Origin of the sequence: Pseudotamlana agarivorans (assembly GCF_018860245.1) — a bacterium.
GTDB lineage: Bacteria > Bacteroidota > Bacteroidia > Flavobacteriales > Flavobacteriaceae > Pseudotamlana > Pseudotamlana agarivorans_A.
The window spans coordinates 230,685-288,355 of record NZ_JAHKPD010000013.1 but is presented as its reverse complement, the minus strand read 5'-3'; the positions used below and the strand labels follow the sequence as shown (position 1 = coordinate 288,355).

The window sequence follows — 57,671 nt, the reverse complement described above, 5'->3', positions numbered from 1 at the left end:
CAAAATAAATAGTTTCATAACCAGCAGGCTTAAGCATTTCTGCTAATGTTGTTTCTTTTGGCTTGATTGATACACGATCAAATTGCTCTCTTTCTGGATGAAAACCTATATTTCCTCGTATAGAACTTTTACCAGAACTAATACCGGTCATAAGTACGGCTCTTGAAGGCGAACAAAGAGAATTTCCTGCATAGAAGTTAGTAAATCTCATACCTTCTTTAGATAATTGATCTAAAAAAGGTGTCTTTATCTTTTCTTGACCATACGAACCTAGTTCCCCATAACCGAGATCATCAGCAAGCATAAAAACAATATTTGGAATCTCTTCTCCTTTATTATTTTGCGAAAATGAAACAAAATGTAAAACAAAAATAAAACCCAATAATAGTTGATGTTTTTTCATGAAATATTAAATTTTTATCTCCTTTTTATTCCTCTTTTTTGCTTCTACATCATAATAAGTGATTGGTGTATCGCCTTCTCCTATTTCAATGTTATAAGTTCCATTTTTTAAAACCTTTGGTTGATAGTTTTTTCCGTTTGTTCTTATAGAAGACACAACTTCTCGTGTTTTACTATCTCTTACAGTAACCACTTGATTTTCTTTTGAAAGCTGAATGGTTGGCAAAAAATAAGCGTTTCTAGGGTTGAAATTATCCAATTGTGAAATGGTTATTGGCCAACCTGGATATTGTTTACTCTCCGGATTGGTGATATCAACATTTCTTGGCCAACATTCAAAAGTTATATTTCTTTTAGGTTTGTTGTATTTTATGATACCAAACCCGGCCACTCTTGTGGATAATTTACCGCCTTCACTTTTTTGCTCCTCAGAAGGGTTTCCTACCGCTTCAACAGTTATCTTATTTTGATAGCCATCTAAAAAATCACCAGTATAATAGGGCGCGTTCTTTTGTCGGTTTTTACCAGGAGTTTTAGGATCCCACCAACGCATCCAATAATTTGCAATGGCTGGAGTAACAAAAGAATACCCTGCATCTCCCCAATCGTCAATACCATGTTTTACAAAAGTTGCCAAATGCTGGTCGCCCGCTATCATAGGTGAAAAACTCTTTCTTATTGCGGCCAGAGCTTTATTTCTTCCTGTTTGTGGCCATCCATTAGTATCAAAATCTGCTATAATTTCACGGTCGTGTTTTCCAGTATAGTTATTTACCATGGCAAACACCGTTTGAGTTAAAACCGTTTTCATTTCGGCATTTTCCCAATCCGTTGTCCAATCTTCTAAAAACTCTAATTGACGATCTCCTAATAATTTCGCGCCTGGAATATCTAGTTTTCTAGTATCAATATTAGGATCAAAAAGTGCGTCTTTCGTGCCGTCAGGAAAAATGTCTGGTGCGTACTTAGGTAAATCCAGTAAACCAGACTTAAATTTTCTATCTTCTAAGATGGCAAAACTCAATCCGCCCCATTTCAAATCGGTATAATACACCCCAATACCCTGCTCAATTGGTGTCGGGTCGTAAGGATCTGGTAAATGACTCGTTTGTGCCCTTTCCACTTCTTGAACGTATTCTACTGGCATGTAATAGCCGCCAGACACACCACTTCTCGTTTCTGTTTTTTTACCGTTTGCCCCCCAGATATTTCCTTGACCAACATCATGATCGTCCGTAATACAGATGGTTGGTGTGTTTCTTAATAACTCACCAAAGTCGATCCCAAATTTCAACCAATATATATAATGCTGGCTATGGTCATAAACTTGGTCGCCTGAAAAGAAAATTAAATCGGGTTGAATCTTTTTTAAATTTGTTACGATATCCTCTCTAGAAATATCACCACCGTGTCTTGGGTAAACAGAGTTACAAGTTAAGGCTGCTAGTACAAAAGTATCTTGATGAATAGGATTTATACGAATAAGCCCTTCATAAAAGGCCTTATTGTTATGAACCACTCTATACTTTGCCTCTTTAGTATCATCCCAGTTCTCAATTCTAAACAAGGAGGTATATCCTGGGTATCTTATGGGCGCTGTCGCTCGTTTTACCCATTCACCATTTTCTTCAATTTCTAATATCGCTTCAAAAGGTTCAAAATTTATTATTGGATAAAATTGAGCGTTTAGCTTCAAGGTGTTTTCGTGCACCGTATAAAGCGCAAAAGCGATTCTGTCTTGTGGCTTAATATTTTTAGGTATGGAAATAAATTCCTGTGCCTGAATACCCAATCCACAGATTAGAAATAACCAAACAAACAGAAATCGACCTTTTTTTGCTAATGGCTCAATCATAATTAAATAGCTGTAGAAACACGTTTTTTCACTAAATAATCCTCTAGTGCTAAATGTGAACAATCGTGACCTATACCACTATTTTTATAACCGCCATGAGGTAAATAAATGGCATATTTCACACCATTAATTTGAATTTCACCAAATTCTAATTCTTCAGTAAATCGTTCAATTCTCTTATGGTCGTTAGTAAAGATATAAGATGCCAATCCAAATTCCGTATCATTAGCCAATTCCAGAACTTCATCGTCTGTTTCAAATGGCATAATACCAGCTACCGGTCCAAAAGTTTCTTGAGTAAATAGTTTCATGTCTGTAGTGACACCTGAGACTACTGTTGGCTCAATCCAGTTTCCTCCTTCAGGGAAACCTTTTGGTATTTTTCCGCCATATTCTAAAGTGGCTCCTTTACTCACGGCGTCTTCAACCAAATCAAACATTCTATCTCTGTCCTTTTTGCTCACAACTGGTCCCATAAAAACCTCTGGATTTTCTTTTACTCCAAATCCGAGTTTAATTTCAGACGCTCTTTTAGCATAGGCTTTAACGTATTTATCATAGATACTTTTATGAACAAAAATTCGATTTGCAGCAACACAAACCTGTCCAGAATTTCCATATCTAAGGGCTATACCTAGGTCTAAAGCTTTGTCAAAATCGGCATCTTCAAAAACAATAAAAGGCGCATTTCCACCTAATTCCAATCCGAATTTTTTAATAGAAGTCGTACTATCAGCAATAACACGCAAACCTGTTTGTGTAGAGCCAATCATGGTTATCACTGCTGGAATATGGCTTTTAGTCATCGTTGTTGCTACTTCGCTGCTTGGGCCTGATATAATATTCACCACACCTGCTGGAAAATTAATACTATGCATAATTTCGCCAACCATATATGCAGATAATGGCGACATGTCAGAAGGCTTAATTATCAATGAGCAACCTGCTGCGAGCGCCGGTCCAATTTTATAACCAACATTAAGTAATGGAAAATTCCAGGCTAAATAAGCCACGGCAACACCCGCTGGTTTGGCTATCATTTTATGCGTGTGCGAATTATCATAATCAGGAATTTGTTCTTCTCTCATGTTTTGCATCGCAGCTGGATACCACTCCAATGCCTCGGTTAACCTATCGATATCTTCTTGAGCACCTGCATAGGTTTTTCCCATTTCATGTACCATGGCCGTTTTGAGTTCATGCTCTTTTTCCAAAATAGCTAAACGCAATTTGTTCATCCATTGGGTACGCTCTGTCAAAGATAATTTAGACCAATATTTGAATCCTTTTTGCGAAGATTTCAAGGCTTTTTCTGCATCTTCCTTTCCTGCCCTTGCAACTTGTGCAATAACTTCACCTGTTGCTGGACAAATAACATCACCTCTTTCACCGCTAACGGCGTCTACCAGCTCACCATCTATATATAATTTTTTATATCCGAAATTTTCAGTATTCATTCGTTTATTTTTTAATAATAATTTTAATTATTTTTCTGAGAATTCTTTCAGTACATCCTCATTCACATCAATTCCAAGACCCGGTCTGTCTGGAACCGCAATAAAACCATCTTTCATTTCAATTGAAGGAAAGGTAAGTTTTTCTCTCAAACCATTTTCTGTTTGGTCATACTCCATTAAGAAGTCTGGTTGATACATACGCCCTGGAACAGATTCTATATTTGATATGAAATGAAGGGCTACATGAATACCAATAGAGGTCCCCCATGTATGTGGAACAATATCTACACCATTAGCACTGGCAATAGCAGAAATACGCTTTGCCTCGGTTAATCCACCACTCGCACAAATATCTGGTTGAATAATATCTACCGATTTATTTTGAATCAATTGTTGAAACCCAAATCTTAAGTATTCACATTCTCCTCCAGAGATTGGAATTGAGGTTTTCTGCCTTAACTCACTATATTGCTCATAAAACTCTGGAGATAATGGTTCTTCAAACCAACCAATATCGTATTGCTCTATTTTTCTAGCCAATTCTGTTGCTTCTCTTAAAGTGTAAGCATGATTAGAATCTACCATTAATTTTATGTCTGGACCGATAACATTTCGCATTTTAGCAACATTCTCAACATCAGCTTTAATCCCTAATCCAACTTTCATTTTCATAGCTTTAAACCCTTGAGAAATATATAATTTTGCTTCTTCCTCAAAATCTTTTGAAGGGTTACTATGATCTGTAAAATACAGACCAGTCGCATAAGGTTGCACCCTATTTCTGTGTGCACCTCCCAATAAAGTTGAAACAGGTAATCCTAAAATCTTTCCTTTTAAATCCCAAATAGCGATATCAATAGCACTCATTGAAGCTACCAAAATACCTCTTCTAGCAAAATCTAATGTTTTACGATACATTTTGTTCCATACCACCTCATTTTGCAAGGCATTTTCGCCTATTACAAAAGGTGCTAAAAGTTTAATTCCTGCTTCTAGAACCGTTGCAGGACCATACCCTTCTCCCCAGCCATAGGTACCATCTGAAGCTGTCACTTTAACAACACAAATACAACGTTCTGAATATTCCCACTGGGAAAAGAAAAAGCTTTTTGATAGTTTATCTTTAAGTATAAAGGTTTCTATTTTCTCAATTACCATTTTATATGATTTAATTTTTGATTTTTAAATTGACACCAATTATATAACATAATTGAACCCTGATTTTCTCGTCTAAGATACCTCTTGACCGGTACTTAAAGCCTTCTTTATTTACCTACAAAATAACCAATATTACCTTATTATCGTAAATAAGAAAAACAAATAAATCGTCTAAAAACCTAACTTTTTAGACGATTTATTTTTTAATACCAAAAACGATATTAAAATTTTCTGACACTAAACCTTTTTCAGTTCGTCTCGCATTCGTAACAAAAATGGTTGAACGTTATCCTCTCCTGAAATTGTTTTTAAGGTTTCAACAAAATTATTGTTGCACTCATTAAGTTGAGTTTTTTTCTCTTCTCCTGTGATTTCTCCTGCTTTCGCTTTTTTACTCACTTCTTTATAGTCAAGAATATAATTTGTGCGTTCCTTAAGAAGTTCTTTTTGTTGTTTCTTATCCAAATGGAATTCTTTCACGGCTTCATCTACAAAATAGTCAATCTTTTTTTGGTCCCATTTACTCTGACCGAAGGTTACAGTTATGGTAAGTAAAAATAAAATTCCTAAAATAACACGTTTCATAATTTAAAATTTTTAATGTTAATAAAATATTTCGTTTTTTTATCAGCACATTTTTATTTGACTTTTTGCCAAACTCTTACATACTCGATTTCAAAATCTACAACTCCATCTTCCTTTTGCCCAACTGGACTATTAGCTTCCAGTTCAGCTTTTGTTTTTGGGATATCGTTCCAAGGAAAAGTTTCTTGATCCAACCAAAGACTTATGGGTTTGGTAGCCACATAACCATTATAATCATCCGGCAAAGACACTTTTTTTCTGTTTTCTTTGGCCCAAGCGGTTACTTCATCATTAGAAACTTGCGAAAACAGTTTACCATCAATAAAATATTTCACACCTTTTTCGTCCCATTCAATACCCCAAATATGAAAATCGTCTGCCACTCTAAATCCAACATCTTTTCGTTCAGTATACGTAGGCTTTCCATTTACGGGTTTGTTCCAATCTCTTGTTGACCACCATAACTGACTGTCTAAATGTTTTTTGTTTGGGTTTATCGTACCGCCATATAATTCAAAAAAATCAAATTCTAGCATGTCTCCCATGGCCCAAAAGGCACTAGAAACAGGGGCGTCTGCAGCTTTACTTTTAATTTCAATATAACCGTATTTGAATTCCTTACGACCAATAAAGCATGCTGTGGTAATATTTTCATAAGGCAAAGCTTCTCCAAACACAGGTTTTCTAACCTCTTTTATAAAAGGAAAATCAGGTTCCCATCGTGTCTCAAGAATCAATTTACCTTGCTCTAATCTGTAATTACGACCAGAAAACTGCGATGGCGCACGACCCGTCCAAACCTTTTTATTTGGTTTATCTGGATGCTTATAAAACGGTGCTCCATTTTCAAACTTACCAACTATGTACCATTTATTTTCGTCAATCGTAGCCGCATCAAATTCATCACTTACTTCCGTATTAAGTTTCCAATTTCCGGCGTTAGAAGGATCGGAAAAAGGAAGGACAGAATGAATTTCGTTATTCTTTGATTTAGATACATCTTTACTTTTGCAGTTAAAATATAGTCCAAAAACAAAAAACAGTGTCAATAAAATTGTTGTTTTCTTTATTAAAGCCATGCTTATAAATTTATTCATTTAATGTTTTAGCTTTTTTGCCAAACTCTTATATACTCAATTTCATAATCAACAGGCAAATCAGCTTCTTCAGGAATGCCCAACCAAGGAAATGTTTCAGAATCAAACCATATTCTATATGGTACATCTGTAACCCATTTTTCTTCACCTAATGTTGATTTTAAAATTGTGCCGTCTGAGTGCAGTTCTCCGTCTACATAAATTTTAATATATTCAGAAGTCCATTCAAAGCCATACACATGAAAATCGTCTGCCGTATTATGATCAACTTGAATATTATCCGAATAGGCGGGCCCATTTCCATCGGGTAAATAATAGTAATTATCAGGATCCCAACTTATCATATTAAATTTCAATCGCTTTCTCCAAGAGCCACTTGTTTTGTGTCCTCCAAACATTTCAAACATATCTAGTTCAGATTTATTACCTGTAGTCCAAAAAGAGCTAGTAACCTGTGCTTTAGCCGATTTACATTTTATTTCCATATAACCATACTGAAATAACTTCTTCGTAATAACTGCTGCCGTTGTAATATTTTCAAAAGCTTCACCAGTATTTGGGTGCTCTTTTGGATTAAAATTGTAATCAGGCTCCCATCTGGTTTGAATTTTCAATTTACCGTCTTCCAAACGCACATTTTCGGTTGAAAATTGAGATGGTGGACGCCCTACAAAATTAGATTGATAGACGCCATCTCTACCTTGAATAAGCCATTTTTCTTCATCTAAAGAATCCGCTTGAAACTCATCACTAACTTCAATATTCAAAATCCAATTTCCTGAATTTGATTGGTCAGACAATGGGTAACTATCGTCTGGAGTATTATCTGGAGGTGTTGTTTCCTCCTCAACTTCAACTTCATCCTTTACCTCAACATCATCCTGTATTTCAAGCTCATCAGAATCACTGCTAGAGCAACCTGTAAATGCCATAAAAAAAACGGCTGTACTAATGTAAATCCACTTGTAATTTAATTTTATATCTATCATTTTCTATCGTATTACGCGTCCAGAACCAGAACCACCCATAAGCGCTTCAACCTCAGTACGTGTAGAAAAGTTAAAATCACCTTTAATAGAATGTTTTAAACATGATGCTGCTACAGCATACTTAACAGCTGTTTGAGGTTCAGATAATTCAGAAGTAGTTAAAGCAAATATTAAACCTCCAGCAAACGAATCGCCGCCACCCACTCTATCAACAATATTTCTAATTTTATAAGATTCATAATTACCCTGAGCATCTAAGGGTGCAAAGAACGGCTTATCCGATTTAGCATCATAAAGCATTGCTCCCCAATTATTATGAGATGCTGAATAGCTTTCACGTAATGTTATGGCTACCTTGCTCACATTAGGAAATTGTTTAACAACCTGACGTGCGACATCTGGGTAACGCGACGTATCTAGTTTTCCTGCATGCACATCAGTGTCTCCAGCTTTGATACCCAAAACATCATGACAATCTTCTTCATTTCCAATAACCACATCAACGAAAGGTAAAATTTTGCGCATGGTTTCTTGTGCCAATTCACGAGCCGATTTTGAGTCATCCCAATCCCAAAGTTTTCCTCTAAAATTTAAGTCAATGGAAACAGAAGCGCCTGCTTTTTTTGCATTTTGGGCAGCAACCAATGTAGCGTTTGCAGCATTTTTAGAAAGTGCTGGGGTAATACCACTCAAGTGTAACCAGCTAGCGCCTTTAAAAATAGCGTCCCAGTTATAAGACTCAGCTGGTGTAATAGCTATCGCGGAATCAGCGCGATCATATATGACATTACTTGGCCTTTGATTAGCACCAGTTTCTAAAAAATAGAGTCCTAAACGCCCCTTATCTGTACGTAAAACATATTGGGTATCTACACCAACTGCTCTAACTGCATCCATAGTAGCTTCTGCCAAAGCGTGCTTTGGTAACGCTGTAACATAACGAGCCGTACCTCCAAAATTACAAATTGAAGCGGCCACACTCCCTTCAGCTCCTGCATAAGTAACATCAAATTGACGGGTTTGTCTTAATCTTAAATTGTCTGGAGCTGCAATTCTTGCCATTATTTCTCCAAAGGTTACTACTATATTCATTTTTATATTATTTAGATCGTATACTTGTTATTAAATCTCTTATTTCTTGAGCGTTCTTAGTTATTTCATCCCAATTTTCAGCATGAATAAGATCACTTTTTGCAATCCATGAACCACCTATTGCTGTTATTAATGATGACTCTAAATAGGTACTTGCATTATTTATATTTAATCCGCCTAACGGAATAAACTTGAGCCCTAAATACTGATAAGGTGCTACCATACTTTTTAGATTTTCCATACCACCAGAAGTTTCGGCAGGGAAATATTTTAATATACGGCATCCTTCTTCTAATGCCATTTCAATATCTGTAGGTGTCATGATTCCTGGCGCGAAAGGCAAGCCTTGTTTTCTCGCTTCAGCAATTACTTTTGGATTGCACCCTGGCGCTACGGCAAAGTCTGCACCCAAATCTACAACAGCCTTCACCTGATCCGTGGTGAGCACGGTTCCAAAGCCTAACGTTATTTCAGGTACTTGCTTTTTTATCGCTTTAGCAGCATCAATAGCTACAGGAGTTCTAAGTGTTAATTCAATAGAGTCAACCCCTCCTTTAAGCAAAGCATTTGCTAACGGAACGGCATGCTTAAGTTCATCTATTACTAATACAGCAATTACGCCTGAATCGTCAATTTTTTTAATCATCTCTACAGGCATGGCCTGTTGTGCAATTGGTTGCATGTCCTATATTTTTATATTATTTTTTTGAATTTTTCTTAAAAAAATGAATCACCTCTTTTTATGGCAAACATTTTCAATTATACAAAGGAAGTTCAAATACTTGATGAAGAATAGATAGAACTTACCCTGTATATAAATTATTTTACCTTAACACATTGCGCATTACTAAACACAAGGTCAAATAGAATGGCTTTTAGCACTGAAATGAGTTCTCTATATTATATTTAGTTTGGCTTCTCAAAAAAAACTGAAGCTATCAAATACACGCTCACTATAACCCAAATGCACATTGGGTTAGCTTAAAACAATTTAAAAAAAGAAGATATATTTTGAGTGACTGATTTTGAGTGTACAGTGCTATCAATTATTTTTAAGGTTCCAGTATTTGTCCATCCTATCAATGTCGTACTTTTCATACTCTCTTTTTAATAACCATAGTGGTCTTTCTAAAGTGAGTTCCCACTCAAAAAGCTCTTTGTACATAGCTTTTAAGCGCTCTGGGTATTCATTGGCAAGATTATGTAATTCAGCTGTATCTTTAGAAATATCAAAAAGCATAGCTGGCCTGTCTGGAAAACGAATCAACTTCCAATCGCCATCCCTATAGGCTGCGCGATTTTCCTTTTTCCAAAAAAGTTTTTGATGGGGTCTGTTCTTTTTTTCTCCTTTTATAAAAGGTAATATATTAACTCCATCAATATCTTTTAATTCGCTTACATCTCCACCTGCAGCGGCATAAAAAGTTGGTAACAAATCAAAAGTACTGATTGGATAGTTGTAGGTTGAATTTTTCTTTAATTGCTTTGGCCAACTCATTGTAAAAGGCACACGAATACCTCCTTCTAAGAAATTTGATTTCGTACCACTCAAGGGCAAGTTGATAGAAGCATTTTTATCTGACGGCCCTCCATTATCGTTTGTAAAAACAATAATAGTATTATCATATAACCCTAAGTCTTTTAATTTTTTAATGATATTACCACAAGCTCTATCCAAGGCTAAAGTCATGGCGGCAAGTTCTTTTCGCTTCCCATTTAAATTAGGGAATTTAGCTAAGTCTTCTGGTTTTGATTCTAAAGGTGTGTGTACCGCATTAAACGAAAGCATCACAAAGAAAGGGTTGTCTTGGTTATTTTGTATAAAATCAATGGCTTTATCAGCAAAAATATCGGTTGCATATCCATTTGGTTCCTGAAAATCACCAAATCCACTTTCCATCATTTTATCCTTATGATTCTCGGCCAACACATCCTTATAAGCCCAATAACTACGGTCACCGCCCCTAAATCCATAAAACGCATCAAAACCTCTTTTCATGGGATGAAAACGGTCTGCATCGCCCTGGTGCCATTTGCCATATAAAGCGGTTTTATAACCTTGCTTTTTTAAATAATCTGCCATGGTCAATTGATCTAAGGGTAAGCCCATATCTTCTCCTTTAAGACCAGAGTTTTCACTCATAAAACCTACCACATTAATTTCCTCATACCCAAAACGTTGTTGATATTTACCTGTTAAAAGACCGGCTCGCGAAGGGCCACAAACAGCATCTGTAACATAGCCCTGTTGAAAAATGACGCCATCTTTTGCAAGATTATCAAGATTGGGGGTTTTTAAATCTTTGCTTCCTTGGAATCCAAAATCTGCATATCCAGCATCATCTGCAAATAACAAAATAATGTTTGGCCGTTCTTGAGCACTAACACTTAATTGCATGACCAAAAAAATCAAAATAACATATTTAAATCTACCCATAATCCGTATTTTTTTTACATCCAGTTAAAATTATTATTAACTGAGCACACAAAATAACACGAGAAGAAAACGATTTCCGCACCACATCTTACCCAATAATTCTACTGGATTATCCAAATGATAAACATCAAAACAACCAGATTTAACTTTACAGCTTGTATCTATAGGCTTTAGGGGTATCGCCCATAATATTTTTAAATTGCTTATTGAAATTTGGAATCGATTTATAGCCCACGCTAAAGCAAATTTCGGAAATAGGTATGTCTTCCTGGATAAGCATTCTAGAAGCGTTTCGTATACGCACTTCATTCAAGAATTCAGTAAATGATTTGTTTGTCATTTTTTTGAAAAACCTACAAAACGAATTGGTTGTCATACAGGCCACATCTGCGACATCACTAAGAGATATTTCTGTTTTATAATTATCTGAAATATATCGAATAACACTATCCAAACGATCTGGTCTATCTTTCGTAAATTGACGCATATCAGTTGAAGATAATATGGTCTTTTGATCATCTTCATATTGTGATAATTTATACAAAATATCCATTAATTTTATAGACTGCTCGCCTTTAGAAAGGTTGCTTAATTCCATGATATCATCATGCAGCGCTTTACCTATAGCATTATTAAAACTAACACCAAAATTAGATTGCTCCAATAAATTTTTAATAGATGCAAATTCTGGAACATCAAATGTGCCTTCTCCCATAAAGTTTTTTGTAAACTTCATTACAATGGTTTTCACCATTAAATCCTCTTTCATTTCATAATACACTTCGTCATTACGCCATAAATGTGGTAAATAAGAACCTACTAAAACTAAATCGCCTGGTGAAAATGGAGACACATCATCACCCACAAAACGAATGCCTGTACTTTTTGAAATATACAAGAGCTCATATTCAGAGTGGTAATGCCATGCCGTATCCAAACAAGGCATCTCCTTTTTAATAATATTTATTCTTTGGCTTGTAAAGCCTTCTAGGTTTTTTAAAACTAATTTCATGGGGCTAACTATTTTTTTGTTCATCTCTAAAAGAGTCTATACTGAGACACAGTGTAAGTACTCTACTCCTAGCATGTTACTCTTTAGAGAATAATTCACTTAAAAATAGCATCATAGAAATGGACGATTCATAATTACAAAACTTACATCCTAAATGTAACATCGATGTGTTTTTACAAACTCACTTAACCGAAAAAACCAGCGAATAAGGTTATTTAAGACGTATTACCTACGAAATTAATGATTTCATAACATTATATCAACGACATTAACATTAATATATCTTCTCTGTATAACTTTTACTACTTTTCACGTGTTTCTCAAGAAATTCAGAGTTCACAAAACAATAATTGGCATTACAAAATAAATTAAGATGCCGAGTTTAGCTATTTAACTTAATTGTAGAAATAAAATCAACTAGCATACTAATTGATTATAAATAAACCCTTATTACGCTCTAAGTTTTATAAACTTCAAAATTAGCAGTAAAACAATTACTCAAGATAAACTACGATAGGTATGGGGTAAAATCGATTAACCCAATCAAGATAATCAACTGTAAATTAGCAACATATTAAACTAATACTTAACATAAAACTTTTTATTATGAGAAAAATTTACACACTTTATTTGTTTACTATTGCTTTCACAGCTATAGGAACCGCTCAAGAAACCATTTTTGATTCCGATTTTTCTGACGGAACGTATACAGGCGTTCCTGCTGTTGAAGCAGATTTGGATGCTCATGCAGATTGGAATGCAGGTCATTTTGGTAATACTAGTACATGGACGGCTTTTCAAACCGGTAATGGCGAAGATGTTGTTAACACTGGAGCGTTTTACGCTTATGCTATTGTTGATAGTAAGCCTATTACAGCAATAGCCGGTGACGTTATTACAATTAGAACGGTTACTGATTATGGGTTTTCTGGGCAATCTTATGGAACAGAAGCAGATGAACCGATGATCTTTACAGGACTTTTAGATCAAAATGCACCAGCTTCAGGAGCAGATGGGAATGGCGTGCATAGAGAAGGTGTGATGGTTGTTAACAAAGGGTCTACTAATCAGATTGCTTTAAGTAATAATGGAGAAGGAACGGCTTTTGATGATGCCTCGGCAATTTTAACAACTGAAGATGCTGCACATATATACGAAGTTGTCATTGAGTATACCATTGGAACTAATGAAGGAACCTCTTCAAAAATTGCTAGAATTCACAGTATTAATGGCACAAATGGTTCTTCTACATCTACGGTATCTTCAGGGATCTCGACAGAAGTATATAATGCACTGACTGGAAGTGGAGCATACTTTTTTAACTGGGCGTTAAGATTTGGTTTTGGGTCAAGTGAAATAAGTCGCTTAGACTTAAGACATCTGTCTATTACAAAGAATGATGCATTATTATCAACTAGCAGTAAAAATTCTTTTGAGTTTTCAATGTATCCTAACCCAGTAAAAGATAGATTATTTATCAACACAAAAGAAACTATATCTAAAGTCTCTGTTCTTGATGCGTTAGGAAGAATCGTTTTAGAGGCTAGCGATGTTAATGATTTCTTAGATGTATCTTCATTGAAAAACGCTATATATATTGTAAAGTTATCTTTAAATAATGGTAACGTATCCACAAAAAAATTCATAAAAGAATAGTTTAGTTTATACTAAGTTTATTTAGTTCGAAGAGGCTGTCTGAAAAGGCAGTCTTTTTTTTTGCCATTTTTCAAGTAAATTCTTAAATTTAAGAATGAGTAGAAAAGTAGTTTTTAAGACTTATAACCAAGATGAGTTAAGTCTTTTACCTCCCAGTTATGATGATTTAGTTCCTGTCAATCATCCAGTTCGTATCGTAATACGATTATTAACCATATCGACATTAGTGCCTTAGAAAAAAGTTATAAAGGTGGTGGAATTTCAAGCTATCATCCACGAATGTTACTTAAAGTTATTATTTATGCTTACTTACGTAATTTGTGTTCTTCACGTAAAATAGAACAAGCTCTAAATGAGAACATCCATTTTGTGTGGCTCAGTGAGCGGAATAAACCAGATCACAACACGATCAATGACTTTAAAGAAAACCGCTTATAAAATCATTTAAAGAAAATTTTTCATCAAGTCGTTTACTTTTAGTTGAAAAGGCTGTTATTACTTTAATAAGATAGTTATGTAGACGGCACTAAGATTAAAGCAAATACTAATCGCTATACCTTTGTATGGGGCAAGTCAATAAAAAACCAGTAAAGAACGTATTAAAAGGCAGCTGAAAGAGCTTTGGTCTTATGTAGAAAAAGTCTATAAAAACGAGCAGCATATCCCAAATACACCGGATTTTGAAGCGATTGATGCAGATAAAATTGAAGCCACTATCAATCAAATTAATGATGCACTACAAGGAAAAGAAATCGATAAAAAAGTAAAGCAAAAACTTAATTATGCTAAGAAAAATTGGCCAACAAATATGGCTAAATACCAAAATCAGGAAGCTATATTAAAGGAAAGAAATAGTTACAGTAAAACAGATCCTGATGCAACTTTTATGAGAATGAAAGACGACCATATGCAAAACGGCCAGCTTAAACCTGGGTATAATGTACAAGCTTCTACTAATAACCAATATCTCACCAATTACACCTTAGCTCAGACCACAGCAGATACCACCACGCTAAAAGTTCACCTAACAGAGCATATTGAAAATTATGATGAAACACCACAAACATTGACCATAGCTATGAGAAAGCAACGATGTTGGGATGATGAGGCTGTTTTTGGAAACATAAAACACAACATGAACTTTAATCGGTTTATGTTAAGAGGAATTGATAAAGTTAGTGTTGAAATAGGACTAATTGCTATGGCATATAACCTTAAAAGTACCGTTTAGCAGTCTAAACAAACTTGACTAATTTTAATGACCTTTTTTAATCCAAAATTTAGACCAAATCAGAAAGCAAGATATTTTACAAAAAAAAATCGCCTAAAAATTACTTTTTAGACGACCTTTTTTAATTTCTAATTATATGTAGTTAATTATAGACTTCATCTTCAAGTACAGTCACATCATGTAATGTAGTAACCGTAGAATTATCGGCATAATTAATTACGACATCCATAGTACCAATACCATCTATTTTACTTGCATTCACTAAGCGCTCAACAGAAAAATTTTCAACAACTTCGTTGCCATCACTATCTTCTGTGATTATTTCTTTTTCTACCGTCCAACTAATTACATAATCTGTATCAGTAGATGCATCATTATAACCAGTTGATTCAAAACTTAGTAAATTAACATCTGTCAAAAACTCAATGGTAAGTGGCTGCTCTTTATAAACATTAATTTGTTTAATAGTCGATTCATTACTAATATTAGTAATACTATAAACTGGTGTTAGTGCAATATTAGATTCTGGGAATTTGCTTTCTTCTTCGCAAGACACTATCGAAACGACTAGTAGTAACAGCCCTATTATTTTATTTATATTTTTCATGTGTTTATATTTATTTTTTCGGTGTACATACTTCGCCTTTCACAGCAAGGCAATTAGCTTCCATATAATCATTTCCTTTAAGGATCTAATTTAGAGTTATGGAAGCTTCACACCTCTTTATATTCATATTATGGCCTAACTTCTACAGGAACTAATGATAATTCATCAAAATACATTAATTGAGGTCCCGTTACACCAGGATTTTCACTCGCTAGAACACGTAGGGTTGTTCTACGATTTGCATCTCCAACTCCCAAATCTGTTGGAATAACCAGTGGGATATTAGCATCCACTTTTACCCATTTCCCTTTGTCAATTGAAGAAATATCAAATAATACATCATATTCATAAATAGGGTTTCCAAATTCCATTTTAAACCCTTGTAGGGTTGTGCCTGGTTCAACATATACCCACATAGAAACATTATACGTTCCTGCCGACAAACCGCTCGGATCTGCTAAACCAAAACCGAATAGGTTAACTACAGGAATAGCACTTACATCTGGTAATTTGTATTGCATACTTGCACCACCAGTATATGATCTTGTTGTAACACGTTCATAAATTAAGTCACCATACTGGTCATTACCTTGTCCTGGTGGGATATAATATTTCGAGGATGCGTAGGCGTTATTTACACCACCGCCATCAAGCTCAAAACTACCCCAAGCATTTGATGGCAACACATTGTTTCCAAAATTCATAGCTACTAACTCTGGGCCAAAAGGTTCTAAAGTTCTTTGATCTAATGACTCTATTCCTGTTCCAGTATAAGACACCGTAATTTCATCACTATTATAAATAGGTTGCGATAATTCTAATTCAATAAAAATAGGATTATCATCACTTACCTTGGCATTTGCCACTGGAATATTTTGATTGAAACCATTGCCGTTCTTTACGCTTACCGTAAAACTGTTTTCTTGACCTGAAAAAGGCACCACTTCTCCATTTACTCTAAATGAAATTGTTTCATTTTGAGCTTCTTCTAAAGCACCATCAAAGGTAAAGGGCTGAGAAGATTGGATAACTTTCACTTTCAGAGGAATCAGTTTTTCTGAATTTGAAGTTGGTAACGGAGACACTCTCATCGAACGAAATCTACCTGCATTAAACGTTCCCTGTTTAAAAAATTTGATAGTAGCTTGATCAAAAGCACCTGACTGTGCTGGTACGCCGTTAGGTGAAAACCAAGTGGCTCCATTTGGTCTACCCTCAGTTGAGTTATTAACAATTGTAAGACCATTTCCTGCCTCTACTTCAACTACTGGCCAATTGTCTTGATCTGCTAAACTTGGCATATCGTCTTCCGTAATAGTTAGTATCTCATTACCATCTTGAAACACCGAAAATGCAGGATTTAAATAAGCATATACATCGAAAACAAATTTTGTTTCATAAACAAATAACCCGTCTTCCTCGTACTCTTTTTCAAGTACAGAATCCTCATACGCGTCGCTCATATTGGAAGAAACTGGTTGTTTGAATTTATTTATTAAGGTAATTGTATCACTTAAACTATTTCTTAACATAATATGTGCTTTTCCTTTTGAGGAAGTTAAGCCAGCACTTTCATCTATAAAAAGAGGAATAGAGTCTTGGTTATTCCACCCTTCTTTTAAGAACTTATCTTCTCCAGTGATAATCCATTCCGAACTTACAGCACCCTGTGCCAAGTTAAAGAAAGATATCCCTGTATCTTGATTTACAGCAAATTGAGCATCTACACCTACGCTAGGATTTAATCCTACTAGCCAAGAGACATCTGCAAAATCATCTTGAGGTGGTGTATAATCTGCATATTCATCTTCACAACTTACTATAAACAGTAAGCCAATAAAAAATGGTATTAATTTTATATTGTTCATAATAATTGTTTTATTAGTTAATAGATGGATTAGAGCTTGTTTCATCAAATGGTATTGGGTACGTGCCATGACGTTCTTCATCATAATTTAAAAAAGAGGCATTAAACTCATAATCTACCACAATATGGGGTTCAGAAGGTGCACCACTACCAACGTAGATTTTTGAATTATTAAATTTAGTTTTCATCTCGTTTGTATCATAGCTATAAAATGTAAAGTTTAAACCGTAATAAGTTTGACTTGCTAGTTCCCCTAAGCGCTTTTTAAAGCTGTAATTATCAGACTTTTTCCATCTTTGAAAATCGAGAAATCTAATATTGTGTCCTTCTATAGAAGTTTCCAAAGGTTTTTCAACACGCATTAAATGCTCCATTAAAGAATCTGCTGTATAAGCAACTCCATCATAAGTATGAGAAGTATCACCTCCTGATTGACCTAGTGAGACAAGTCCCCATCTTTGACGAATTTCATTAATCAAATCAAGCGCCTCTTGAGTGGCTCCCGTTTTAATTTTACATTCTGCTTGCATTAAATAAACATCAGACAATCTATTTAGTACAATATTTTTATAAGAATAAGCTTGACCTCCAGGTAAATCGCCTTCACCAAGAACGATATCATGGTTTGAATAAATTTTCCACCATCCATATCCCCAGTCTCTTCCTCCAAAACGCCCACTTTCTGACGTTTTCTCTAGGTACCAATCGGTTTCAGTGTCATCAACTACAGCCACCATTGCAGAACATCTTAATGGCATTGGACGTAAAGTCGTATTACCCTGATAATCCACATAATAATTTCTATTATCTAAAGGGTCCATAGGTTCAGTTTTATACGCATGTACAGCCCAAGCTGGAGCTACCGCACCTTTAGTTTGCGAGGTTCTAACGTTTACCCAATTGGTTCCTGATTCACCTTCCCAAGGCGCTAAGTCATATCGTACTTGATCTTTAGAAAAATTAATTTCGAAAATAGATTCACTATTAAAATCACCATTTTCTGTTGTAAACATTTTACTAAGATCTGTTTCTATCTGATAACCATGATTTTTAATAACATCATCAAAGTATACCATGGCATTATTATAATCTAATTCATAAAGGTAGGTTGTACCTAAAATAGTGGCCGCAGCACCAGATGTTGCTCGCGCTTTGTCATCATTTGGATATTCACCATTTCTATAAAGATTTTTATAAGCAAACTCTAAATCGGTTCTTACAAAATCAATAACGTCTTGTTTTGAAGAAAGCGCTTTATTGAAATCGGCTTCTATCTTAGGTACTTCATCTCTAATAACGATACTACCATCATTATAGGAAGTATATACATAAAAATGAAATAAGCCTCTCAAGAAACGGGCTTGTGCCATTTGTGATTTCCATTCTTCTAAATCACGATCACCAGTTACCTCTAAATTCTCTAAGGCCTCAATAACTTGATTTGCACGAAATATACCTAAGTAGGCATTTTGCCATTTTCCTAATACGGGATCTGAACTACCTGTATACGTATGTAAGTAAAATTCTTCAGTATTGCTTGGGTTTGGGCGACCATAACCAGGCCAGGCCATATCAGAACGCAGGATTTCCTCAAATTTATTTAGTAAATCGTTTCTCTGTAATGTTGCATAGGCAGCGTTTAGAGTATTACCAGTCTCTGTAAGATTTGTCCAAAAAGTTTCTGTTGAAATGAAGTTTGGATTTTCTTCAGTAAGAAATTCGTTATTCTCGCACGAGACCATAAAGCTAATGGTAAGTGCGATAAAAATGTATTTAAAAATTAGTTGTTTCATTACAATTAATATGAGTTAAATTAAAAATCAAAGTTTATTCCTAACATCCACTGTGAGGAAATTGGACCTGTGTTTTTATCAAGGCCTCGTGCTGAAATACCACCACCAACTTCTGGGTTATAACCAGAATATTTAGTGAATGTTAATGGGTTCTGAGCCCTAACATAAAAACGAAGTCTATTGAAACCCCAATTCTCAACGGTCTTTCTAGGAATACTATACCCTAAAGAAACTTGTCTTAACCTAAGGTAAGACCCATCTTCTAACCACAAATCACTATATCCTAAATAATTTGGATGACGTGACATATCGTTTACATAAGCAGGAATAGTAGACGTCGGATTTGCTTCTTGCCATTGATAAAGCAAATCTTTATGTCTGCCATAACCATAAGCCCAAGCATTAAAACCATTCATAATTTCTTGACCAATAGCTGCATACCAGTTCATTGAAAAATCGAAGCTTTTCCAGTTAGCATTGAATGTGTAACCTATTTCAAATTCAGGCAAACCACTACCACTATACACGCGGTCATCAACATCCAGTTGACCATCATTATTTTGATCGATAAAACGGGTATCACCCATACGTGCGTTACTATTTATTTTTTGATACTCCGCAAGTTTCTCTTGGGTATCAATAATCCCATCTGTTCTCCATAAATAGAAAGATGCGGCCTCATGACCAACCGCAAGGGCAGTAACTCTTGATTGCTGTGGCGCTCTACCTACTAAACCATTGTCGTCTGTTAAGATAAACTCGGTATTATTATTAATTTTAGTAATCTCATTTTCATTGGTAGAGAATGTTCCATTCATTCTAAAATTAACTTTCCCTACTTTACCTCTATATCCGGCTGTAAACTCAAAACCGCTATTGGTCATATCTCCAACATTAAGTACAACTTGAGCGTTATTACCGCCTCCAGATGAAGGTGGTACATATACAGGGAATAACATGTTTGTTTTATCTGAATGATAATACTCACCAGTAAGCGTAATTTTATTTTTCAAGAAACCAAGATCGAAACCAATATTGTTTTGCGTTGTTGACTCCCAACCAACATTTGAATTTACAAAATCTGTTTGAGCTGCTCCTAATCCTGAACCACCACTAGATGTAGGGTAATTTAAATCTTGCTCTATAGCAGCTGAAAACGCATAAGATTGAAACCTATCAACACCTACTGTACCGCTACTTAATCTTAATCTCGCATTATTAATTGCCTCTGAAGTCCAGAATGCTTCTTCCGAAATATTCCAAGCTGCAGCAATAGAAGGAAACGTTCCCCAGTGATTCTGTTCTGGGAATTTTGAAGAACCATCTCGTCTCACACTTGAGCTTAAGATATAACGGTCCTTATAACCATATTGAACCCTTCCAATTATTCCAATTCGAGTATCTGTATAATCAAATCCAGAGTTTACAATTTGTGTACCCGTAGCCCCATTAAGCACATCAACATTTGGATTAGTCCAGCCATTTCTTCTTGCTGAAAAAGCCTCACTCGCATTTTGTTCTGCAGTACCAAATAAAGTAAATGTTAAATTATGGGCATCATTAATAGTCTTTGTATAGGTTGCTCCTAATTCGGTCAAAACATTTGTTGTAAACCGCGTTCTCATGTCAATATAAGCGTCTTCTGGCTGACTTTGTAAACGCGGTGGGTCTTGGGTGTTATATATTTCTGTATAAGGCCTCTCTATTTTCCCTATATTATTTATGCTAGTAAGTCCAAAATTACCAGTAACATTTAACCCCTCTATTATTTCGTAGTCCAGGTTTAACGTGGCACTAGACCGTGTTGTTTTTAATACATTAGTTGTATTTAAACTTTCTAATACCCAACCTAAGCGATTTACATCATCTCCACCTTGTTGAAAATCATCTTGATTATCTATATTAATACCGTTTTGTGTTGGCCTGTAAACAATAGATTGAGATAGCAAAAACCCTTGTGGAATCTCTCTTTTATCTGTATTTAACGCTACACTAGTTTGAATTCTTAATTTATTCTTTTCGTATACCGTGTTAGCTCTAACATTAAAACGTTTGTACCCTGAATTGATTTGCAATCCACGTTGATCAAAATAACCAAGATTTACGTTATAAGTGATATCTTCTGAACCTCCAGAAACATTCATATTGTAGTTTTGGGTTGGTACATTTTGGTTGAAGATTAAATCGTTTATATTTGTCTCATTTTGAAAGCCAGTGGTTTGCTGTTTTATTTGCAAACCAGTTTCATCATCAAAACCACCGTTTACATTTCTATTTTGTATGATATCGGCATAAGTTTGTTCTAGCGAATTCATTAAAGGAATCGCTGCATTTCGGTGTTGTACTGCATAACTACCATTAAGTCTCACTTGAAGCGAACCTGGTTTACCTTGTTTTGTAGTAATTAATATAACACCAGTAGCACCACGAACACCATAAATAGCGGTTGAAGCAGCATCTTTTAAAATGTTAATCGATTCGATTTCCGTTGGTGGAATATTTGGGTCACCATTTTGAACAATACCATCTACTACATAAAGTGGTGTATTATCACCAGACAAAGATGTAATACCTCTAATAAGAATTTGAGCTTCACCTCCTGGCTCAGAGGATGCTACAACATTAACACCTGAAGCTTGCCCTTGTAAGGCAGAGGCTAAGTCGGAAGTTACTACAGATGTAATATCTTCTGCTTTTACTTGAGTTACAGCTCCTGTTATTTCTTTTTTCTTAACAGAACCATAACCAATCACAACCACTTCATCAAGCTCATCGTGGTCTTCTTTTAAAGTGATATTTACCGTTTTCCCTTTAACAGTTACTTTTTCCGTTAGCATGCCAATATAGCTAACAACTAAGACATCACCAATGTTAGCGTCAATGATAAATTCACCATCAAAATCTGTTACAGCACCTCTATTGGTGCCTTGAACCATAACTGTGGCTCCCGGAATTGGCAGATAGTCCCCGCCTTCTCCACCTCCTGTAACCGTACCGGTTACGGTGATAGACTGCGAACTTGCATTTAAATTACATAACAATGCCACGAAAATAAGTACGACATGACTTGCTAAGCTTTTTTTGAATAATAATTTTCTAATTTTCATTTAGTTAGTTTTAATTACCAAATTTGATAAATAATTTTTATATAATGTATTTCAGACTTTAATACACTATAATTTAAATAGGTTTTGAGATTTGGTAAAATTAAATCTAATTGAATCTTTTTTATTTCGTTCAATTACCTTTTGCTTAATCAATTTTACCTTAGTTATACTTAAATTATAATCTAGTTAATTTCGGAATGACCAATTGATTAACCCCCTATAATCAAGGAAGTATTCCCTCTTCAATATTTAAAATTCCTTTGATTTAGTTCTATACCCTGTTCCTATTGAATAGTGGCAAAGTTTTAATATTACTAAATTAGACTGAGCACAAAATTTAGAAAATTTACTTGCTGGTTATTAATTTAGCAATAATCAGAAGTAAATCAAAACATTACACATTTAAGTTTAATCAAAAGTTATACCTCCCAACAAATAGCGTCATTCTCAAATAAAATTCTCAACGAACGGAATCTTAAAGAAAAAATTTTAGCTTTAATTTTTGCCATAGCAACAATCACTTTTAGTAACGCTCAAAAAATTGAAATGACAAAAGTATTTGGAGGTTACATATACCTCCAAAATGGGAATCACATGACATTGAAAGATTTGGAAAAAAAATTGGCATCTAACCAACAAACTTTTGATTTAATAAAAACAGCCCGTTTAAATAATACGATCGCATCAATCTTCGAAATTGCTGGTGGTGGACTAATTGGCGCTCCAATAGGAACAACTATTGCTGGCGGAGATGCAAACTGGGCTTTAGCAGGAATTGGGGTTGGACTTATAGCTATTGCAATTCCAATTAAATTGAGTTCAAATAAAAAAGCAAATCAAGCTATAGAATTGTATAACTCATCATTGAATTTAACACCTTTTAATAAACTTAAACCTGAATTAAAACTCATGGCAAATAGGAATGGTTTAGGACTTTCAATAAATTATTAAGAACTACTTATAATAAACCACTATGGATTTAAAATCCATAGTTTCAAAAAAAAGAATGAAATTCTTTATTTACGTTACTCTAATATCCAATTACCTTTCTCTGAATTGGGCTTTCCCTTATGGTGTTCAAGGTATTCCTGAACCATCTCATCTGTTATCTTTCCTATGCTCCACGCTCCATAACCAACAGCCCAAAGATGGCGACCCCAGTATTGTTTGTTCAATTTCGGAAACTCCTGTTGCAACATTCTTGATGAACGACCTTTCAGCTTCTTCACCAATACACTTATACTTAACGATGGAGGAAACTCAACATGCATATGGACGTGATCCTTGCTTACAACACCCTTTAAGATTTGTACATTTTCAGAATTACAGATCTGAATCAGTAAGTCACGACACCGATGCTGAATATCTCCCTGTAAAACAGGATAACGATATTTCGTGGCCCAAACAATATGACAGCTTAAATTTGTTATTGAATGTGAATTCTTGCGATAATTTCACATATAACAAAACTAAAACATTTATAGAAACTAAAGTAGCTGCAATGAAATTGCAGGGTTTTAACCCTTAACTAGATAATAAATTAAATTCTTCAAATTCGGTGGCATCATTGATATAAAACCGAAGCTTTTCAAAATTTGATGTTATCACGTAGATACAGCCTTTTTGATTGGCTTTATAATCAAAGGCTTGTTTACGTATGCTTTCTAAATCTTTAGTGTTTGTGCCTTTAAGCTCTATAACTCCTATTGCAGTATCCTTTAAAAGGATGGCACCATCGGCTTTACGTGCGTTCTTTTCGTTTTTAAACTCGGTAGTTAAATTCGGATTTGGGTTTGGAAACAATGTATAGCCAAGAATATTAACAAACAGCTCATTAAAAAAGGTGGCTTGATATTGCTCTTCTTTAGCTATTTTAATGTTTTCTTGTATGCTGGTGTTCCAAAAGTATTTTTGATACTTTTTATATGCTTTATCGATGACTGTTTCATCAAGTAAAGCGAGATGAGATTTAAGTACGGATGCTTGAAATAATGCCATTTACTATTATAGAGTATTATTAAGCCTCTAAAATAAGAAAACAAAACAGGTATTATCGGGTCTACTTTTTTTATTATAACAGTAGTTTTCAACAAAAATCAAGCCTGCTCTAAAACAGCCATTATCTGAAAAGAGATTTTATTTTTTCCATTATCATTTTGTACCGCACTTCCTGTGTTTCATAGTACAAATTCCCTAAAATGGCTTCTTGCATCCTGCTTGATTCTAAAATATTTTGAAATTGTTCTAGCAAATAAATGTTAACCTCTTTATCTGCATTATCAACTATCTCGTGCCAATCTGTTCTATTATCTAGGATGTAGATAACATCTTCAAAATCGTGACTCATTCTTGGATCGTTCCCTCCTCGATCTGAATGGGCTACAAACTTGCTTGCCAGAAAATAAGGTAATGGCATTATATTTATGGTTTGTCCTTCAATATCCATTTGCTCTCTGTTCTCAAATCCTGCTTCAAACCAAGGATTAGCTGGTGCCCACCCAACCGGTTTTGTTCCCATAACATCCACTAATATATCATCAAGTTTAAATCTACAAATGACATCCACATCTGCTGTTTGCTTAAAACCTTTTGCAACTAACTTTTCTCTGATTTCCTCAAGATGAGAAAGTGACACAATTTTAATGCTAATATCAATATCTTTTGTAGGTCGCACATCATCGGCAGCAGGATCATTAACATATAAGCTTACTGTTGCTCCACCAACATAAATGACTTCATCGTTTAATTCACGTAATGCCTCAGCAACACGTTTAATAATCTTTCGATTTATGATTGTATTTTTCAATTGAAATGCTTGTCAAGTTCCTCTATTGCTATGTTTTGTTCTCTAACATTCCCCAAACGAATAGCATCTACTAAGGCTAATAACTCATGTAATAATCTATCTTTTAATGCTGCTTCTGGAACTTTACTATAAAGTGGCTCTACTGAAAACCCTCTATCCTTACCTTCGGCATATGGCCAAACATAAACTTCTTCACTTTGAATACTATTAACTAAAGGTTCTGCACTATGCGCTGTCACAACGCCACGAACTAATCCACTTGGTCTTTGAGGATAAACATATTTCAAACCGTATTTTAGGAACTCCAATAACGCCAATTTCATTACCATTTTTTTATCGCTAGAAATTAATCTTGCTATAACGCTTCGATTGAGAGACTCGCTAATTTCACTGTTGCTTATTCCTAATTCATAAGCTATGTCTTTCATCAACCAGTCTTCCTCTCCTTTAGCTATGATTTTGAGTAAAATAACTAAATCTTGTGGTCGCATTCCATTGTGCTGCTTCATAACTCTTATCTTTATTGATTCTCAATTCGCGAATCGCGAATTGCAAAACACGAATTTAGATAATTAAAGTAAAATAACCAACTGAATATATATATAATGAAAATTCAATATGTATGTTCCACAAATAAACAACTTTCTAAAACGGTTGAAAACTACTTTACTGAGATGCATTCTGAAAATGAGTTTTTAAGTGCTGGAACTAAAAGTAAAATTTGTAGAAAAGAAGGCACTACTATATTAGAAATGTAAGTATCATTTTAGATTACCACTATACTGATTAAAATAATAACTTTAAACTACCAAAATTACCATTATAATGTTTTTTTTAATTGAATTCCATTTGTAGTAGTTAAATGGCAAGAATTTAGTAAACTTTCGAGATAAGTCCTAATAATTGGTACGTTTCTCGAAAATTTACTATGATACCTTCATAAGAATATATTTTGAATTCATTTACGCCTATTTGAAGTCACATTCAGCGTGAACCCACAAAACTCTTAAAGTTTTGTTAAAAAGGGGCAAATTCGGTGTCACTAAATCTTAAGGGACCTTATAAGTCCTATAAAATCTCAAAAAATGAGATTTTGGATAGTCCCTCTTTCTCCGCAAGGAATACATTAAATTCCACTAAAAGCCCGTAAACATTATGTTTATGGGCTTTTTTCATTTTCTTACTCACCAAACAAAATCATATAATATCAAATAAAAGGGGATCAAAAAAAGCAATACAATAGATATAAGTCAACTACCACAAGGAGTTTATATTTTGAAAGTGACAGACCAAAACTATGTAACAACCAAAAAATTCATAAAACAATAAATTTTTGATTTTTTCAATGACCAAAGAACAATTTCATAACTCTTACTGGTAAAAAATACAACTTCATTAATCTATGCCTTGTTAGAAGTATTCATTCTACATCGAAGGTTTTACAATTCTACAAACGCCCTTCAAATAATAATTATTACAAATCAAATAACCCTGGCAACCAAAGTGTTAATTCTGGAAAATAAGTTACCAAGAATAAAGCTAAAACCATGGCTAAAAATAGTGGCAACAGTGGTTTTATTACTTTTTCAATAGTCGTTTGTGCCACACCTACCCCTACAAAGAGTACGGAGCCCACGGGTGGTGTACAGAGTCCGATACATAAATTAAGCACCATGATAATTCCAAAGTGAACCGGATCCATTCCTAAAGCAGTAACTACGGGCAAAAATATTGGCGTGAATATGAGCACTGCAGGCGTCATATCCATAAAAATTCCAACAAATAATAAAATGAGGTTAATAATTAAAAGTACCACAACTTTATTATTGCTAATACCCAACAGCACATCACTAATATTTTGAGGTATATTTTCAAAAGACATCACCCAAGACATACTCATCGAAGCCCCAATTAGAAGCATTACCACCGCAGTTGTTGCCGTAGAGTCTAACAGAATTTGTGGAATATCTTTAAAGCCAATTTCTTTGTAAACAAAACCTAATATTAAAGTATACAATACAGCAATTGCTGAAGCTTCAGTAGCCGTAAATACACCGGTTACAATACCTCCTATAACAATAAAAAGTAAAAGTAAACTTGGAAAAGCATTAATAAAAGTTTTAAACACTTGACTTAAAGGACTACGCTCTCCAATTTTATAATTCTTCTTTTTAGCCCAAAAGGAAGCCACTAGCATTAAAAGCAAACCCGTTAAAATTCCAGGCACGTATCCAGCTAAGAATAAAGCAGCAATAGACACACCACCACTAGCAAGTGAATATACAATCAAGACGTTACTAGGTGGAATTATTAGTCCTGTTGTAGCTGAAGTAATATTAACAGCGGCTCCAAATTCTTTAGAGTATCCTTCTTTTTCCATTTCCGGACCTAGAATACTTCCCATAGCTGAAGCCGAAGCCATAGCCGAACCAGCAATAGCCCCCATAAGCATTGCCGCAATCACGTTTATTAAAGCCAATCCACCAGGAAGCGATCCCACAATGGTTTTGGCAAATGCAATGAGCCTATGCGCTATTCCTCCTTTGTTCATGAGTTGCCCCGAGAGGACAAAAAACGGAATGGCAAGTAAAGCGAAACTATCTAAACCAGCCCCCAACCGTTGCGCTACAGTTGTAAATGCTGGTAGTGCTGGTATGCTTACTAACATGGTTAGCACAGATGAAATGGTAATACTCCAAGCAACTGGAGTGCCTATAGCAAGCAGGCCGATAAAGCTTATGACTAAAACAAGTATTGGTATATAATCCATAATTAGTTTAAATTTTTAATGTCGTCAATTTTATAATAGATTATTAGTAATCCAGTTAGTGGAATAACTAAATATACTACAGCCAATGGAAGGTGTAGTGCTGGTGAATGTTGTCCTAAAATATAGGTGATATACACCAGTCTAGATCCACCTATAACAAGTGCAAAAAAGCAAAAGAGAATTATGAGCGATAGCACAACAATTCTCAGTTTTTTCTGTGTTTTTGGTTGTAACTTAGGTGTAATAATATCGATTGCTACATGCATATTTTTTCCAGAAACATAAGCTGCCCCCAGTAGTCCCACCCAAATCATAAGATACCGCGCTAACTCGTCGGTAAATGAACTTGGTGTTCCTATAATATATCTTGTAAATACTTGCCATAGTACATTAATCACCATAACCCCCATGATAATTACTAAGAATGCACTTAGAATTTTATCTAATTTTTCTCTTATCATAGCTTATTTCGTTTCTTGAATTTGTTGAATGAGTTTAGCCATTTCGGGATCTGTTTGAAATTGCTCATAAATACTTTGAACTTTTTCAGAAAACAAAGACTTGTCTGGTCTAATAATAGTCACTCCATTTTTTTTAACTTCTTCTAGAGCTTCGGTTTCGGCTTTAGCCCAAAGTTCTCTTTGGTATGGCACAGAACGACTTGCGGCTTCTTGTACCCATGCCTTTTCTTGGTCTGATAATCGATTCCAAAATGGTGTTCCAACCAATAAAATATCAGGTAAAACTGTATGTTCATCTAAAGTGTAAAATTTACATACTTCATAATGCCTAGAGAGGTAAAAACTTGGTGGATTGTTTTCAGCACCATCCACAACACCTTGTTGTAATGAGGTATATAACTCCCCCCATGAAATAGGTGTTGGAGAACCGCCTAAGGCACTAACCATGTTCATGGCTGTAATACTCTCCATCACACGTATTTTAAGTCCTTTTAAATCTTCAGGAGTTTCAATAGGTTTATCTTTCGTGTAAAAACTACGACTTCCAGCATCATAATAAGCTAGGCCTTTTAACCAATATTGTTCACTTTCGTTTAGCAGTTCTTGACCAATAGGACCATCTAAAACCGAATAAGCATGTGCTTTATCTCTAAACACAAATGGTAGTCCGAATACCTTTAATTTAGGTGCAAAGTTTTCTAAAACACCCGCAGATACTTTAGTCATGTCTAAGCTTCCTATTTGTAGAAGTTCTAAAGCTTCACGCTCAGAACCCAATTGTTGGTTTGGATAAATTTCTAAAGCTAATTTTCCTTCAGAAATTTCTTTTAAATCCTCACCCATCTTAACCATGGCCACGTGCACAGAATGGTTTATATCCAAACCATGGGCTAGTTTTATGGTTTTAGTTTCAGAAAGTTCACTGCAACTAAAACACATAAACACACACAGTATTAATATGATTTGTTTTGTCATAAGTTTATTGGTTTTCTAGTTTCTAAGCTCAATGTTTTAGCTACAGTAACTATGGTAGTACTTAAGGTCTTTTTTACTTTTTAAAAATATACTTTAACGTAAATATTTTTTATCTGAATTATATATTATTAAATAATTGACACCTTTAAAATTTTGTTTAGCTATTCTGAAAAAATGTGCATCTAGTCTTCGTTTGAAGGTTTTCCAATGGTCGCTAAAATACCGCCATCTACATATACCACGTGCCCATTTACAAAATCACTAGCTTTAGAGCTTAAAAATATAGCTGCTCCAGCCAAATCATCAGGATCACCCCATTTTGCTGCTGGCGTTCTATTGATGATAAAGTCATTAAATGGATGACCATCTACACGAATAGGTGCCGTTTGTGAGGTTGCAAAATAACCTGGACCAATACCGTTGACTTGAATGTTGTATTTTGCCCATTCGGTAGCCATGTTCTGGGTAAGCATTTTAAGTCCGCCCTTAGCTGCAGCATAAGCTCCAACACTATTACGGCCTAATTCGCTCATCATAGAGCAAATATTAATGACCTTACCTTGCTTTCTGTTTACCATGTTTTTCACCACATGTTTTGACACAATAAAAGGGCTCACTAAATCAATATCAACGACCTCTTTAAAATCGGCAACTTCCATTTCTAAAAGTGGTGTACGTTTAATAATACCGGCATTATTGATCAAAATATCAATAGCCCCTACTTCTTTTTCAATTTTAGAAACAGCTTCAATCACTTGATCTTCTTGGGCAACATTAAATTTGTAACCCACAGCTTTTATACCTTCTTTTTGATATTCCGCAACAGCGTCATCAATTTTATCTTGTGAAGAATTACCGTTAACAACAATGGTTGCACCAGCAAGGCCTAGACCTCTAGCCATAGCCATACCTAAACCATGTGTACTTCCTGTTACTAAGGCTACTTTGCCTTCTACGTTAAATAAATTTGTTGCCATTGCCTATCTTAAATCTGTGATTTTAGCAACATCCATATCGGTATAATCTAAATTTTCTCCTGCCATACCCCAAATAAAGGTGTAATTTGAAGTTCCTGACCCTGAGTGAATCGACCATGGTGGAGAAATAACCGCTTGATCGTTTTGCATCCAAATATGGCGTGTTTCTTGTGGCTCACCCATAAAATGACAAACAGCTTGTTCTTCTGGAATATCTATGTAAAAATACACTTCCATTCTACGATCATGAACGTGTGCTGGCATGGTATTCCATACGCTTCCTGTTTTAAGTTCAGTCATACCCATTTGTAATTGGCAACTGGTAACCACGCCACCAATAATCATTTGATTAACGGTTCTGTGATTTGCTGTTTCTAAAGATCCCAATTCTAATTTTTTAGCTTCAGCTTTGCTTACTTTTTTTGTTGGGTAATTGGTGTGGGCTGGTGCAGAGTTTAAATAGAATTTTGCGGGATTACTAGCGTCATCGCTTGCAAAGACCACTTCTTTATTTCCCATACCAACATAGAGTGCATCTTTGAAACCTAAATCATAACGCGTCCCATCAACAGTAACGGTTCCGTTTCCGCCTACATTGATAACTCCTAATTCTCTACGTTCTAAAAAACAAGAGGCTTTTAAAGGATCTATCGCTTCTAATTTTAAAGCTTCGGCAGCTGGAACTGCAGAACCAGCGATATAACGATCATAATGCGAATAGGTCAAATTTATTTTACCTACTTGCATGAGGTTATCTATTAAAAACTCATCTCTTAATTCTTGTGTGTTGTATGCTTTTACCGTTTTAGGGCTTGAAGCATAACGACTTTCATAACTTATACTCATGATATTTTATTTAATTAGGACTAATTTATTGTCTTATTAATTCTTTTATTTTTCGAAATTGAAATAGTTCAAGGCGTTGTAGTAACAGATATCTTGCACCATTTTCCCTAGGTATTCTATATCATTTGGCACCAGACCTTTATTTAAATCTTCGGCTAATAAATCACATAAAATACGTCTGAAATACTCATGTCTTGGAAAAGACAGAAAACTTCTACTATCGGTTAACATGCCAACAAAATGACTTAACAAGCCTAAGTTTGATAAGGCATTCAATTGTTTTTCCATACCGTCTTTTTGATCTAAAAACCACCAGCCAGACCCCCACTGCATTTTACCCGCACAATCACCAGAATTAAAATTTCCCATCATCGTGGCAAAAACTTCATTTTGAGACGGATTCAAATTATAGCTTATGGTTTTAGCTAAACAGTTTTCATAATCGAGCCTATCAAAAAATGCAGACATCGATTTTGCATGGGTATTATCACCCATAGAATCACAACCAGAATCGGCACCTAACTGTTCTAATAAACGTTTGTTATTATTTCGAAGGGCTCCTAAATGAAATTGTTGTACCCAGTTTTTCTTGTGGTATAATTTGCTAACATGATACTGAATGCAAGACTTATAGGTATTTATTTCAGTTTCAGACAGCGTTTCTCTCGATAATTTTTTCTTTACTACAGCATCGGCAGCTTCATCAGTAAACGAATAGGCATAAATTTGTTCTAATCCGAAATCTGAAACCCTACAACCATGCTCATGAAAGAAATCTACACGCAGTGAAATCGCCTTTAACACATCAGTTAAATTCTGAATAGGAAAAGCGACACTGGCTTCTAATTTTTCTAAATAGGCTGTAAATTTTTCACTATCAATTAAGAATATTTGATCAGGCCTAAAAGTTGGATAAACTTTAGTAAAAAAGCCTTTTTCAGCAATGGCCTTGTGATATTTTAAATCATCTATAGGGTCATCTGTGGTACAAATCACCTCAACATTCATAGCCTCTAAAAGCTGTGCTGGTGTTTTATTTTCTAAAACCGTATTAGCGCTATTGTAAATTTGACTGGCATTACTTTCTTGTAAAACAGCATCAATATCAAAATAGCGTTTAAGCTCTAAGTGCGTCCAATGAAACAAAGGATTACGCAACGTATAAGGTACGGTTTGCGCCCATTTTTCAAACTTTTCATCCTTAGATGCTTTTCCGGTTATAAAAAACTCATCAACACCATGAGCTCGCATGGCACGCCATTTATAATGATCACCATCTAACCAAGCATCAGTAATGTTAGCCATTGGCTTATTTTCTGCAATTTGCTTTGGCGACAAATGATTGTGATAATCTATAATCGGCATAGGCTTGGCAAAATCATGATACAGTTTAATCGCTGCATCAGAATTCAATAAAAAATTATCTTCGATAAAAGTTTTTGAACGTATTGAAGCCATATTATATACTGTTTTTTATTCCTAACTCTAAACCTCTTAACTCAGCTAAACCACGTAACCTTCCTATTCCTGAATAACCAGGATTTGTTTTTTTACTTAAATCGTCAAGCATTTGGTGGCCATGATCGGGACGCATAGGAATGTTCCAATCAGCCATACCTGTTCTTTTTCTTTTACGTACTTCGGAAACAATACTCTTTACTACCTCATACATCGGCACATCACCCTCTAAGTGATTGGCTTCATGAAAATTACCTTCAATATCACGTTGCGTACTTCTTAAGTGAATAAAATGCACACGATCGGCAAAACGATTAAAAATCTGAACCAAATCGTTAGATGCGATAACACCTAAAGACCCCGTACAAAAAGTAATTCCATTTGAACGGTTTGGCACTTGCTCAAACAAATAAGCATAATCAGCTTCGGTACTCACGACACGTGGCAACCCTAAAATTGGAAACGGCGGATCGTCTGGATGAATACACATGAGCACCTCATTTTGTGAGGCTATTGGAATGATTTCCTTTAAAAAAGCCACCAAATTTGACTTTAAAGCCTCGGCATCAACATCTGAATAAGTATCTAAAACCATTTGAAACTGTTCTAACGTGTAACCTTCTTCAGCTCCTGGTAATCCCGCAATAATATTATTAACCAGTTGGGTTTTATCAGCCTCGGTCATCTGGTCAAAATAGGCTTTCGCTTTTTCTTTTTCAGCATCGGTATAGCTCGCTTCAGCGCCCGGACGTTTTAATAAAAATAATTCGAAAGCTGCAAATGCAACTGCTTCAAACCTCAAAGCTTTAGAACCATCGCTTACTTCATAATTCAAATCGGTACGTGTCCAATCTAAAACGGGCATGAAATTGTAGCAAACAATATGAATGCCACAGGCTGCTAAATTCTCTATACTGGTTTTGTAGTTTTCAATATACTTTTGAAAATCACCAGAACGTGTTTTAATGGTTTCGTGAACAGGAATACTTTCTACCACACTCCATGTGAGTCCTGCGGCTTCAATGGTATTTTTACGTTCAATAATATCATCTTTACTCCAAACGGTTCCGTTTGGAATATGATGTAATGCTGAAACTACGCCTGTAGCTCCTGCTTGTTTTATATCTGTTAAGCTTACGGGATCATTGGTCCCGTACCATCTCCATGTTTGTTCCATACTATTTATTTTTTATACACCACTATACGCGCTAAATCCTCCATCAATAGGAATCACTATTCCAGTTACAAACGACGACGCCTCGTCACATAAATACAGTGTTGAGCTTATTAAATCTTCTGGCACCCCATAACGACTCATTGGCGTTTGGTCTATAATTTGTTGTCCTCTTTGAGTTAAACTCCCATCAGAATTCGTTAAAAGTGTTCTGTTTTGTTCAGTTAAGAAAAACCCTGGCGCTAAAGCGTTAACGCGAATACCTACCTTAGAGAAATGTACAGCAAGCCACTGTGTGAAATTTGACACCGCAGCTTTAGCTCCACTATAGGCTGGAATTTTAGTTAAAGGCGTATAAGCATTCATTGATGAAATATTTAAAACACTACAGCCTTTTTTACCAATCATGTCTTTAGCAAAAACTTGCGTTGGTAATAAAGTCCCTATAAAATTTAAGTTGAAAACAAACTCAATACCTTTAGAATCTAGATCAAAAAAGGTTTTAAAACCTTCAGTCGTATTTTCTAAATCAGCTTCCTCTAAAAACGGATTTGAAGTGGTTCCTAAAGGATGGTTTCCTCCTGCGCCATTCACTAAAATATCTACAGGACCTAAAACTTCGTTAACCTTAGTTTTAGCTTCCTCTAAAGATGCTTTTTCCAGCACATTTGCAACAACGCCAATCGCTGTTCCGCCTGCGGCTTTTATGTCTTGAGCCACTTGTTCGGCGGCTTCCAATTTTAAATCTAAAACAGCAATTTTGTGCCCTTGTTCGGCCAATGCTTTAGCTAGTGTGCTACATAATACACCACCGGCTCCTGTTAATACGACTACTTTACTCATGTATGAATGAAATTTAATTTATTATATTTACGTGTTCGCACACGTAAATATAATAAAAATTAGTGTGCGCCCACGAATTAACCATTTTATTTATAAAAAATGCTTTTATTTGCAAATCAAAATGAAGCATAGCAACATATTATAATGATCAGGATAAAGGATATAGCAAAGGAAGCTAATGTTTCTGAGGGCACTGTAGACCGCGTTTTACATAACCGTGGTGGCGTATCTGCCAAAACAGAAGCTAAAATCAGGAAAATTCTAGAGCGCAGTAATTACAGTATCAATCCCGTAGCTAGTGCGTTGGCCTTAAAAAACAAACACCATATAGCCGTTTTAATACCTGAACATAATGATACCGACTCATTTTGGAAATCACCCTACCTTGGTATTTTAAAAGCTAGTGAAGATGTTAAAAGTTATGGCGTGCAGGTTGATTACTTCAGCTTTAATCAATATGATCCTAGCTCCTACCTTGCAGCCTTTAAAACTGCATTAGAAACTCAGCCTAAAGGTGTTATTTTCGCGCCTATGTTCTTAACAGAAACAAAAAAGATAACGAAACAATTAGAACAACTCGATATCCCCTACCTTTTTTTAAATATTGACGTTGAAGGATTCGATAATCTAACATACATCGGTCAAGATTCATACACATCTGGTTACATTGCTGCAAAACTGATGCATTTAGAACTTGAACAAGACGCTAAATTATTAATCATTAAATCACGTGACCATTATGGAGATAATAATGCGATATCTAAACGCATTGAAGGTTTTATGGATTATATTAAAGCACTCACTAAAACCGAAACAGTTACCTTAAAAGTTGAAGATTTAAACGATACTAGCAAAATTCAACAAAACATAAAAACTTGTTTAAATAAACAGCGTACTATTTCAGGTATTTTTATACCTTCTAGTAGAGCTGCAGTTATTGTAGATGGCCTGAAACAAAACGGATATAACGATTTTAAAATTATTGGTTTTGACAACACGCCTCAGAATGTGGCGCGACTAAAAGATGATTCTATTTCATTTTTAATTTCTCAAAAACCCTTTGAACAAGGTTACGAATCGGTTCGTGTAATGACCGATTATTTACTAAAATCTAAAAGGCCTTCTGAAAAAACATACCTTCCAATTGATATTCTTATTAAAGAAAATGTAGATTTTAATGACATGAACCAGTTGATGTTTGAGAATGATATTTCGGAAGTATAACACCTGTTTCATAATAAAACACTAATACTCACACTTCAAACTCATATTAAGAACAAATTAGAATTACCCATATTTTTACCTAGAACTTTGAACTGTTATAAATAAACTCCTATCTAGTTAGGTTTATGCATAACGCTTATTTTCTAAGTTTTGAAATAACTATTATTTGATAAAGTATTTATATCACTCCTCATCAACATTTAAAATACCCATATCATACTTTATTTTCCAGGTACCATCATTCTGCTTCTCCCATATATGAATCGCTTTAAAGGTATCTGTAGTAAAAATATCGTAGGCTATTTGGCCTTCTATTCGAATTTCAATATAGTCTCGACCCAATTTCCAATCTTTTTTATTTTTTAATTTCGGAGTCTTTTTTTGCGTTTTGGCCTTTTCTTCAAAATAGCGTTTAATTTCAGCTCGATCCCAAACTTCAGGTTCTGTATGCAGTCGTTTTGCATCCTCAGTAAAAAAACGTTCAACCGTTAAAAAATCACCTTGCGCCCAAGCTGTTTCATAGGCATCCATAGTGGCAATAAGTAATTTCATGTCTGATTCATTCTTATTTTCACAAGACATGCAAACAAGAAGGCTAAAAAACACAACAGGAAACAACAATAAATTTTTCATTTTATATACAATTTATAATACTGTAAAAAAATGGTTAAGGCGCATTAACTATTTTTTAGACAGATCTAAGGAGCTCAAATTTAAAATCTTTTTTTTGATTTTATAACACTAAGCTAATCATGTCCAAAAAATGTACGTAACCTAATTTTTTAAACACCATGTTTTAAGTTCTAAAGATAATTGAAAAAAAAAGGGTCATTTCAAAATAAACGTACCGTATTGAAACTGAAATCTGCGACAGTTTGTTCCATAATTATAATGACATATATCACATAACACACCTCCCCGCTTATTTCTTAACGTATCACCTTTTACTTGCTTATGTTCAAAATCCCTAGTGAATTTAAACCTCTAGCTCAAAATGAGCAAACTTTGAATGGTCAGAGCAAAGTTATAACATGAATCTCCTGATACATTTGTATTTGTAAAACAACGAACCATTTTTATTAGACACTATGAAAAAACTACACTATTTATTTAAAAGTTTATTAGTAATCTTATTGTTTACCTCTTGCTCTGATGACGACTCCATTGAAACGATTTCAGAAGATAGATTTGTAAGTAATATATCCCTTAGCAAACAAAATGTATTCATCGAAGACGAAGTAACCCTTAAGTTTGAAACAAATAATAATGAAACTATGACCATTGTTTCTGAGAATGCAGATGTTAACCTTATACCCGTATCAGATACAGAATATAAAATTTCTTCAACTAAAGCTGGAGCTGGCTATATAACCATTACAACTACTAAAGGAGAAATCGAACAAATAGATCAAGTTCAAGTAATTTTTAACGCGCATGGTACAGAAGATTACGTAACACTTGAAGGTGTTATTGTTGGGGAAAGCAATAGAAACTCCCTTTTATTATTACATGGGGAACCAGACGAGATACAACAGTTCACTGCCTCAAGCACAAATGAAACTACAGGAGTTGTATCTACCATAAATCTTGAAAACTGGTATTATTTATCTAAGGGAATTGCCTTTACAATTACAGATACTTCTGGGTTAATTTCTCAAGCCAAAATATATGGTACTAATTGGGCTATAGACATAGATGGTGATATCAAACAAGGTAGTCCTTATACAGGATCTATTGGAACTTTGGGAGATTTTAGTACAGGAATACTTATGGATGATGTGTATGCACAAAATGGAATCCCGACAACAAGTGGAATTTCTGGTCCCTCTATGGTATTCTATCGCTATGCAGACCTAAATACTTCTGCAGCTGGAAGTCAAATTGGAATTTTTAATTTTAGTTCAGATGATGTTGATGATTATATCGGTAAAGATGTTACTTCTATAGTATTTTTATAAAAAATCATTCTATAAATAAAAAAGCTGTCTCCATTTTATTGGGACAGCTTTTTTTTATTATTCTACTGATTATCCGTAATGTGACATAATTGTTATCGTCAACCTGAACTTGTTTCAGGTTCTCATCACAATATATTAATTATCAGCTTTATGAGATTCCGAAATAAATTCGGAAGGACGTAAATACAATGTTTAGGTTACAAAACGGATATACAAATTATTCTATCTTGACTGAAGTAAAACACTAATTCACACCGAATATGTTATAGCATTTTTTAAATTTTTATAGGCATGAATTATAGTGCTTAAAGGTTAGAATTAAAAGTACTTACACTGTAACCTGAATTCCAGAATAGAACTCTTCGACTAAGCAAAACACACCTTAAAGACATATAAAACAAAGACTTATAACGCTCTTGACTACCTAAAATCCATTGACGCTCAACCATCTAAATCCCCTCCTTAATCAAATTCTCCTTTAGTTAAAAAAAATTATAGTGGTAATAGTTAAATACTTATAATTTAAACTCAGAATAAATTTGAAAATGAGAAGGCTGTATGTAATTCTATTGTTAGTTAGTTCGTTCGTTCGCAGTCAAGAACTTTTTGGTGAAAAAAATGAGATCCCCACGGCGCACGACCTGATATTGGTCACCAGCTACTATCCTCTAAAACTTTAAATAAAAAAATCTCAGATTAATATTTAACCCGAGATTTTAAAACTCACACAGTTTATGAGATACAGCCCATAATTCAATTTAGCCCAAAAGGAAAGCGACTTAAATCGTTTCCCTTTCTTTAGAGAATAATTTTGAATCTGGTCCTGTTGGCAACTCCGCTTGCCATTTTTTTATTTTATTAATCAATGCTTCTACAACAGCTGCATTTCCCTCTTTAAGATCGCTTTTTTCGTAAGTATCTTTTGTGATATCATACAGCTCAACATAGCTTAAATCGTAATTAGCAACCAATTTCCAATTCTGATCTACAATGGCATAAGACACCCAATGATCTGGCGTTCTATTACTGGCAGGCCACCTTGCATTATATTTCCAAAAAAGTGGTTTTGTTCTTAATGGGTATTCTGCCCCCTCTAATGTGGCTACTTGACTTATACCATCTGACTCATAATTTTCTGGTAATGTAACCTTGGCTAATTCACAAAATGTTGGCAGTAAATCTACAGCCGACATTAAAGACGTATTATCAATAACTCCAGCTTTCACCTTTCCAGGCCACCTCACAATAAACGGCACGCCTATACCACCTTCAAATAAAGAGGCTTTGTAGCCCTTTCTACCGCCTGTTATACCTTTTGATGCACTCGTATCATACCCTGCCCCTGTAGCCGAATCGTATTTTAATTTTAATTCTTTTACGTCGTAGGCTGCTCTTGCTGGGCCATTATCTGAACTAAAAATTACAAGTGTATTATCTGCCAGTTCCAAACGATCAATAGCGTCCAGTACGTCTCCAATTCTATCATCGGCATGAGATAAAATCGAAGCATAAATGTTATCATCTTCAGGTAATTCAGGAAAACGTTGTTGATATTTTGGAACCACATGATGTGGTGCATGTGGCTCATGTATCCATAAATTAATAAAGAAAGGTTTATTTTCTTCATTGGCTTTTTCTATAAATGCAATCGCTCTATTCGCATCATTATGTACAGGCATTTGTTCTCCAGAACAGTTAAATGCACCATATTCATCATAACCATAAACTCCTGGAGCTGGCGAATCTTCAACCATATTATTAGACAGATGCCATTTACCAAAGTGCGCGGTAGCATAGCCCCCTTTTTGCAATAATCTTGGCAATAATGTCACGTCTGGATCTAACCAATCTGGCATATTGCGTTTTGCATTATCTTTTACCCAGGCGAAATGACCATCAACATTATGCCTTGCTGGGAAGTGCCCCGTCATTACGGCGGCTCTACTTGGTGAACACACACCACTGGCCACCGTGAATCTTTGGTAATCGGTACCTTCGGCTACCAAACGATCAATATTTGGTGTTTTCACATAAGGATGACCATGTGCGCTTAAATCTCCCCAGCCCCAATCATCGCCAAAAATGAATACGATATTAGGTCTAGTTTCCTCTTGTTTATCGCGAGGTGTTTCAGTGTCTTTTTTACAGGCTGTAAAACACACCATTGTAATAAAAAAGCATGTAATAAGTTTAAGAATTTTCATAATTTGATATTTATATTTTTTTTAGCGCTTTAATTTCTCTTTTAATCAGATAAGGTTTACAAATCATTACCATTTTACACAGTCCTTTTTTAAAGTCCCATTTTGGACTAGAGTGTTAGAAAACAATTTAAAAAACGCATTAAATTTTAATTTTAATTCATGTTTATATGCTTGCTAAAATAAAACAATAATAGAAACCTATTAGACCGAAATCAGTCAATATTTGCTCATTTTGACTTGAGTAAAAAACCATACTATTTCAAAACATCTGAAAATCAATCCTTAAAAAACAATACTAAATTTAAAACCTTAAACATCTTAGCAATCTAGACCAGTCTGAGCAAAGCCATGAAAACATTTAGTGCGCCATTATTAGTGATTCAAGGCGACAAAGACACAACAACCCCAATAAGGCATGCACATTATATGGCAAAAAAAACCGCCTAAAAATGACTCTTTAGACGGTCTACATAATTCAAATCATCTTGGGTTTTAATGCTTAACCTAAAATGTAATATGGTTTTTATATGTACAACTTATTTTTTAACTACTCTTTTTCTTTGTGTTATTGTTCCGTTTGACACTTCTAAAAAATAAACACCAGGTGTAAAACTTGTTAAATCCAGCACATTTGAAACATGGTTTATAACACCCGAAAGAACGACTTGCCCTGTGATATTAATTAATTTATATGCTGAAATCGCTGCCATTTCTAGTTTAACAGTCACAAAATTTTCAACTGGATTTGGGAAGATTTTAAATACCGGTTCATATTCGGCTTTCATGTTGGTTTTATCAAGGCTTGATTTGGCTGTTACTGAAGCTGCAGAACCATATACTTCAACCTCAGCTAATGATAAGGCTGTGGATGCTTTGTTCTGTGATATTCTCACGCGATTGCCTGTAACCTCACCAACATTTATAGTTACTGAAGGATTAGGCGTGCTTGTGATTGTTTGTGTGTAGACCACATTATCTTCGTTATTTAGCACCTCTAAAGTGAAATTATTTAACCTGCTCATGTAACGCGTATCGGTACGATTAAAAATCGTTACCTCCTCTATGGTATAATTACCATTTAGGTTAACCATCCACCACGAATTACTTATAGCTTCGGTATGTGTTACAGAACCAGCATTCCATCCCCCAGTCGTGTTCCCGTCTATAGCACGTGAAGCCTCGCCAGTATAAGCAGTTGTAGACTGCGATGCTGTCCCGTTTAACGCAAGATTTGACACTTCATATACTCCGGCATACACCTCAACTTCAGCTAATGATAATGGATTTGTTCCGTCTATCTGAACCTGAACGATTTGCCCGATGACATCACCAGTTTCAATGGCGATTGAAGGATCTGGAAAGGCAGTAAACGCTTGTGAGAAAACGGTATTTCGATCTCCGTCCATAACCGTAACCGTAAAATTTGTTAAACGCGTCTTGCAGCATGAGTCTGTTCTTCCAAAAACGACAATATCACCAATACTTCTAGCAGAACCTAAATCAACTTCCCACCAAGGGTTAGTTTCATTAGCTGTATGCGTCGTTGAACTTTCTGACCATACACCGCTACTGTTGCCATCAATAGCACGTGAAGCTTGCCCCCCATATGCCGTTGAAGATTGTGATGCCGTACCGTATATGGCAAGATTATCGCTACCAGATGATGTACTGGTAACTGTAATAAAACTATTATCTGTAAATTCACCATCGGTTGTTGTTGCCGTAATTATGGCAGAACCAGTGCTTAAAGCCGTTACTAACCCAGTGGTTTCATTAACCGTTGCAACTGCGGAATTACTACTTCTCCAATTTACAGTTTGATCGGTGGCATCTAAGGGCGTTACAGTTGTCATTAATAATAATGAATTTCCAACCGCTACGGATGCATTTTCTGGAGAAACACCCACTGAAGTCACCGAAACAGGCGTGTTTTCAACTTCATATACTTGAACCTCAGCAAGGGTTAACGGCGTATTGGTAGCGTCCAACTGTACTTTTACGACACTTCCAACAGCGCCATTGGCTTCAATAGTTACTGAAGGGTCTGGATAATTATTAAATGACTGAGAAAAAGTAATTTCATCATCACTATTAATAATATATACCGTGAAATTTGTCATTCTTGCCTGATAGCCAGCATCAGTTCGATTGAAAACAACAATTTCATCTATGCTATGAGAACCAACCAAATCGACTTGCCACCAAGCATTATCTTCTGCGGAAGTATGCGATACAGAACCATCAGAATATACCCCACTTGCATTTTGATCTATGGCTCTTGAAGCTTCACCAGAATAATCGGTTGACGATTGAGATGCTGTACCATAAATAGCAACGTTAGGATTACCTGAAGGAATTGTTCCACCATGCGTTTCAACATATTCTGAAGTCGTCATTAGACCACGTGAATCTGTAGCTGCAAAATAGAAAGCCACCGTGTTTTCTGGCAATGTAGCAGAAAGTATATTTCCGGATATTGTTGCTGTTGTCGCTAACCATTCACGCTCGTACCAATAACCATCATCAAGTGTATAAAGCAATTCGGCACTGCTTAATCCTGCCTCAGAAGCGACATTTACAGTCGCCACATTCGAAGCATCGAAACTTGGCGATCCAAAAGCAGGTAAGGCATCAGTACCATAAGTCACTTGATTGGCAAAAGTATAAAGCTCATCAAGTCTTAAAGGTGCCAAATTACTGTGTCCAAAGCGTAATGAAAATAGTATATTACCATTCACATGTTTTGCTGAATTTTGGGTTACTGGCATCGCAAAATTATAATCGTTTGTTCCATTAATAAATAAAACAGGAAAGTCCACCCTATCAAAATACACTGAAGCATCATAATATTGATTTACAAAATCAGCTTTAGCACCGCTAATATTGTTTCCTTGAGCACCATCAGAATCATCTAAATAGCCTGCCCCATATACAGGAATAGCCCATGACCATCTGTTATCAACACCCATTGCTGTACTTGTAATGGTACCTCCCCAACTGGCACCACTAAGTCCAATTTTATTGGCATTTACTTCAGGAAAAGACCCTATTAAGGTATGGCCGATAATAACCTGTGCTATGGCATGATAAAACCATTGTTCTTCCACTGGGTTGGCATAATCATTAAACACACCACTTCTGCTTGGGCCAGGGTTTGGAGAAGGCAGATAGGCGCCATTCGCGTCTTCTGTGGGAATATGGCCTTCTAAATCTAAACTTATAGCAGCATAACCTTGGTCGTTAAAGTAGTTCACCCATTGTGAGTAAGCCGTACCCCCACCGCCGTGGGCATGAACCATTGCTGGCCAACCGCCCGCAGGCATGGTACCGCTAGGTGCACTATAATAGGCAAAGACTTGCACGGGATTCCCCAGATAATCCAGAGAACTAAATAATAGACTCGTAACGCCATCTTTTTGGGCAAGCGTGGTTGCTTCCCATTCAGGTACTTCATATAGCTCATCTAAATCCCAGGGTCCAACAGTCTGAGAAAAGCATAGCATACTTAATGTGATTGATAAAATCACTAAAATTTTTTTTATTATTTTATTATTTAACATGAGGGTTGAATGTTAGAATAAAAGAGACTATTCAAAAATTGTACTTTCAGAAAAATTCTGTTTTAGCCTTTATTTAAACCGTCTCTTTTATATGATTATTATTCTTTTATAATTCTTTTCATTTGTGAAGTCACTTCATTAGACACACGAACGGTATAAATCCCAGTAGGCAGACTAGACAAATCAACAACATTGGCTCCTTGATGAATTGTACTTGAAAGCATTACTTGACCTAACATGTTTACCACATGATAATTAGCAGGTTCTATGGTATCAAGTTGAATAGTGACAAAATCTTTTACAGGATTCGGATAGAGCTTAAACACATTGGTAAAATCGGCTTCCAGCATATTTTTATTACTGCTTGATTTAGCTGTTGCTGAAGATGTTGTACCGTAAACCTCAACCTCTGCCAATGAAAGCGCCGTTGAATTATTGTTCTGTATTATTCGTACGCGATTCGCTTCTACACCGCCAACATTAATTAGCACTGAAGGATTTGGTGCCGTCGTAATAGTTTGTGTAAATGTGATTTCATTCGCACTATTTAGCACTTCTATGGTGAAATTATTTAATCTGTCCATGTAAGCAACGTCTGTACGGTTGTACACGATTACTTCTTCAATAAAAGCGTTATTATCAAGAGTTACCATCCACCATGAATCATTTACGGCTGCGGTATGCGACACAGAACTATTACTCCATACCCCATTGGTATTACCGTCAATAGCTCGTGATGCTGGCCCACTGTATGCGGTAGTAGACTGCGATGCTGTTCCGCTTAAAGCAAGGTTTGAAATCTGATTATACGCTCCTTCATACACCTCAACTTCAGCCAATGACAATGCATTTGTACCGTTTAGTTGAATCTGAATTATTTGACCCAACACATCCCCAATATCAATAGTCGTCGAAGGATCTGGAAAGGATGTAAAACCTTGTGAAAAAACAGTATTTCTATTAGCATCCATTACAGTTACTGTGAAATTATTTAACCGCGCTTTACAGCAAGCGTCTGTTCTGCCATACACAACAACTTCGCCAATACTTTTAACAGCGCCCAAATCTAATTCCCACCATGGATTTGTTTCATTAGCTGTATGCGAAACTGATCCATTAGACCAAGTACCACCGGTATTACCATCAATAGCACGTGAAGCTACGCCTGTATAAGCTGTAGAAGATTGCGATGCCGTACCGCTTAATGCTAAATTTTCATCTCCTGTATCGGGTCTATTGTCTTGATCCCATTCGATATGTGAAGTAATATTTTCTACATCGATGGTCACGGTACAATATTCAAAAACTCTGGTGTACACATAGCCATCCTTGACAGCTTTACCTAACGGCTCACCCATTTCTTTATCAAATACATCATGCCAAGTCATTAGTGACGAAGAGTTCCAAAGGTGATCACCTTCATCTACCCAGCGGTAATACGTGTTTTCATGCGCCACTATAAGGTAAGCAGCATGGCTAAATTCAAAAGTTGAGCTATAGCCATCGTAGGCTGAAAAACACACAAACATCTGATCATTTGGAATTTCAAGACAAGCGTCAAGGAGTACAACACCCGCTTCTTTGGACATAACACGTCTACGGAAAAAGGCATCAATAAATACACCATCTGAATAATTTAAGCACTCAGGCCAGCCTCGTATGCTTAAACCGTTTGGGGCAAAATCCATTCCGTTAACCAGTCTATAGCCAGTTATTCTATCACTCATATATTGTACATTATCTGTATGTGCTGTATACGCTCCCTTATAGCCATCTAGAAAGACGCCGTGAAGGTCGCTAGACTCGACTAGATCGTTTACTGTATTAACATACCAGTCATTTTCACCTGAATTTTCAAGATTCAACGCATCTACATCGCCATTCGCGTCATATAAAAAATACTCAGGATTTGTTTGTAGTATCTCAGCTTGGGATTCAAAAAGAAGCGGATATCCAGACCCAATACTATAGATTGAAAGCGGTTTGCAACGTGGGTTTGCCTCGATCAGTTTTGTCGCTGTAATTTTACTCGTCTCTTCATGGGAAGGATTACCATAAATTGACCTTAGATGTGTCTTTTCAATGGTGAAATATTCAAAGTGATCGCGAATCCAATTATATTCTTCATCGCTAAAATCTCCACTGTTGTATGAATGTCCGTAAAGGCGTGTTTTTTTCCATTCACCGGCATAGCCAGGTTGCGCATGGAGCTGCGTAAAATATCCTGCCATAAATACAATGGCAAAAATGGTGTTCAGTTTTAAATTCATCTTATTTAGTTTTACTAGTTTATACTGCGTTTGAATTGATATTCAAACAAGAATCATATGGTTAGTATGATTTTTTTTGTGTGTCTGTTTCGTAATTTTAATTTTAGAGTTAATGTGATAAGAGCACCTGCTTTTAAGGCTGCTTTTTCTTTGAAAATTTATGGTATTAAACACTCTTTTTGATTATCCATTTAATATCATATTCTTGTCTTTGCGTCGTGCTGAATTCATTTAACTCGGTTAAATCTTCGATTTCAGCACCCATCAGACCATATATGAGTATCTCTATGTGACCCCGAAACAATTTCACGGTGACATTCTCAATATTTATAACACATTGAGGGTATTCAAAAAAATTTCATCAAGAAAGGCTCGTCCGAAATGGTCTTAAAGTTAAATTTTGGACTACCCAAACTTGAATCAGGTTCTTATAATGACTGGTTATTAAGATGAAGAGAATCTGAAATTAATCAGAATAACCAGTTTTAATTACAATACAGTGATCATTTTCAATGATATGAATGCCCGCTTCTCTCGAACAAACATTTCACTAAAAACCTGTATTTATCTGCAAACTTGCCATACTATTATTTTGCTGACAAGCAAGAAGGGTCGACCGTTTTTGGTAATTCTTTATACCATGTGGATACCATTTGAAACAACCTAGAAGCCAACTCTGGTTGTTTTTTAGATAGATCATTTTCCGTTTTTTCAAACGCATCCGTTTTCATATTATGAAGCTCCATTTTGGAGCCATCAAAGTTTGACACTAATTTCCAATCGCCTTCACGAACAGCCAGTCTTGGCCATTTGTTTGGTAAAGAATTAGCACCAGTATGTAACCAAAATAGCGGACGAGTACGTTTTATTGTGTCTCCATTAAAGGCTGCTAAAAGGCTTTCTCCATCGCATGCTGCACTTTCAGGTACAGTAACTCCAGCTGCTTCGCAAAACGTTGGTAATAAATCTACGGCAGAAATTACGGTACTCCTGTTATTAATACCTTTAGGTGTATGTCCTGGCCAACGCACAATAAATGGAACGCGAACCCCACCTTCGTATAGGCTACGCTTACGCCCACGAAAACCTGCTGTTTCACCAATGCTATAATAAGAGCCCCACTTATTTTCTCTACCCTTATTCGTACTGGTTCTTTCAGGACCGTTATCACTTGAAAAAACAACAATGGTATTATCAGCTATTCCAGCATCATCAAGTGCCTTAAGCACCTTGCCAACCTTTAAATCGCCGTCGCTAATTACGGCACCATAGATTTTTCGTTGGGCATCGGTTTCATTTTCCCATAGCTTCTTCGCTTTATGAGATGGCGCATGTGCTGTATGACTCTCATGAATCCATACATTTAAGAAAAAAGGCTTGTTTTTGTTTCTTTTAATATAGGCAACGGCACTATCGGCAATCTTACTGTCACGAATTTTTTCACCCCGCCCATGATAAATTGCTGCTTCATCAAATCCGTAGGCGGTAACTTTCGGACTATCGTCTTTATGCCCCATATGCCATTTACCGTAATGGCCAGTGTGATAACCTGCTTCTTGAAGAAAACGAGCAGTAGTTGGCGCACGAACATCTAGCCAATCGGGTTGCTCTGGTCCCTTGCGTTTGGCATAAAAAACGCTATTAATACCAAATCGAGAAGGATAGCGACCGGTTAGTGCGGCTACCCTACTTGGGGAGCAAACTGGATTTAAAACATTAAACTGCTGAAAGTCGATACCTTCACTGGCTAGTTTATCTATATTTGGTGTTTTAAGCCATTTACTTCCATGGCAAGATAAATCGCCCCAACCCCAATCATCGGCATAAATGAAAACTATATTGGGTTGTGCATTTAACTTTTCTTGTGACAAAAAGAGGCCGAGACAAAACACAATTAATGATACGTAGTTCATTGTTATTTTTTATTTATTGATACGTGTAACGAATACCGGTTGTGCATCTCAAATTGAAATTACACACTTAATGATTTTCAAATCTTCGTAAACAATGCACAGGTTACCATGCAACAAATTTTAATATAACACCACGAGGTTTACGTATTCATAATTGTGTTAATTGCCTGAAAATCTAGCGCTCTTTAACTTTTTACTGTTAAATTTTAAATGATAATTTATTTCTTTACTATTTTTTTAACTTGTGATATAGACGCTCCAGAAACTTTAATTAAATACAAGCCATTCGCTAATTGACTTAAATCGATCGCAGCAGCACCATTATTAATCGTTCCAGAACGTAATTCTTTTCCAGTTGTACTAAAAATTTGGTATGCTACAGATTCCATAGTTCCTAATTTTATATTCATGAAGTCATTAGTAGGGTTTGGGGAAATAATTAAAGACACGTTAGCGTCTGAAAACGCCTCATTTGCTGATAACGTATAAGCCGAGCCATACACTTCAACTTCAGATAATGACAGCGCATTGGTACCATTTATTTTAACCTGAACAATTTGCCCGGCTATATTCCCTGCATTCAAGGTAACCGATGGATCTGGATAAGCCGTAAATGATTGTGAATACACGACATTTCTATTCGCATCCAGTACGGTAACTGTAAAATCACTTAACCTTGCGATGCAACAAGCATCTGTTCTACCATAAACCACGATATCTCCGATACTTTTAGCAGCCCCCAAATCAACTTCCCACCATGGATCAACTTCGGTAGCGGTATGCGTAACTGTTCCACTAGCCCAAGCGCCTCTGCTATCGCCATCAATTGCACGGGAGGCCACTCCTCTTGAAGCTAATGAAGATTGTGTTGCAGTTCCGTTTAAAGCAAGATTCACTTGGTTATTAGCATCATCCCCGTTATCATCATCTTCGGTATATTCAAAGGCGTTGATAAAATCTATTTGTGTCCATTCAAAATCAATTGGATCATTTTCTTGATTAGCGCCTTGCGTACTTCTTCCGTCTAATATTTGCTTCGTTAATAAGGTTCCTAATTCTGTTACTTTATCAGTCTCAGTAGCTTCAAGGTTATTAGTTTCTGATGGATCATTGGTTAAATCGTATAACTGAAAAGCTGGTAACCCGTCGGTTTGTCCAGCTTCAGGAAAACTCCAACCTCCAGAACCTGGACACATTATAAGTTTCCATCCGTCTTTCGTAATAGCAAATTCACCGTCAATTGAATGTGTGATTGACGCTTCTCTTAAATACCCTCCAGGATTATTCTCAAATAATGGTAATATACTGTAACTATCCTCGCCTTCATTATCTTTTAAATCATAATCTACGATATCGGCACATGTAGCCATTAAATCTGCCGTAGAAACCAGTTTATCTGATACCAAACCTTGCTGTATCCCATTGGGCCATTTTACCACAAAAGGCACGCGATGTCCGCCTTCATAAATATCCGATTTCATCCCTCGATAAATCCCACTGGGATTGTGTCCTTGTTTAGTCAAATTGGGTATTATAGCTTTTGGGGAACAGCCATTATCTGAAGTAAAAATAACCATCGTATCATCTTCTATCCCTGATGCCTTTATTTGATCTAATAATCTACCAATATAGTCATCAACCATAATAACAAAATCTGCATACGGATTTCCTAGTCCGCTAGTACCAGCAAATTCCGCGCTTGGTAAAATAGGCGTATGTGGTGATGGCAACGGAAGGTACAAGAAGAAAGGTTTGGAAGCGTTTGCATTTGCTTCAACATAATTTATCGCATAGTTAATAAAATTTGGTGTCACATCCTCATGCACAAAATCTTCGGCGGTTAAGCCATTTCTCCAATAACCTTGACCAGTATTATTAGTATACACGGTGGGTATGCTTGTAGACATCCCATTTTCAACATAGACATAAGGCCCCATATCCAAGGATCCGCAATGACCAAATGCATAATCAAACCCTAAATCGTTAGGCCCATTTGTTAGAGGCTTTGAAAAATCTATATCACCATTGGCTGCTTTTGCCCAATCCCATCCTAAATGCCATTTGCCAATATAGGCTGTTGCATAGCCATTATCCTTTAAAATAGACGCAACTGTTGCTCTATCATTTGGAATAAGCGCTTCTGATTCTCCATCTAAAACGGAAGATTTTAATGGCGTTCGCCAATTATACCTACCTGTTAAAATGCTATACCTGGTAGGGGTACAAACGGAAGAAGTTGTGTGCGCATCTGTGAACATAATCCCTTCGGATGCTAGCTTATCAATATTAGGCGTATTTATTTTACTATTACTATTAAAGGCAGAAACATCGCCATAACCTAAGTCATCCGTTAATATGTAAATTATATTTGGTGACTGCCCGGTTTGTGAATAACTCGTAAAACTTATTGTTAAAAAAAGCAGTATCAAACGTACGCTCATTTTATAATCTGTCTTCATAATTTTTAAAATGACACGTTATTTCTTTACTATTTTTTTAACTTGAGATATGGACACTCCAGAAACTTTGATGAGATACAAACCATTGGTTAATGTGCTTAAATCGATCGCAGCGGTACCGTTAGCAAACGTTCCAGAAAGTAATTCTTTTCCAGTTGTGCTAAAAATTTGGTAGGCCACAGACTCTGTAGTTCCTAATTTAATATTCAATAAATCGCTGGTTGGGTTTGGGTACATAATAAAAACTGCATTAGCCTCCGAAAACGCCTCATTTGCGGATAATGTATAAGCCGTACCATAAACTTCAACCTCTGCTAGGGCTAATGCCGTGTTTGTTTTATTTTGAAGGATTCTAACTTTACTACCAACAACGCCTCCTGCATTAACAGTTACAGACGGATTAGGTGTTGTTGTAATAGTTTGCGTAAATACCACTTGATCGTTGTTGTCGAGAACTTCTACAGTAAAATTATTTAATCGATTCATATAAGCGGCATCTGTACGGTTGTACACATGAATATCATTAATAGTATAAATATTATCTAAAGTTACCATCCACCATTCATCGGTTGCTTTACCTGTATGAGATACAGAACCATCGGCCCAAGCACCACTTGTATTTTGGTCTATCGCTAATGATGCATCTCCGGAATAGTCTGTTGTAGATTGTGAGGCTGTACCATAAACGGCAATATTAGGATTGCCAGCAGGAATAGATCCGTTAATCGTTTCTACATACTTTGAGGTTGTCATTAATCCACGTGAATCGGTGGCTGCAAAATAGAAAGCTTCTGTATTCGCTGGAAGGTTAGCTGTGATGGTATTACCGTTTATAGTCGCTGGAATAGCTTCCCATAATCGATCGTACCATTTACCATCATTTAGGGTATAGAGTAATTCGGCACTGCTCAATCCTGCTTCAGAAGCGACACTTACAGAAGCGACATCGGCACTATCAAAACTCGGATCTCCAAAAGTTGGTAAAGCATCAGCTCCATAAGTCACTTGATTGGCAAAAGTATAAAGCTCATCCAGTCTTAATGGTGCTAAATTACTGTGACCAAAACGCAATGAAAACAGAATATTTCCATTTACATGTTTAGCTGAATTTTGGGTAACCGGCATCGCAAAATTATAATCGTTCGTTCCGTTAATAAATAAAACAGGAAAGTTTACTCTATCAAAATACACCGAGGCATCATAATATTGATTTACGAAATCCGCTTTAGCACCGCTAATGTTATTACCTTGAGCCCCATCAGAATCATCTAAATAGCCCGCTCCATATACTGGTGCTGCCCATGACCATCTGTTATCAACGCCCATAGCTGTACTTGTAATCGTACCGCCCCAACTTGCGCCACTAAGTCCTATTTTATTAGCATTTACTTCAGGAAAAGAAGCGATTAAGGTATGTCCAAGGATTACTTGTGATATCGCATGGTAATACCATTGCTCTTCAATAGGGTTCCCATAATCATTGAACACGCCGCTTCTACTCGGGCCAGGGTTTGGAGAAGAAAGGTAATTACCATTGGCATCTTCTGTTGGGATATGCCCTTCTAAGTCTAAACTTATAGCTGCATAACCTTGATCGTTGAAATAACTTACCCATTGCGAGTAAGCCGTTCCACCACCACCATGAGCATGTACCATGGCTGGCCACCCTCCTGCTGGCATAGTTCCTGTGCTAGGCGCACTGTAATACGCAAAAACTTGTACTGGATTGCCTTTGTAATCAATGGAGCTAAACAATAGACTCGTTACTCCAGCTTTTTGTGCTAGGGTTGTGACTTCCCAATTTGGAACTTTATATAGTTCATCTAGATCCCAGGGACCAACGGTTTGGGAAAAACCCATTGTACTTATTGTGACCGATAGAACCAATAATAAGGTTCTTATTATTTTTTTTGTAAACATGAGATTTAAGGTTGAAAATAAATTAGTAGATTATTCTTTAATAATTTTTTTACTTTGTGTTTTAGATCCGGTATTCACTCTAGCCGTATAAATGCCAGATGATAAGCTACTTAAATCTACAGAGGTTGAACCATTACTAATTATGCCAGTAAGGACTACTTGACCTATATTATTAACAATTTTATATTCAGCAGGTTCAGAAGTTTTTAGTTTAAAAGTTACCGTATCTATAACAGGGTTTGGGTAAATTAATAACGTCCTGTCCTCAGCGTTCAAATCTGCATCTAATCCAAGCGTATTATTTTGACCCCATTCGATATGAGACGTAATATTCTCAACATCTAAAGTCACCGTACAATATTGGAATACTCTAGTGTACACGTAGCCATTTTTCACAGCTTTACCTAAAGGTTCCCCCATTTCTTTATCAAAGACATCATGCCAAGTCATAAGTGACGAAGAATTCCATAGGTGACCTGAGTCAACCCATCGGTAATAGGTATTTTCATGAGCAACAATAAGGTAAGCGGCATGACTAAATTCGAAAGTAGGACTATATCCATCGTAAGCAGAAAAACAAACAAACATTTGATCTTCTGGAATGTTAAGGCAAGCATCGATCAATACAACTCCAGCGTCTTTGGTCATAACACGTCTACGGAAAAAGGCATCGATAAATACGCCATCCGAATAATTCAAACATTCAGGCCAACCACGGATCGTTAATCCGTTTGGAGCGAAATCCATTCCGTTAACCAGTCTATAACCGGTCATTCTATCACTTATATATTGAACAGGTGCCGTATGCGCAGTATAAGCACCTTTGTAACCATCTAGAAAAATCCCATGAAGATCACTGTTGTCGGTATTCCAATTTGTAGTTTGAATATACCAGTCATTTTCACCAGGATTTTCAAGATTCATATCCTCCGGTTCACCGGCCGCGTCATATAAAAAATATTCAGGATTAGTTTGTAGTATGGCAGCCTCCGATTCAAACAAGTGTGGATATGCACTCCCAATACTATAAATCATAAGAGGCTTACATCTCGGGTTAGCCTGAATTAATTTTGTTGCAGTCTCTCGGCTCGTGATCTCGTGCGATGGATCTCCGTAAGTAGATCTGCGGTGGGTCTTTTCAATAGTAAAATACTCGAAGTGATCCCGAATCCAATCATACTCTTGATCGGTGAAATCTCCACTATTGAAAGAATGCCCATAGAGTCGCGTTTTTTTCCATTCACCTGCGTAGCCAGGTTGCGCATGGAGTTGTGCAAAAAATCCTGCTATAAAAACTATGGCGAAGATAGAGTTAAGTTTTAAGTTCATGTTGTTTGGTTTAATTTGGATTGCAAAATTATTATTTTCTTACAAAAACCCGTTACGGGTTTCCCTTATTTTTTTGGGGTCATTCTTAGAGAGGATCCCCTTCTCTTTGTCATAATCTTCATGGTATTCCATCAATACATGTGGCTCCTATAAACCGTTTCCATTCCAAGGGTAAGGTGTTTTCGTGAGCCACAATTTTGTTATTAAAAAGTTCGGTAAAGCCAAGTCTTTTTCCATTCACTTGCATAACCGAGCCAAGCAACCATTTGGGTGGCTATTCCTACAGTAATTAGCATTGAAAAGATGATGTTAAACTTTAAATTCATTATCAAGTTTTTAAAAATTAAATTCTCTTTTTATTTTATTAAAAATTCCTATTCATTAATCTATTTTAGCTGGCTCCCAAATAGGAATGCCCTTTTCCTTTAACTGTTTGTAGTAGCGCTTTGCAAAAGGTTGATTTTCGGGTTTAACCAAAGGCAACCCTTCGTTTACCAATAACGGTAAAGTGGACGCCCACCATTGATCATAAAGTTTGCGAAATTTCGTCAGTTCTACAGGATTAGCACTGGCTACATTAGTCGTTTCCCCCGGATCAATTGAAATATTATAAAGTTCCTTATTGTTTACAAAGCGCCATTTTTGTGAACGCACAGCACTATTTGTATATTTTGAAGCCTCACGCTCCCCTACATCCCATCGACCAGAATTAATAAACAATTCACGATCTGGCCATGTAGCTTTTGGATTTTGCAGTAACGGCACAAGCGATTTTCCATCTAAATCTTGCATATGAGAAGGCAGTTCCACTCCAGCTAAATCAGAAAATGTTGGATATAAATCGATATGCGCTGTTAAAGCATCTATATCTACACCTTCCCCTAAAACCCCTCTCCAATACCAGAAAGCTGGCACATGGGTACCGCCTTCATGAGGCGAGTTTTTAACACCTTTTAAACCTGCATTAAAAGGCATTTCTTTCTTACCATTTCGATTTAACATAAACCCATTGGCCATACCATTATCTGTCATGAAAATTACGAGTGTATTATCAAGAACTTTCCAAGATTCTAGTTTTTTCATAAACGCACCAAAGTTGTCATCAATATTTTCAATCATACCATAACGTCCAGCGGTTTTTTCATCAAATCCAGCTTCAAGAAAACGTTTTTTATATTTTTCTGGCGCAATGTATGGCGAATGGGGAGCATTTAAAGCCACATAAGCGAAATATGGTTTTTCAACTTTCTCTTGCTCTTTTATCCATGCTAACGTAGATTCGAAAAACAAATCGGTACAAAAACCTTTAGTTTGTACTATAGTTTTATTGTGAAGTAATACACTATCAAAATAAGGATTATCACCATTTGGAGGAAAATCGCCATATTGCACTTGACCAACACCCCCTGCACCGTGCATTAGAACCTCATCGAAACCACGGTTCCCTGGTAAATACACCTCTTCATCACCCAAATGCCATTTCCCAAAAAGACCTGTATTATAACCTGCCTTTTGTAAGGCTTGAGGCATTGTAAAAACATCTAGAGCCATACGTTCTCTTTGGTAAATAGTATGCGTAACACCATTTTTAAAAGGCGCCCGACCACTCATAATAGCAGAGCGTGTTGGTGCACAAGTAGGACTTACTTGAAAATCGGTAAACCGGGTTGATGTTTTATAGAATTTGTCAAGATGAGGCGTTTTCAGTATGGGATTCCCCATACAAGACAAATCGCCCATGCCTTGATCGTCGGTAATTACCATAATAATATTTGGACGCCTGTTCTTGAGTTCTTGTGCCTCAGTTTTAAACATCGATAAAAATGATAATGTGAATATTATAATTTTCATATTAAATTTCATGACGCTTTATGTGTTACTAATTATTACTTATTATTTTTTCTCAACCTTTACCACTTATTAGCATAAAGAAAATGACAAACCTTTTTTCTCAACAACTAAACGTTTCTATATAGTAACATTCAGCTTTATTTCCTGCCCTTTATTTAAATTCAATAATCTATATTCTTTTCCAAAACTTGATTCTTTAATCACATCCTCTGTATTACAATTAATTTCGGTTGGTGCTTTTGAAAATTTCAAATCAAATTGGGTATCTCTTTCCGCGACAAGCGTTATAGTAATTTTATGTTCATTCATATCCCATTCCACTGAAGTTTTAACTCCCACTCGCGTAAGCATATCATGAAAATTTCCTTTTGCCCATTCGGAAGGTAATGCTGGTAAAATGCGTAACATTTTGGCATCCGAACCACAAAGCATTTCTGTTACAGCAGCCGTTATACCCATATTAGCATCTATTTGAAAAGGTGCAGAATTACCATTTTTAAGAGAAACTGTAACGCCCATATTTCGCCAATCGTTGTGGTAGGTAAACAAATTTTTACCTAAACAACTTCTAACTAGAATATCTAAAGCCTCTTTAGCCTTTTGCCCATTGCCTAAACGCGCATAAACATTAGCCATGTGTGCCAAAGACCAACCCGTTTGTGACTTAAGTCCGATACGCAATCTTTTTTCAATGGCTACCTTACTGGCTTTGTATAATTCTGGTGTTTTTTCTTGACTAAATTCATGTCCTGGAAACAAAGGATAAATATGCGATTGGTGGCGGTGCTCGTAATTATCTTTAAAATCTGGGTGCATCCACTCACTCAAAGCACCATCCTCATTAATTTGATAATCTGGCATAGCTTCCAAAATATTTTTCCATCTTGAAACCCCGTCTTTTTCTATGCCTAGAAGTTCGCATGAGGCTATTAGATTTGTAAACACTTCTTTTGAAACTGCCACTGCGATGGTAGCATTCATCTGAACTTTAATTTTAGACAACCTACCCGTTTCTGGATCAATAACCGTTTTATCTATTGGCTGATTTTCGGGTGATTGCGATGGAAAAAACATATTCTTCCCTTGTTTATCTTTCACTATAAAATCTTCATAAAAAAGCCCCACTTCTTTCATAAAAGGAATGGCTCTGTTTTTCAAAAATTCTTCATCGCCAGTAAACAAATAATAATCATAATAAAAGGAAGCTAACCACCCTGCTGCATCAGTCCAATAAATAACATGTGGTGCTGTAACACGTAGTTTAGCAGATTCTGGAGACATGAATGGTGGAATAAAAATCCCGCGAGTTCCATAAAGCTGTTTGGCATTGGTTCTAAACTCATCCATATTGGCATCAAAATAATCGTAGAATGCCATCATGGATTCTTTAAGATTCCCCGGAAGTCCTTGCAAATAATTCATTTGCAAATTTTCATTAATACCATAAAATGAATTCCAAGGCGGACGATAATCACCGTTCCAAATGCCTTGTAAGTTCGCAGGGTACCCCCCGCCTCGACTACTAGATATGAGTAAATATCTCCCATAATCGAATTGTTTCTGATTTAATTCGGTAGAAATATCGCCTTGATAAGCCTCTAAAAGCAATAATTCATTTGGAGTGTTATTTTCTTTACTTTGGTTAATATGGACCCCCATAGCATTAAACCTTTCGCTATGTAATGCCTTATGTCTATTAAAGAGTGTTTCGTAATTTGTATTGATTTCTAATAATTCCTTCTTTAATCTTGGAAAAGCAATTTCGCTATCTTCATTAGCAAAAAAACTTATAATTAAAGTGACAGTATCTGTATTATCAAATGAAATACTTTTAGATTCTGTATGTACAGCGCCACCTTTTGTAAGCACCCTCATAACACCGCCAAACTCACCACCATCTGAACCTGTAGATTTAAATTTCACAAATTCACCTTCAGTAGTTGTTATATATTTAAAGCCAGGGTCAAATAAATTCCCTTCTCTATCAATGGCATCATTCAAATCATGAATATCTAAAGTGGCCTTTCCAGAAATTGCATTTTTTTTATCTGCCTGAATAGACATTACTGAAACATTATCTGGAATAGAGACAAACAATCGTCTGGAAAATTTGGTTTCGCCATCGCGCCAATTTACGGCAACCTCCCCAGTTTCAAAATTTAGGGTTCTTGAATAATCCTGAAACATGAATTCATTTTCGGTAGTAAGTAATAAATCAAATGCAGGGTGAAAACGTCCAGCTTTAGCCGAAAAACCTGCTTGCTTTAATTTGTTACTATAATGTTTATTAGCTTTCAAGTAATCACCATTAAGCATTAATGCTCTTAC

General features: G+C 35.9%; 43 protein-coding genes and 1 pseudogene (2 of these 44 cut by a window edge). 7 read left to right on the top strand and 37 right to left on the bottom strand.

Annotated features, from left to right (window positions below; genetic code table 11):
* The 11 genes from KO493_RS09800 to KO493_RS09750 all read right to left on the bottom strand — a co-directional run.
* Positions 1-403, bottom strand: the start of a protein-coding gene (locus KO493_RS09800; RefSeq protein ID WP_216067776.1) for a sulfatase-like hydrolase/transferase. The gene continues 998 nt to the left of window position 1, outside the view; 403 of the gene's 1,401 nt are visible here — the first part of the coding sequence; the start codon lies at positions 401-403; its stop codon lies beyond the left edge, outside the window.
* 6 nt (positions 404-409) lie between these two features.
* The gene (locus KO493_RS09795) at positions 410-2,257 is read right to left on the bottom strand and encodes an alkaline phosphatase D family protein (protein ID WP_252723207.1); all 1,848 of its coding nucleotides are present in this window, start codon (positions 2,255-2,257) and stop codon (positions 410-412) included.
* A gap of 2 nt (positions 2,258-2,259) precedes the next feature.
* Positions 2,260-3,714 (bottom strand): NAD-dependent succinate-semialdehyde dehydrogenase, encoded by a 1,455-nt coding sequence (locus tag KO493_RS09790; protein ID WP_216067775.1) that lies wholly within the window; start codon positions 3,712-3,714, stop codon positions 2,260-2,262.
* Positions 3,715-3,741: 27 nt separating this feature from the next.
* Complete coding sequence (locus tag KO493_RS09785) at positions 3,742-4,872, bottom strand: mandelate racemase/muconate lactonizing enzyme family protein (protein WP_216067774.1); 1,131 nt, start codon at positions 4,870-4,872, stop codon at positions 3,742-3,744.
* 237 nt (positions 4,873-5,109) lie between these two features.
* Positions 5,110-5,457 carry a hypothetical protein gene (locus KO493_RS09780; RefSeq protein ID WP_216067773.1) on the bottom strand — a complete coding sequence of 116 codons (348 nt, stop codon included), beginning with the start codon at positions 5,455-5,457 and terminating at the stop codon, positions 5,110-5,112.
* Positions 5,458-5,510: 53 nt separating this feature from the next.
* Positions 5,511-6,554, bottom strand: a complete 1,044-nt coding sequence (locus KO493_RS09775) for a family 16 glycosylhydrolase (protein WP_252723206.1) — start codon at positions 6,552-6,554, stop codon at positions 5,511-5,513.
* 8 nt (positions 6,555-6,562) lie between these two features.
* Positions 6,563-7,543 (bottom strand): family 16 glycosylhydrolase, encoded by a 981-nt coding sequence (locus KO493_RS09770; RefSeq protein WP_216067772.1) that lies wholly within the window; start codon positions 7,541-7,543, stop codon positions 6,563-6,565.
* Positions 7,544-7,546: 3 nt separating this feature from the next.
* A complete protein-coding gene (locus KO493_RS09765; protein ID WP_216067771.1) occupies positions 7,547-8,635 on the bottom strand; it encodes a sugar kinase in 1,089 nt (362 codons plus the stop codon).
* A 7-nt stretch (positions 8,636-8,642) separates the two neighbouring features.
* On the bottom strand, positions 8,643-9,317 hold the full coding sequence (locus tag KO493_RS09760; RefSeq protein ID WP_216067770.1) for a bifunctional 4-hydroxy-2-oxoglutarate aldolase/2-dehydro-3-deoxy-phosphogluconate aldolase: 675 nt from the start codon (positions 9,315-9,317) through the stop codon (positions 8,643-8,645).
* 360 nt (positions 9,318-9,677) lie between these two features.
* Positions 9,678-11,072 carry a sulfatase-like hydrolase/transferase gene (locus KO493_RS09755; protein ID WP_216067769.1) on the bottom strand — a complete coding sequence of 465 codons (1,395 nt, stop codon included), beginning with the start codon at positions 11,070-11,072 and terminating at the stop codon, positions 9,678-9,680.
* Between the two features lie 148 nt (positions 11,073-11,220).
* Complete coding sequence (locus KO493_RS09750) at positions 11,221-12,084, bottom strand: AraC family transcriptional regulator (protein WP_216067768.1); 864 nt, start codon at positions 12,082-12,084, stop codon at positions 11,221-11,223.
* 606 nt (positions 12,085-12,690) lie between these two features.
* On the opposite strand from KO493_RS09750, the gene KO493_RS09745 reads away from it, so the two are divergent.
* Entirely contained in the window at positions 12,691-13,740 is a 1,050-nt protein-coding gene (locus tag KO493_RS09745) for a T9SS type A sorting domain-containing protein (protein ID WP_216067767.1), read from the top strand.
* Between the two features lie 94 nt (positions 13,741-13,834).
* Positions 13,835-14,971 (top strand): annotated as a pseudogene (locus KO493_RS16090) (transposase).
* Between the two features lie 142 nt (positions 14,972-15,113).
* On the opposite strand, the gene KO493_RS09735 reads toward KO493_RS16090, so the two are convergent.
* The 4 genes from KO493_RS09735 to KO493_RS09720 all read right to left on the bottom strand — a co-directional run bounded on the left by KO493_RS09735 (position 15,114) and on the right by KO493_RS09720 (position 22,345).
* Positions 15,114-15,578, bottom strand: a complete 465-nt coding sequence (locus KO493_RS09735; protein ID WP_216067766.1) for a hypothetical protein — start codon at positions 15,576-15,578, stop codon at positions 15,114-15,116.
* Between the two features lie 128 nt (positions 15,579-15,706).
* Positions 15,707-17,446 carry a hypothetical protein gene (locus tag KO493_RS09730; RefSeq protein ID WP_216067765.1) on the bottom strand — a complete coding sequence of 580 codons (1,740 nt, stop codon included), beginning with the start codon at positions 17,444-17,446 and terminating at the stop codon, positions 15,707-15,709.
* A 13-nt stretch (positions 17,447-17,459) separates the two neighbouring features.
* Complete coding sequence (locus KO493_RS09725) at positions 17,460-19,238, bottom strand: RagB/SusD family nutrient uptake outer membrane protein (protein ID WP_216067764.1); 1,779 nt, start codon at positions 19,236-19,238, stop codon at positions 17,460-17,462.
* Between the two features lie 20 nt (positions 19,239-19,258).
* Complete coding sequence (locus KO493_RS09720) at positions 19,259-22,345, bottom strand: SusC/RagA family TonB-linked outer membrane protein (protein ID WP_216067763.1); 3,087 nt, start codon at positions 22,343-22,345, stop codon at positions 19,259-19,261.
* A gap of 546 nt (positions 22,346-22,891) precedes the next feature.
* On the opposite strand from KO493_RS09720, the gene KO493_RS09715 reads away from it, so the two are divergent.
* The gene (locus KO493_RS09715) at positions 22,892-23,296 is read left to right on the top strand and encodes a hypothetical protein (RefSeq protein ID WP_216067762.1); all 405 of its coding nucleotides are present in this window, start codon (positions 22,892-22,894) and stop codon (positions 23,294-23,296) included.
* Positions 23,297-23,370: 74 nt separating this feature from the next.
* Here the strand turns inward: KO493_RS09715 and tnpA are convergent, their stop codons facing one another.
* The 4 genes from tnpA to KO493_RS09695 all read right to left on the bottom strand — a co-directional run bounded on the left by tnpA (position 23,371) and on the right by KO493_RS09695 (position 25,660).
* Positions 23,371-23,775: an IS200/IS605 family transposase gene (gene tnpA, locus KO493_RS09710; protein ID WP_216067818.1), complete on the bottom strand. Its 405-nt coding sequence runs from the start codon at positions 23,773-23,775 to the stop codon at positions 23,371-23,373.
* 94 nt (positions 23,776-23,869) lie between these two features.
* Entirely contained in the window at positions 23,870-24,343 is a 474-nt protein-coding gene (locus KO493_RS09705; protein ID WP_252723203.1) for a hypothetical protein, read from the bottom strand.
* Between the two features lie 121 nt (positions 24,344-24,464).
* Entirely contained in the window at positions 24,465-25,151 is a 687-nt protein-coding gene (locus KO493_RS09700) for a hypothetical protein (protein WP_216067761.1), read from the bottom strand.
* On the bottom strand, positions 25,148-25,660 hold the full coding sequence (locus KO493_RS09695) for a hypothetical protein (protein ID WP_216067760.1): 513 nt from the start codon (positions 25,658-25,660) through the stop codon (positions 25,148-25,150). The genes KO493_RS09700 and KO493_RS09695 overlap by 4 nt, the downstream gene beginning before the upstream one ends.
* 96 nt (positions 25,661-25,756) lie before the next feature.
* Here KO493_RS09695 and KO493_RS09690 point away from each other — a divergent pair, with 96 nt between their 5' ends.
* Positions 25,757-25,909: a hypothetical protein gene (locus tag KO493_RS09690; RefSeq protein WP_216067759.1), complete on the top strand. Its 153-nt coding sequence runs from the start codon at positions 25,757-25,759 to the stop codon at positions 25,907-25,909.
* 463 nt (positions 25,910-26,372) lie between these two features.
* Positions 26,373-26,480, top strand: coding sequence for a T9SS type A sorting domain-containing protein (locus tag KO493_RS16050; protein WP_216067817.1), 108 nt, complete (start codon positions 26,373-26,375; stop codon positions 26,478-26,480).
* Positions 26,481-26,625: 145 nt separating this feature from the next.
* Here KO493_RS16050 and KO493_RS09680 read toward each other — a convergent pair whose 3' ends face one another.
* The 8 genes from KO493_RS09680 to KO493_RS09645 form a co-directional block, all read right to left on the bottom strand.
* Positions 26,626-27,921, bottom strand: a complete 1,296-nt coding sequence (locus KO493_RS09680) for a TRAP transporter large permease (RefSeq protein ID WP_216067758.1) — start codon at positions 27,919-27,921, stop codon at positions 26,626-26,628.
* 2 nt (positions 27,922-27,923) lie between these two features.
* Positions 27,924-28,382: a TRAP transporter small permease gene (locus KO493_RS09675; protein WP_216067757.1), complete on the bottom strand. Its 459-nt coding sequence runs from the start codon at positions 28,380-28,382 to the stop codon at positions 27,924-27,926.
* A gap of 3 nt (positions 28,383-28,385) precedes the next feature.
* Positions 28,386-29,357 (bottom strand): TRAP transporter substrate-binding protein, encoded by a 972-nt coding sequence (locus KO493_RS09670; RefSeq protein ID WP_216067756.1) that lies wholly within the window; start codon positions 29,355-29,357, stop codon positions 28,386-28,388.
* Positions 29,358-29,539: 182 nt separating this feature from the next.
* Positions 29,540-30,334: a gluconate 5-dehydrogenase gene (locus KO493_RS09665; protein ID WP_216067755.1), complete on the bottom strand. Its 795-nt coding sequence runs from the start codon at positions 30,332-30,334 to the stop codon at positions 29,540-29,542.
* A gap of 3 nt (positions 30,335-30,337) precedes the next feature.
* Positions 30,338-31,180, bottom strand: a complete 843-nt coding sequence (gene kduI / locus KO493_RS09660) for a 5-dehydro-4-deoxy-D-glucuronate isomerase (protein WP_216067754.1) — start codon at positions 31,178-31,180, stop codon at positions 30,338-30,340.
* Between the two features lie 45 nt (positions 31,181-31,225).
* Positions 31,226-32,638: a glucuronate isomerase gene (gene uxaC, locus KO493_RS09655; protein ID WP_216067753.1), complete on the bottom strand. Its 1,413-nt coding sequence runs from the start codon at positions 32,636-32,638 to the stop codon at positions 31,226-31,228.
* A 1-nt stretch (position 32,639) separates the two neighbouring features.
* Complete coding sequence (uxuA, locus tag KO493_RS09650; RefSeq protein WP_216067752.1) at positions 32,640-33,815, bottom strand: mannonate dehydratase; 1,176 nt, start codon at positions 33,813-33,815, stop codon at positions 32,640-32,642.
* 12 nt (positions 33,816-33,827) lie between these two features.
* The gene (locus KO493_RS09645) at positions 33,828-34,655 is read right to left on the bottom strand and encodes an SDR family oxidoreductase (RefSeq protein ID WP_216067751.1); all 828 of its coding nucleotides are present in this window, start codon (positions 34,653-34,655) and stop codon (positions 33,828-33,830) included.
* A gap of 144 nt (positions 34,656-34,799) precedes the next feature.
* Between KO493_RS09645 and KO493_RS09640 the strand changes: the two genes are divergently transcribed.
* Positions 34,800-35,879 carry a substrate-binding domain-containing protein gene (locus tag KO493_RS09640; protein WP_216067750.1) on the top strand — a complete coding sequence of 360 codons (1,080 nt, stop codon included), beginning with the start codon at positions 34,800-34,802 and terminating at the stop codon, positions 35,877-35,879.
* A 183-nt stretch (positions 35,880-36,062) separates the two neighbouring features.
* On the opposite strand, the gene KO493_RS09635 is transcribed toward KO493_RS09640, so the two are convergent.
* Entirely contained in the window at positions 36,063-36,512 is a 450-nt protein-coding gene (locus KO493_RS09635) for a YybH family protein (protein ID WP_216067749.1), read from the bottom strand.
* A gap of 455 nt (positions 36,513-36,967) precedes the next feature.
* On the opposite strand from KO493_RS09635, the gene KO493_RS09630 reads away from it, so the two are divergent.
* On the top strand, positions 36,968-37,837 hold the full coding sequence (locus KO493_RS09630; RefSeq protein ID WP_216067748.1) for a hypothetical protein: 870 nt from the start codon (positions 36,968-36,970) through the stop codon (positions 37,835-37,837).
* 779 nt (positions 37,838-38,616) lie between these two features.
* On the opposite strand, the gene KO493_RS09625 is transcribed toward KO493_RS09630, so the two are convergent.
* The 9 genes from KO493_RS09625 to KO493_RS09585 all read right to left on the bottom strand — a co-directional run.
* Entirely contained in the window at positions 38,617-40,041 is a 1,425-nt protein-coding gene (locus KO493_RS09625) for a sulfatase family protein (RefSeq protein ID WP_216067747.1), read from the bottom strand.
* Between the two features lie 536 nt (positions 40,042-40,577).
* Complete coding sequence (locus tag KO493_RS16045) at positions 40,578-43,568, bottom strand: galactose-binding domain-containing protein (RefSeq protein WP_216067746.1); 2,991 nt, start codon at positions 43,566-43,568, stop codon at positions 40,578-40,580.
* A 131-nt stretch (positions 43,569-43,699) separates the two neighbouring features.
* The gene (locus KO493_RS09615; protein WP_216067745.1) at positions 43,700-45,871 is read right to left on the bottom strand and encodes a galactose-binding domain-containing protein; all 2,172 of its coding nucleotides are present in this window, start codon (positions 45,869-45,871) and stop codon (positions 43,700-43,702) included.
* 587 nt (positions 45,872-46,458) lie between these two features.
* Positions 46,459-47,784 (bottom strand): sulfatase-like hydrolase/transferase, encoded by a 1,326-nt coding sequence (locus tag KO493_RS09610; protein WP_216067744.1) that lies wholly within the window; start codon positions 47,782-47,784, stop codon positions 46,459-46,461.
* Between the two features lie 218 nt (positions 47,785-48,002).
* Complete coding sequence (locus KO493_RS09605; RefSeq protein WP_216067743.1) at positions 48,003-50,243, bottom strand: sulfatase-like hydrolase/transferase; 2,241 nt, start codon at positions 50,241-50,243, stop codon at positions 48,003-48,005.
* An 18-nt stretch (positions 50,244-50,261) separates the two neighbouring features.
* A complete protein-coding gene (locus KO493_RS09600; protein ID WP_216067742.1) occupies positions 50,262-52,103 on the bottom strand; it encodes a galactose-binding domain-containing protein in 1,842 nt (613 codons plus the stop codon).
* 90 nt (positions 52,104-52,193) lie between these two features.
* A complete protein-coding gene (locus tag KO493_RS09595; protein ID WP_216067741.1) occupies positions 52,194-53,492 on the bottom strand; it encodes a T9SS type A sorting domain-containing protein in 1,299 nt (432 codons plus the stop codon).
* A gap of 381 nt (positions 53,493-53,873) precedes the next feature.
* A complete protein-coding gene (locus KO493_RS09590; RefSeq protein ID WP_216067740.1) occupies positions 53,874-55,343 on the bottom strand; it encodes an arylsulfatase in 1,470 nt (489 codons plus the stop codon).
* Positions 55,344-55,460: 117 nt separating this feature from the next.
* Positions 55,461-57,671 carry the 3' portion of a glycoside hydrolase family 95 protein gene (locus KO493_RS09585; protein ID WP_216067739.1) on the bottom strand. It continues 282 nt past the right edge of the window, so only the last 2,211 of its 2,493 coding nucleotides appear in the window; the start codon falls outside the window, past its right edge — the gene reads right to left on this strand; it ends in the stop codon at positions 55,461-55,463.

Bases quoted from the DNA above. Each gene is read 5' to 3' on its own strand.
- KO493_RS09735 (WP_216067766.1), bottom strand. From the start codon at position 15,578: ATGAAAAATATAAATAAAATAATAGGGCTGTTACTACTAGTCGTTTCG.
- KO493_RS09600 (WP_216067742.1), bottom strand. From the start codon at position 52,103: ATGGGTTTTTCCCAAACCGTTGGTCCCTGGGATCTAGATGAACTATAT.
- uxuA (WP_216067752.1), bottom strand. From the start codon at position 33,815: ATGGAACAAACATGGAGATGGTACGGGACCAATGATCCCGTAAGCTTA.
- KO493_RS09760 (WP_216067770.1), bottom strand. From the start codon at position 9,317: ATGCAACCAATTGCACAACAGGCCATGCCTGTAGAGATGATTAAAAAA.
- KO493_RS09765 (WP_216067771.1), bottom strand. From the start codon at position 8,635: ATGAATATAGTAGTAACCTTTGGAGAAATAATGGCAAGAATTGCAGCT.
- KO493_RS09755 (WP_216067769.1), bottom strand. From the start codon at position 11,072: ATGGGTAGATTTAAATATGTTATTTTGATTTTTTTGGTCATGCAATTA.
- KO493_RS09725 (WP_216067764.1), bottom strand. From the start codon at position 19,238: ATGAAACAACTAATTTTTAAATACATTTTTATCGCACTTACCATTAGC.
- KO493_RS09645 (WP_216067751.1), bottom strand. From the start codon at position 34,655: ATGAGTAAAGTAGTCGTATTAACAGGAGCCGGTGGTGTATTATGTAGC.
- KO493_RS09630 (WP_216067748.1), top strand. From the start codon at position 36,968: ATGAAAAAACTACACTATTTATTTAAAAGTTTATTAGTAATCTTATTG.
- KO493_RS09665 (WP_216067755.1), bottom strand. From the start codon at position 30,334: ATGGCAACAAATTTATTTAACGTAGAAGGCAAAGTAGCCTTAGTAACA.
- KO493_RS09670 (WP_216067756.1), bottom strand. From the start codon at position 29,357: ATGACAAAACAAATCATATTAATACTGTGTGTGTTTATGTGTTTTAGT.
- KO493_RS09595 (WP_216067741.1), bottom strand. From the start codon at position 53,492: ATGAACTTAAAACTTAACTCTATCTTCGCCATAGTTTTTATAGCAGGA.
- KO493_RS09635 (WP_216067749.1), bottom strand. From the start codon at position 36,512: ATGAAAAATTTATTGTTGTTTCCTGTTGTGTTTTTTAGCCTTCTTGTT.
- KO493_RS09745 (WP_216067767.1), top strand. From the start codon at position 12,691: ATGAGAAAAATTTACACACTTTATTTGTTTACTATTGCTTTCACAGCT.
- KO493_RS09680 (WP_216067758.1), bottom strand. From the start codon at position 27,921: ATGGATTATATACCAATACTTGTTTTAGTCATAAGCTTTATCGGCCTG.
- KO493_RS09770 (WP_216067772.1), bottom strand. From the start codon at position 7,543: ATGATAGATATAAAATTAAATTACAAGTGGATTTACATTAGTACAGCC.
- KO493_RS09790 (WP_216067775.1), bottom strand. From the start codon at position 3,714: ATGAATACTGAAAATTTCGGATATAAAAAATTATATATAGATGGTGAG.
- KO493_RS09590 (WP_216067740.1), bottom strand. From the start codon at position 55,343: ATGAAAATTATAATATTCACATTATCATTTTTATCGATGTTTAAAACT.
- KO493_RS09785 (WP_216067774.1), bottom strand. From the start codon at position 4,872: ATGGTAATTGAGAAAATAGAAACCTTTATACTTAAAGATAAACTATCA.
- KO493_RS09795 (WP_252723207.1), bottom strand. From the start codon at position 2,257: ATGATTGAGCCATTAGCAAAAAAAGGTCGATTTCTGTTTGTTTGGTTA.
- KO493_RS09750 (WP_216067768.1), bottom strand. From the start codon at position 12,084: ATGAAATTAGTTTTAAAAAACCTAGAAGGCTTTACAAGCCAAAGAATA.
- KO493_RS09715 (WP_216067762.1), top strand. From the start codon at position 22,892: ATGACAAAAGTATTTGGAGGTTACATATACCTCCAAAATGGGAATCAC.
- KO493_RS09675 (WP_216067757.1), bottom strand. From the start codon at position 28,382: ATGATAAGAGAAAAATTAGATAAAATTCTAAGTGCATTCTTAGTAATT.
- KO493_RS09625 (WP_216067747.1), bottom strand. From the start codon at position 40,041: ATGAAAATTCTTAAACTTATTACATGCTTTTTTATTACAATGGTGTGT.
- KO493_RS09605 (WP_216067743.1), bottom strand. From the start codon at position 50,243: ATGAAGACAGATTATAAAATGAGCGTACGTTTGATACTGCTTTTTTTA.
- KO493_RS09705 (WP_252723203.1), bottom strand. From the start codon at position 24,343: ATGGCATTATTTCAAGCATCCGTACTTAAATCTCATCTCGCTTTACTT.
- KO493_RS09695 (WP_216067760.1), bottom strand. From the start codon at position 25,660: ATGAAGCAGCACAATGGAATGCGACCACAAGATTTAGTTATTTTACTC.
- KO493_RS09780 (WP_216067773.1), bottom strand. From the start codon at position 5,457: ATGAAACGTGTTATTTTAGGAATTTTATTTTTACTTACCATAACTGTA.
- kduI (WP_216067754.1), bottom strand. From the start codon at position 31,180: ATGAGTATAAGTTATGAAAGTCGTTATGCTTCAAGCCCTAAAACGGTA.
- KO493_RS09640 (WP_216067750.1), top strand. From the start codon at position 34,800: ATGATCAGGATAAAGGATATAGCAAAGGAAGCTAATGTTTCTGAGGGC.
- KO493_RS09610 (WP_216067744.1), bottom strand. From the start codon at position 47,784: ATGAACTACGTATCATTAATTGTGTTTTGTCTCGGCCTCTTTTTGTCA.
- uxaC (WP_216067753.1), bottom strand. From the start codon at position 32,638: ATGGCTTCAATACGTTCAAAAACTTTTATCGAAGATAATTTTTTATTG.
- KO493_RS09720 (WP_216067763.1), bottom strand. From the start codon at position 22,345: ATGAAAATTAGAAAATTATTATTCAAAAAAAGCTTAGCAAGTCATGTC.
- KO493_RS09730 (WP_216067765.1), bottom strand. From the start codon at position 17,446: ATGAACAATATAAAATTAATACCATTTTTTATTGGCTTACTGTTTATA.
- KO493_RS09690 (WP_216067759.1), top strand. From the start codon at position 25,757: ATGAAAATTCAATATGTATGTTCCACAAATAAACAACTTTCTAAAACG.
- KO493_RS09775 (WP_252723206.1), bottom strand. From the start codon at position 6,554: ATGAATAAATTTATAAGCATGGCTTTAATAAAGAAAACAACAATTTTA.
- KO493_RS09615 (WP_216067745.1), bottom strand. From the start codon at position 45,871: ATGAATTTAAAACTGAACACCATTTTTGCCATTGTATTTATGGCAGGA.